Consider the following 57,671-nt stretch of genomic DNA (forward strand, 5'->3'; position numbering starts at 1 on the left):
GCAAGCGGTACTATGGCGGATGAGCGGCTGCGAAACTAGGATGGCGGGAGCCTCCATGTATGAGCTGCGCAAACGGTTCATCGGGCATATTACCGCCTCGGACACCACTGAAGAAAACCGCGCAGCTTCCACACTGATCGAGGGCTTTGCCGCTCAAATCCAGCTTCCTCTGGATCAGGACAAAGGCCGTTATATGTCTACAGCTGAAGCTTCAGCCGATTTGCAGGCGGATGCCATTTTAGATGGTCAGCTTCGGCTGATGCTAGTACAGCGGCGTATGCGCCCGGCTGAGGAAGCGGCGTTGATTCGCAGAGTGGAAATTCATCCTATTTTGAAATGAGGTGGTCCGAGTGACCTTGGAAAACCATGAGAATGCCCCGGTATATGCCGGGCAGGAAGCAAGTGGCCCTCGCTATACGCTGGAGGAGCTAAAGGAACACGCAGAACAATTGTTTTCCGTGAAAGAAGAAGTGCTGGCAGGCGCCTTTTTTGGCACACAGGACAAGCTGTTTACGGTAGCAGAAGCACACACTAAAATCGAACAATTTATGAAAGCGAAGGTGGACTAATTATGGCAGGCGGAACATGGGAAAACACGAATAAACCGGTATTGCCGGGTTTGTATATGAATTTTCAGGCAGCAGCAGCTTCAGCAATTCAAGGTGGGTCGCGTGGTACGGTCGTTGTACCCGTTAAGGCGAATTGGGGCCCTGTACGTGAGTTTGTAGAGATCGGCAGTGAAACGGCAATCAGCCAAATCTTTTCCGGTGACAGTCTGGACGGTGCGACCGCGTATTCGACGCTGTATCTGGCTTTGCTGGGCGGTCCGAAAAAGCTGCTAGCCTACCGTTTGGCAGATGATACAGCTGCTGAAGCATCTGTGACGCTGAAAAGCGGCGGTGCGACCCCGGCGGATGTGCTGCGTCTGAAGGCTTTGTACACAGGTAGCCGCGGTAATGGTTTCGCTGTGACTGTACAGCCAACTTTGGGTGATGACCAAGCTCGTGAGGTGCGCCTCTATGAAGGAACCAAGCTACTCGGCACGTACAAAGGCAGTGACGGTACAGCAGCTTCTATTGCCAAGGCCATGAACGAGAACAGTGAAAACGTATGGGTGAAGGCCGAGGTTGTTGGCGACGGCGGCATTCCGGTGGATGTCAGCGGCGTACACCTTACTGGCGGCAACAGCGGCAATAGCAAGCTGGTTAATGCCGATTACATCGCGATGCAGGAGGCACTTGAAGGACAGGAATTTAATGTCTTGGCCCTGGATTATGCAGCTGATCTGGCATTGCTGCAAAGCTTTGCTGCCTGGATCAAGCGTGTCCGCAACGAAGGTAAAGGCGTAATCGCTGTATTCGGCGGTTCTGCGGCAGATGATGTGTCCAAAACAGCCGTCAGCTTGGCCTCTGCACGTTCCCTGGCGCTGAACCATGAAGGTATCGTGAACGTCGGTACAGGCGTACGTCTGGCAGGTACGGACTACAGTTCCGCCCAAACGGCTGCTTATGTAGCCGGGCTGATTGCAGGCCAACGTCTGAATCAATCGGCGACGTATGCGGTTACGCCTTTTGAGGATGTAACCCGCCGCTGGACACGTTCCGAGCAGGAGCAGGCAGTCCGTAACGGTGTCTTCCTATTGTTCTTCGATGGCCGTCAGGTCAAAGCGCTGCGTGGCATCAACAGCTTGGTGAACCCGTCTGCCGGACAAAACAATGCATGGAAGAAAATTCGTTCCATCCGTGTCATGGATGCTATTAATGCTGACTTGCAGCGTGCAGCCGAAGAGACTTACATTGGCAAAATCAACAACACGGTGGAAGGTCGTCTGGCGCTTATCGGTGCAATCAAAGAATACCTGGCACAGCTGTCGCTGAGCAACGTCATCGAAGCAGATGGCTACGATGTCATTCTCGACCCGGCTTACTATGGCGATGCGCCAGTAATCAAACCGGAGCCGGATCAAGTGTTCCTGCAATGGAACGTGAAGCTCACCGACGTGATGGAGCAACTGTTCGGCACATTTTACGTGCAATAAATAAGCATTTTACGTGTATAAGGAATTCGCAGACAATCAGCAGAAATGAAGTAGCTTGTTAACAACGAGGATTTTGTGAAATCCCGAACTATATTATGGATCATTTTGAGGAGGAAAAAGAAATGTTGGATGCTTCAAGAGTCATTTTAGGTACGTATGGTCAGGCGCATGTGGATGGGGTGTGGCAGACGAATATCAATAAGCTGGAAGCCAGCGTGGAAATGGAAAAACGCGAGCTGAATCTCGTGGGCAACGAGTGGAAGGTACACAAGCGCGGTATCAAAAAGGGAACGGGAACAATGAGTGGCTACAAGGTCACATCCGATATGATTCGTCGCGGTTTTAACCGTTTTGAGATTATTACTAAATTGGATGATCCAGAAGCTTTCGGACATGAAAGTATTCGTCTCATTCGTTGCACTGCTGACAAAATCCAACTGGCCAACTGGACAGCAGGTGAAGAAGTACAGGAAGAAACGACCTTCACCTTTGAAGGCTATGAGCTGCTAGATCCGATTGTAGCAAACTAAATTGGAAAACGGGGGATGGGATGCTGTGAGGCGTTCCGTTCCCCAAATACAAATAAACAATAAGGGAGAATGACTTATGAGCTTGAATGAGAATATGACAGAAGAACAAATTTTGGACAGCCTGTTTGAAGCTGCTGAAAAACTGCCGGAGGAAACGGTACGTATCAAGCGTCTCGATATGAAAATTGTGCTGCACGGCCTGACCTCCAGTAAGGTGGACAGCATTCGTGAACGCTGCACGATTCGCCGAACCGTGAAGGGTGCTGTAGATGAAAAAGTAGATACTGAAACGTTCAACGCCTTGTTGATTTCGGAAGCTACCGGCAAGCTGGAAGTGAAGGGCTTGTCCCTTAACGGTTGGGGCGATCCGCGGATTACAAGCCGTTTGAAGCTGTCCGGTGGCGAACAGTCCGTCCGCCGTATGCTGCTGGCGGGTGAGCTGGATGCAGTAGGGGATAAGGTGCTGGAACTGTCCGGTTTTGGCGTTGAGATTGCTGACCTAAAAAACTAATCGGCTCCGGGGGAATGACGACGATGCTGTACCACTTGTGGGTCCGGCACCACCTCCGCCCCGGAGACTTTTGGCGGCTTCCCCGCGGTGAGCGCATGCTGCTGCTGGCGTTTGCCGAGCAGGAAATGGATAGCATAGCAGCTTCAAAAGCATAAACAAGGAGGTGAACATGATAGATGGCAGAAGCATTAAATTACCGCATGAACCTTGTGATTGATCCTAAAAACGTCATTAAGGCGAACAGAGAGTTGCGTGCAATGGAACGCTATTTTGAGCGGATTCAGGGCCGTGTTTTGAAAATTGGACGTACCCGCATGGCTCCTGAGATTGTGCTGAACGATATGGCTTCCAAAGGATTGGATAATCTGTTGAACAAGATTAATCGGGTCAAATCCCAGATTATTAACGCCTCGGGGAATGTAAATGTGAAGGTAAACTCCCAATCTGGCTCAGGCTCCCCGAAGACCGATAACAATCTGAGTACGGTTTTGAAAGCAAATACTACTGCTGTAGAGGCCAATACGGCCGCTATTGCGGATTTAAGTACTAAGTTAGGCTCTCTGAAGATCGGTGGTGGGACGAAAGAAGAAGAGCCAAAGGGTTTTTTTGAAAATCTCAAAGACACCCTCGGGGGTGTCAAAAAGTTTGGCGAAGGAATGAAGGGATTTTCTGAATTAAAGGAAAAAAGAGGAGTATTTAGAGCTGAGTGGGATAAAGTTAAATCAGCAGGAGGAACTACAAGAAGGCAAAAATTAGCTAATGGTGCAAGGAAAATGTGGGAAAATAGGGCTGCATTGGGGAAGGCTGGTGGTGAAGTTCTTGAAAGTTTCGGTGGCACTGGAGACATGTTAGAAGGGGTGATGGATGTTTTTAAAGGCGGCGGTGGAATAGTTGGGAATATCAAAAGCGGCGGCAGTGCTGCTATAGATGCAGTTTCTAGCGCCGCTTCTAGTATTATAAACCCAAGTACTGCTGGTGCAGCTGAGGAAGCCGGATCAGGCTTATTCAAAAACCTTCTAAAAGGTGGAGCGAAAAAACTGTTGGGACCTTTAAGCTATGGAATGGATATTGTGAACATCGCGAAGGCTACCTCTGGTAAAGAACGTGCAGAAGCTATCGGTTCCACAGTTGGTGGGACTGCTGGTTCTGCATTAGGCGGAGCTATAGGTTCATTTTTGCTTCCGGGTATTGGTACTGTGGTTGGTTCTACACTTGGGGGTATGGCGGGAGACTTTGTCGGTGGGAAAATTGGTGGATTAGTCTCAGATTATGGTCCAGCCATGATGGACAAAGCGAAGTCCGCTGGTAAATTCCTTGGAGAAAAAGCTTCCCAGGTTACAGGCTGGCTTTCTGATAAGGCTGGAGATTTTGGTAAAGGCTTTTCTGATTTCTTTTCTTTTGGTAAAAAAGATGAACCTAAGAAAGAGCCAGCTAAGCCACCTGAAGCTCCTAAACCAGCAACCTCTAAACCAGCAATCCCACCTCATTCGAATTTAGGTAAGTCATTTGAGCCCTTAACGCCTATGGCTATAAATTATAGTGCTAGTGCAGTTGCAAACGTACCTCCGCAACCAGGCGTAAAAGGTGTTCCTAATCCTTACGGACCGATGGCTATAGCTAACCAGGGAGTCAATCCAAACCCACTACTGAATACTGCGGCTCATGCGAACAATGGTACCAAAGCTAAAGGCAAGGCCAATGGCAATCCAACTCCTCAAGTAGTACAGATCAGTCCTGAACAAATGGGAACACTGTCTGGCTTTTTGAAGGATTTTAAAACGGAAACCACCAACCAATTCAATCTTCCTGCGGGGGCTGTACAGGTCACTGTACATGAGAACAAGCTGGATGTGGATGGGCTTATTACGCAAATTGGCTACCGTCTCAAAGCTGAAATTTTGCGTGCAACGCAGAATACCAAGCCAGCAGGCGCTGGAGCTATGTAATGGAGTAGATGGTAGCCATGGGGAAGGAGGAAAGAGATGGAATTTAGTTTGACGGATGGTAAAGGAAAAAAGTTTCAATTTCCAGTAAATCCTGAGGAAGTGACGATCTCACGGCAAAAGGGATTTGATACAACGACGATTTTATCCTATGGGGAGTTTGACTTCCCACAAGGGGAGAAGGTGAAGGAAATCTCCTTCTCTTCATTTTTTCCGAAAGAATACAATCCAGCGTATTGCACATACGAAGATATCCCTGATCCACAGGAGGCCATGAACACGTTGAATGGCTTTTTGTTATCCAAGAACCCGCTACGTTTTATTATTACGGAGACAGCCGTGAATGTGCCAGTAATTGTGGCATCTCATAATTCTACCTTTCGCGGCGGCGAGTATGGGGATGTGAATTTTGATCTGTCACTGCGGACCTGGAGTGATATGAAAGTTGCCAAAAAAGCTGGTGTCACAGGAAGCAAGGCTGCTGCGGTCAACAAAAAGCCCCGCACAGATATGAAAGAAAAGAAAAAAACATATACGGTTAAGTCCGGGGATTCCTTGTCCAAAATTGCCAAGCTGGAGCTGGGGGACAGTTCGCAATGGAGTCGTATTTATCAGCTTAATAAAAAGGTCATTGGGCAAAATCCGAATGCAATTAAACCGGGGCAAAAGCTGGTGTTGTCATGAGCTATAAAGTCATTTTACAGGATAAATATGATTTGTCGCCGCTTGTGGAAAACATTAATTTGAGGGATTCGCTGGAGCAAATCGCCTATCAGGGCACGGTCAATCTGGTCGTTACGCCGGATATGCCCGCCATTTCCCCTGGGATGTCCATTCGGGTTAGCGGAATTCCTTATGGCAAAAAAGATTATGTTCCCTTGTTGTCTCCAGCGGTGATCTGGGAAGTAGAAACATCTAACAACGGGCTCAAGCGTATGACGCTGACGCTATATGACCGTACGGTGTATTTAGACAAGTCAGAGGATGAATATTTACTCCCTGCTAAGCAGACGGCTACTCAGCGTTTTCAGAAGTATGCTAGGGACTGGAAGCTGAAAATCGCTTCATTGCCAGATACGAAAAAAACGCTGGGACGCGCCGTATACCGCACACAGTCCATCTATTCTATGATGCTGGGAGATCTGCGCGAAACGGCAAAGGCGGGGGGGAAGCTGTATCATCCACGGATGATTTCTTCCGGGCTGGAGCTGTACGAGCTGGGAACGAACAAAGATGTGTATATTTTGGAGAGAGTGACTGATACGACACAGTCCCGTACGCTGGAAGGCGCGGCCACGAGAGTGAAGGTACTGGCTACGGCTGCCAGTGAATCAGGCAATGAGGTACCGTCCAAGGTGATGGCGCTTGAAGAAAAGGACATTGCCAAATATGGAACCCTTCAGGTGATCGTGCAGGATGACGAGGTTAAGTCTGGTGCAGCAGCACGTGAGTTGGCCAAAAGTAAGCTGAGAGGCATACAGCAAACGATATCGGTAAATGCACCGGATATGAACACGATCCGAGCAGGAGACGCGGTAATGTTAGGTTCCATTAAGCTGTTGGTCATTTCAGTGAGCAGGGAATTAGGTAACCCCGGCAGTATGTCGCTGGAGCTCGGAACGTATGACGATGTAAAAAGGAGGTTTTACCTTGAATAAGGACCCCTATGGGCATTTGGCTACTGCGCTGCAATCTTCATTTCATAAGCATACCAAGCAAGCGCTGAGTGGAGTGGGCGCGGTACTAGGCACGATCACCTCCACGGGACTCAAGCTGGACGATTTTAAACATGAGCTTCAGGATTATCTGGTCGCCGAGCTGCCGGGGCGGCTGTCTGTACCACGTCATATGTATAAAGGCACCTCAACCGCAGTGGAATCGGAAAATTGGGAAGGCAAAGAGCTGAAAACTTCCTTTTATATCGGGGAAGACGAGCTGGAGGATGTGAGTCTCAGTTTGAACGAAGGACTCAAGCCTGGAGATCGTGTACTTGCGGTTCGGGTGAATAGCGGCAACGATGTGGTGGTCGTGTGCAAGGTGGTGAGTGGACGTGGCTAATTTATTTCCCGAAACAGATGATATGATCTGGACAGACACGGATATGACCGACCCGGATGTACTGGAGGATAATCGGGCTGTATTTGGGCGAAGCTGGCGGTTTGATTTTGAAGCTGGTGAGTTTGTTATGAGCCCTAGCCGTAAAATCGTGACTACAGGCGAGAAAGAAGCCTGGGTACAATGGTGTGAAAAAGCGATTCGCACTCCTCGCTACCGGCATGTGATCTATTCACCTGACTATGGGAGTGAGCTGGAGGAGCTGATTGGCAGCAGCTATGGGCACGGTGTGCAGGAAAGTGAAATTAAACGCATGGTCACGGAGGCGTTGCTGGCAGATGCGCGTACAGCTAGTGTGGACCAATTCACGTTTCGCTGGGAAGGTGAGGCGTGCCATTTTAGCTGCCAGATTACGAACGTGCGAGATGAAACGGAAATTGTGGAAAGTGTGGTGATCTAATGGCAGACTTGCCGGAATATTTGGTAGACCAGACGGAAGAGGAAATTTTAAATCGGATGCTGGAAAAAGTGCCTTCGGACATAGATAAGTCTGAGGGCTCTTTTATTTGGGATGCACAGGCGCCAGTAGCGTTTATGCTATCCGAAGCGGCAATCTGGGCGCAGGAGCTACTGCGACGTGGCTTTGCCAGCACAGCAGCCAGCGACAACCCGGATTTTCGCTCGCCGGAGCTGGATTTGCGGACAGCAGAGCATGGGGTGACACGGCGAGAAGCGGTTGCTGCCTCGGGTATGGTCACGTTCACGGGCACAGCGGGAACGACCGTCCCGGCGGGAACGTTGGTGGCGACCCCGGCAGATGATGTATCCGGGGAAGCCTCCATTGAGTATGCGACCACGGCTTCGGTCACGCTGGATGAACAAGGTGCCGGGGAAGCGGCTATTCGGGCGGTCAATCCCGGGCGTAGCGGCAATGTGCCTGCGGGTGTCATCCAAGTGATGGCAACCCCGGTTAGCGGGGTTGCTTCTGTGATCAATAAGGAGGAGACCAAAAGCGGCACAGACGTTGAAAGCGACCAGCTGTTGCTGGAGCGTTTTTATGCCAAGGTGCGGAATCAGGGCACCAGCGGCAACAAGGCGCAGTATACCCAGTGGGCGAATGAGATTGCTGGTGTGGGTGGCGTGGAAGTTGTTCCGCTCTGGAAAGGGCCAGGAACAGTAGGGTTATATGTGCTGGACACGGATAAACGCGCGGCCAGTCCAGATATCGTGGCTGCGGTGCAGAAGTACATTGATCCGACCCAGGATGGGCAAGGAGAAGGGCTGGCACCAGCGGGCCCTGTGGTGACGGTTATGCCAGCGGCAGAAGTTGAGATTAACATTTCGGTCAAGGTACAACGTACCAAAGAGAAGCCGTCCACACTGGATGAAATCAAAAAGCTGATCGAAAGCGGTGTGCGGACGTATTTGAAGCAGCTTGCTTTTTACAAGGAAGACCCGTTGGTACGGTACACCCGGATTTCTGCTGTGCTGCTGGACATTCCGATCATTATTGATTTCTCTGAACTGAAAATCAATGGACAGAGCAATCAGAATATTGAGATTGGATCAGGTCAGGTGGCAGTGCTGGGGACGGTGAGCGTCAGTGAGTAACAATGGAACGAACAGTTTTGAAGAGCTTTTGGATAACTCAGACGAGGGAAAACGTACAAATCGTAGTGGCACTTTTGTTAATCGGGTAACGATAGCGGGAGATACAGTGGGCCAAATGAGCAGCGAGCGGGGACGCGAGCTGCTTTCCTATTTGCCTGCCTATTATGAAACCTCACGTGTGATGCGTTCCGATATGGATGCTAAAGGAAGCGAATTGGACGCCTTGTATCTTGCAATGGATGCAACGGTGGGACAGTTTTTCGTGCGTACCGCCACATGGGGGTTGGAACGCTGGGAAATGGAGCTAGGGATTGAAACCGATCTGGCGAAGCCATTGGACCAACGGCGTGCGGTGGTGGAATCGAAGCTGCGAGGGGCAGGAACTTTTTCCGGCCGGCTTGTCAAAAATGTAGCAGAGGCGTATGACGGAGGTACGGTAGATGTTATTTTTCACCCTGCCGAATGGGGATTTACGGTCAAATTTATAGATACCATTGGGATTCCGCCCAACGTGGAGGATCTTAAAGCAGCCATTGAGGAGATCAAGCCCGCTCACATGGCAGTAGAGTACAAATTACGCTACCTGACCATTGCCGAAGTTGAGTCTATGACCCTCTATGAAAATGAACATACAACACAGGATAGATATTTAGGAGGTGGCGCGTAACATGGCAAGCGAAAAAACACCGAATCTTGGTCTAAATCAAATTGACCGCACATCGCCCAAAACCACGTATTTTGATCTGGAGAAGTATTTGGATCAAAACTGGCGCGCTGTAGATGATTTCGCAGGTGACGTGAATGATGGTGTAAATGAGATCAAGAAGCGTCTGGATACGACGGAGCGTAAGGCGGTGACTCTCGAACCCGGAGTACAGATACTTAACGCTGTTAAGGCGGCTCCATTTTCTTTGTCCGGAATAACCGGACGAATGCTGGTTAACCTACTTGGGCGCGCAGGCTCTGGCGATCAAATCGGTAGCCTTTTAGGTTGGGAAGCTGATCTTGCAGTTGATACATCTAATAAGGCGCAGGGTGCGGGATCTATCAAGGTCACTGCAAAGAACGCTACCGGCGTGTATAACGTGTACAGTAGCGGATTAAAGCTTACTGGCGGAAGGTACTATATCGCCCTGGCTGATGTTAAAAACGTCAATGCTTCAAACAATATTTATGTAAACTTTTCTACGGGTGGTAATAAGGCGCTCAAGCAGTCCATAGATAAGAGTCAATTTGTAACAATCTATACAAAATGTGCACCAGCAAACGATACTGCGATAAACTTGGAAGTTTCATCGATTTCAACAGCAACGGGTCAAGCTTTTTATGCAGACGCGATTCGTCTCTATGAAATTAGCGCCTCAGAATATGTTGCGCTGGATAGCATGACCGCCGAACAGGTAGCTGCCAAATATCCATATGTAGACAGCGTAATGCCTGTACGTAATCCGTATGCGATTATGTACGGGGAAAACCTTTTGCCGAGCTTCTATGAATGGGGGCTACACGCCAATATGAAAGCGGCAGGCCCTTATTCCTTATCACTCGCCGCTACAGCGTCTTTTCAGGCGGCAAATGTGTACGTTCCTGTCGTGATAGGAAAAGCATACACAATTAGCGGAGAGGTAACAGGGATTTTGTACATGGCTTTCGAGGATGCCAATGGAAACGTGGTGGGCGGAGGGAACACGACTTCAACGCCTCTGCCTTTAACATTCACAGCTCCAGCTAATGCAAGTAGATTACGAGTGACAATAGACAATGGGAACACTTCGACCGGGACGTTTACGTTTTCCGAATTAATGCTCAACATCGGCAGCACAGCCAAACCATTCAAACCGCGTGAGGATTCTATGTTGGCATTGCAAACAGACCTGTACGCCGACCCTGTTACGGGGGCGAATGCAGATACAGTTTTTGAACGTGACGGGCAATACTACAAGTCGAAGAAGTGGCAAGGGCTGACGCTTGATGGTAATTTAGCGTGGATTTACTTCGCGTCAGGAACGGGCTACAAAGTCGTGAGGATTCCTGTTACTAATGGAGTGGTTGACAGTGAGAGGATAACAAAGTTTGATGGCAAGTTGATTCAGCATGTTTTCCCGTTAAGCGGGCCGGATCAATCTCACCTTAGCCCTGAATCCGGCATTGTGGGCCTATCAATCTCTGTCGCGGACAGTGGATGGGCAGACGGATACACACCAACACAGGACGAGATTAAAGCGTATTTCCTAGGGTGGAATATGTATTACTGGAACGGTACTTCTGCCGAATTATACAATAATCAAGGTCCTAAAAGTTGGAGAAAAATAAACAATCATGGGGCTACCACCTCCACCTTGCCAACAACGCAAATAGATCCTGGATTGAGTAAAGACGGCAGGTTCGTATATTGGGAGCCGTACAAACTTGTATACCAACTTGCAACGCCTACCGTTGAGCCTATTGTATCCGAGGGTCAACTTACGTTTAACGAAGGAGACAATCAGGTTGAAGTAGGTACAGGGATTGTACTGCGAGAGAGAGCGAATCCTACTAAATTTTCTAACGTTGATATCAACACGGGTCTAACTAGAGGGAACGCCACACGACACGCAGTTAAGTCATACCTGAATCTTTATCAAGATAACCGAGCTGTGCAAAGTGGTTGGGGAACGTTTAATGGTGAAGATAATGGGATGGCGATAGCTATTTATCCGTCAAGGTACTTGCCAGAATCTGCTTATAGCGTCACATACTTTATGCTTGCACCATCGCCAGTCGTACCGTTTACAGGCTCATACGCAGCCAACGAAAAGACGCTGCTGTCAGACTTGGTGGACAGCGTACAACAAGCAAACACGCGTCTGTCTGTAGTAGAGAACAAGAAGGCCGACAAAGATAGTCCTGCATGGTTTTACCCGACGTTGCTTAATGGCTGGTCTGCAAATAGACCCGTGGGGATAATGAAGGATAGTAACGGTTTCGTCCATATCAGGGGGTTAATTACAAACGGTTTGACAACCGGAGGGTCAGCGCTGTTTACTCTGCCGCAAGGTTACAGACCTATCAGCATACAAGGCCCTGTTTCTTACGGTTACGGGCCTAGCGGGCCTGTTTTTGTACCTTTTGATATTTTTCCAGATGGAAGAGTTTGTTTTGGTGGTGGAGGGGCAAAAGATAGCACCTCAGTGAGCCTTCTTTTCCCGCCATTCATAGCAGAAAAATAAGGAGGTCACAACATGAAAGTAGTACCTAAAGTAAATACAAACGGCCTCTATCTGGAGGACGAGCTGGTGGACGATGCCTTTTCAGGTGTCGTCCCTTTTTATACTCCATCTTCGCCCACGCTATCTGATACAAACCAGCAGCTAGACACCTATCAGCTTATTGACAGTAGCTCTGGTACCATAAATGGAACAAGTTCAGAAAGCATCCTTGCTGGTTACACAGTAGGAATTCCAGTACCACCCGGTCTATACCAGCCTCATTTTGATATCCAAGGCTGGCTGACCTATGAAGCGGAATATAATCAAAAGGTGATAGGAGCACAAAACGAATACGAGCAACTTAGCAAGGAGGCTCAGGCAGCATTTCAGAAGCTGCGTGATGAATGGCGAAACAAGCCGGAAAACGAACGCGGGGATGAACCTGTATATTTTGCTCAGACATTCACGGCTCCAGTACGAAGAGACCCAACGACGTTCTGGAGTGAAGGATTAAGTGCCGAAGCGATTAAGGAACTGACACAAAAGGCAGAGCAACAGCCGAGTGAGACAGATCAACTGAAGCAGCGTATTGCAGATCTCGAAGTGACGCTGACCCAGCTCATGCTTGGTAGCACAGGAAAATAACGTGTACAGACTATTATATATAGCAGAAATTTTTATATAAAAGAGGTGAAGTCATAACTATGACCGCTTTAACAGAGGCTCAAATGCGTATTTGTGCTCATGCTTGCATCACCCGCTATGAGCGAGGAGAGGGCGATATAGCAACGATCTTGGGGAGCTACGCTTTAGATGAAGAACAACGTGAACAAGTAATGAAGATTATTTTATCCAAGCATTCTGATCTAGTAGCTGGCAACGTAGATGATTCATCATCAACTGATGCTCTGAATGAACAGGAAGAAACGGTTAAATGGTATAACTCTATTTTCCGTAAGAAAACAGTATAAGAGAACAAAACAAAAATCATTGTTTTTATGCCCTTGGATTAACCAAGGGCATTCACTTTACACCTAGGTTCAAAAGGGGGAACAAACATGCATGAAAAGATCGATCAGATTTGGCTGGGGCTTTCCACGGGGACCTTGATCGGTTATTTTTTTGGGGGGTGGACTACAATGTTGACGTTGCTGTGGTGGATGGTCGTGATCGACTTTTTCACCGGATGGGCAGCGGCCTGGATTAATGGGGAGCTAAAAAGCCGCCAGGGGTATTACGGTATTTTTCGCAAGGTTACCGTGTTTTTGCTCATTACGGTAGCTCATCTAATCGACGGTATTCTCGGGGATGCACATTACTTCCGGGATGCCGTCGTTTTCTTTTATTTAGCGAACGAGCTGTTGTCCATTATTGAAAATGTGGGCAGAATGGGAGTGCCGATGCCGGATATTTTGCGGAATGCAGTAGCCATTTTTGAGTCCAAGTCGAGTGGAGAAAAAATAAAGCCAACCGACCCTTCTGACAAAGAAAATAAAGCTTCATAAAGTGCCACCAGTAGCCACTACCAAAATAGGCAGACTACCTTTTTGCCCTTTTTTCGGTATAAAAGTGGAAAAGCCCAGACCGTATGGATGGTCCAAGCATATGGATAACAGAGACAGAGTGAGCTACAACATTATGAATGATAAGGAGGGAACGCCTTATGCAGAATCGCAGCCCTAACGCTGCCGAAGGCATTGACGTGTCCCGATATCAGGGAACAATTGATTGGAAACGTGTACGAGCCGATGGTAAATCGTTTGCCTTTATTAAAGCGAGTCAAGGACAGCGTTACGTCGATCCGACATTTATCACGAATGCAAAAGGGATCAAGGCAGCCGGGCTCTTGCTGGGAGCTTACCATTTTGTAGATGCCACCAGTGTAAACGCAGCAAAAGCGGAAGCCAGGCATTTCGCCGAGGTGCTGGATCAGGTGGGTGGTGCGAAAGCGCTGGACTTGCCAGCGGTGATGGATTACGAAAATAATCCGGGAGGGCTTAGCTCGGCCGCGATTCATGAGATTGCGTTGGCATTTGTAACGGAATTTGAACGGGTAAGCGGCCGTAAGCCGATGGTATATACAGGGAATGCTTTTGCAGCCCATTTCAAAGCGCCATTAGGTAGTTATAAGCTGTGGATTGCGCATTATAGCACACGGGTGCCCAGCGACACCACGGCATGGAAGAGCTGGGACTTTTGGCAATACAGCGATAGTGGACGGGTTGATGGAATTCAAGGACCGGTTGACCTGAATGTATACGCCGGAACAGAGGCCGAGCTACGCCAAGCATTTGCAGGAGAAGAGGGGGATGAGCCAATGACAGCAGAGGAAAAAGCGGCATTTAAGGCCCTGCAGCAGCAGGTCGCCGTCCTTGAAAACAGCAAAGATGTGCTCAAGCAGACGTTGAATGAACAAAGCGCTTATATTAAAAAGATGGATCAGCGGGTCGCTGAACTGGAGGCGCGTCAGGCTATGCCTGTACCGGCATGGGCGAAGGAAGCGATGGCTGCCGCCGTTGCATTTAATCCAGCTAGCCCGATTGTGGATGCGAAACTGCCAAGTAGTTATGATTTTTATCGCTTACTGGTGGTACTGAACCGTCTGGGTGTGTTTAAAACAACCAAATGATCTTTTGCAAATCTTATGCCCGGAAGGGATTATTTTCATGTGATGCAAACCATATACCTGAAACGTAAATTGACAGGCGGTTCAAAGGCAACCGCCTGCATTTATTGTAAAGTAATGTTCTTCATAATTTCTACATAAGCTGAACTCGAACGCTTTAAAAGTGTGAATCATTGGGTGAAAATGCAGCATGTCTACCAGCCCGATCGAGCTGTAAAGGCCCCTGTATGTTTGTTTATTTCAGAAGATACCTGGGGATTAGGATATAAAGGATGTAGGTTTGATGCTGAATACATTTTTGAGGTAAGATTATGCTCCTGCTTGGAGGTTGAAGACCCTAAGCAGGAGCATTTATTTAATATGATCGTGTAAGTTGGTTTGTAATATTAATTGACATGATGAATAAAAACATATCGGAATGTATGAAAAACCCCCTTGTCTGCTTCCAGATTTTATAGTAAAGTATCCAATAATCAACTTTGTTTGAGCATAATATTCACTGTTTGTGAGTATATATCACACTTTCACCACGACCTAACATACTCCTCTTTCTATTTATTACATCACATCTATTCATTACCCTACAGCATCTCTTACACCACTAGATTATGAACACTTCTGTCCTACTACACCTATTTGATGAACTCGGAACTTGGGACCACAGCTTGAGGACAAGCTTGTCATGTCAATCCAAAGGAATTGGCATTCACCCGGTATCAACGAATTAACAATATATAAGGTGTGAAAGGGGTTTGCTGCATGAGCAAAAAGTATGCAAAACACAAAATCTGGACCGTTCTGCTGGTGCTTGCGCTAGGAGCTGTTTTGGCGCTTTCCGGTTGTGGGGGATCAAGTGAAGGAGCAAAGCCAGAGGCAGGGAAAACACCAAGTGGAGCAGGAGAGGGCGTGCAGGACACGCTCATTTATGGACGCGGCGGAGATTCCGTGGCGCTAGATCCTGCCATTGTGACTGAAAGCGAGTCGCTAAAAATCGGAATGCAAGTGTTCGACACACTGTTGGAATATAAGGAAAATACAACGGAGATCCAACCGGGGCTTGCAGAGAGCTGGGAAGTATCACCGGATGGACTGGTCTATACGTTCAAGCTGCGTCAGGGTGTAAAATTCCATGACGGAAGTGACTTTAACGCAGAAGCGGTTGTGTTTAACTTTGACCGCTGGGCTGATCCGAAAAGTCCATACAAATTTGAAGGTGACTCGTTTGACTATTATGATTCTATGTTCGGTCCTGAAGGAAGTAGGGTGATTAAGGAGGTTAAAGCGGTAGATGCGAACAGCGTCCAGTTTACACTAAACAAGCCGCAGGCGCCGTTTTTACAAAATATCGCCATGCCATCCTTTAGTATTGCTAGTCCCAAGGCTATTCAGGAGAAAAAGGCTGATTTCAAGAGTAATCCGGTCGGCACGGGACCTTTTGTATTTAAGGAATGGAAACGGAACGATACCATTACCTTGGAGAAGAATCCAAACTATTGGAAAGAGGGGCAGCCGAAGCTGGCAAAGATCATTGTTCGTTCCATACCCGACAATACTGCGCGATTTAATGCTCTGCAAAACGGGGAAATTGACCTGATGGAGGATTTGAACCCGGATGATGCGAAGCAGTTAGAAGGTAACAACGAGTTGGTGAAAATTGAACGTCCCTCCTTTAATGTGGCGTACATTGGATTTAATTTGAAGAAAAAGACATTCAATAATCCCAAGGTGCGGCAGGCACTGAATCACGCAGTGAACAAGCAGGCTATTATTGATGCATTGTTTGCAGGGCAGGCCAAGCCTGCGGTCAATCCGATGCCACCTACGTTATGGGGGTACAACGATAGTATCCAGGACTACGCCTATGATCTGGATAAGGCTAAATCTTTGCTGGCGGAAGCGGGCTTTCCTAACGGGCTTCCCGAGCCGTTAACCTTCTATGCAATGCCCGTATCTCGTCCTTATATGCCTGACGGCAAAAAGGTGGCAGAGGCCATTCAAGCCGATTTTGAAAAAATAGGCGTCAAAGTAAACATCCAATCCCCGGAATGGGCTACGTATCTGGATGATGTTAAGGCGGGGAAAAAGGATGATCTGTATATGCTGGGATGGAACGGGGATAATGGTGACCCGGATAATTTCCTTTATACATTGCTGGACAAGGATACGTTTCCAGGCAATAACCGTAGTTTTTATGTGAATGAGGAACTCCACAAAATATTGGTGAAGGCGCAGGTTGAGGTCGATCAGGGCAAGCGTGCGGAACTGTATAAAGAAGCACAAGTGATTATTAAACAGGATGCGCCGTGGATTCCATTGGTTCACAGCACACCGCTGATGGCAGGTAAAGCGAACCTCAAGGGTTTTGTACCTTCTCCAGCAGGTATGGAAGCGTATGGAAATATTTATTTTGAATAGCCCAAACGCAAGCAGGCGGTGAATAGGATATGAACTCATATATTGTAAAAAGACTGGCCATATTGATTCCTGTATTACTGGGCATGACGCTCATCGTTTTTTCCATTATTCATGCTATTCCGGGAGATCCGGCGGAAACCATACTGGGAGATAAGGCTACGGAACAGTCCAAGCAGGCGCTACGTGAGCAATTGGGGCTGAATAAGCCGTGGTTACAGCAATATGGGACCTATTTAGGTGAGCTGGCACAAGGGGACTTGGGCGATTCCATTCGCACCAAGCAGCCGATTGCCCGGGAAATGGTCCCTTATCTGGCGGCTACGCTGGAGTTGACAGTAGCAAGCATGTTTTTTGCCGTTGTAGTCGGAATGAATGCCGGCATCGTGAGTGCCTGGAAGCGAAATTCCTGGTTTGACTATGTCAGCATGGTCATTGCACTGGTCGGAGTATCGATGCCGATTTTTTGGCTGGGCTTGATGGAGCAGTGGATCTTTGCAAATAAACTGCATTGGCTTCCTTCCATCGGACGCATGAATTCCCGTGATCCGGTGGAAGCTGTGACACATTTAGCCGTGATTGATGCATTCATAGGTGGGCGTATGGATCAGGTGTGGACCGTCATCAAGCATTTGATCCTGCCCAGTATCGCACTTGGAACGATTCCAATGGCGGTCATTGCGCGCATTACCCGTTCCAGCATGCTGGAGGTTATGGATGCGGACTATATCCGTACGGCTCGGGCGAAGGGGCTGGCATCTTTTCAAGTCGTGTACAAACATGCGCTTAAAAATGCTGCGATCCCCGTACTTACTGTCATCGGTCTTCAGACTGGCTCACTACTGGGAGGCGCGGTACTGACAGAAACCATTTTTGCCTGGCCTGGCATCGGACGGTACATTTTTGAAGCGATCAGCTCGCGTGACTATCCGGTTATTCAAAGCGGAATTCTGATCATTGCGTTCCTGTTCGTCATCATTAATCTGATTGTCGATTTGCTGTACGCGGTGCTCGACCGGCGTATCCGTTATCAGTAATCAAGTCGTCAATTGTTCAAGGGGGAGCTTGTCCGATGTCACAATTTTCAATGGAACCCAACAACATACCGACGACACGCAGCACATTGGCGCATTTGCCTGTCGTGACTGGCCCTTGGAGAGACGCATGGAGGGCTTTTCGTCACAATAAAATGGCGTTCGTCGGCCTGAGCATTATTATCTTCTTTGTCATCATTGCTTTGATCGCGCCGTGGATTGCACCTTTTGACTATAAAGAGCAAAATTTGGTGAGCCGTTTGCAGCCTCCTTCTGCGGAGCATTGGTTCGGTACAGATGATCTCGGTCGAGATTTACTGACTCGCACGCTGTATGGAGCTAGAATCTCGTTGTGGGTCGGTTTCTTGTCTGTTATTGGTTCAATGATTGTAGGAACAGCCTTAGGTTTAATCGCAGGATTTTACGGAAAATGGGCAGATATGGCCATCTCGCGGCTATTCGACATTTTACTGGCATTTCCGGGGATTTTGCTGGCCATTGCTATTGTGGCCATTCTAGGGCCTTCATTGGAAAATGCGTTGTACGCCATTGCCATTGTCAATGTACCAACGTATGGACGGTTAGTTCGCTCTAAGGTGCTGAGTGTCAAAACGGAGGAGTATATCACTTCTGCTAGAGCGCTTGGAGCCAATAATACACGAATTATCCTCCGCTATATTTTGCCTAACAGCCTGACACCAATCATCGTACAGGGAACGTTGGGGATCGGAACGGCCATCATTGAAGCGGCAGCGCTTGGATTTCTGGGCTTGGGTGCACAACCTCCTGAGCCAGAGTGGGGTAAAATGTTGTCCGATTCGCGGCAATATATCCAGAACGCGCCGTGGACAGTTATCTTTCCGGGGATATCTATCATGCTGACCGTATTGGGCTTTAACCTGATGGGGGACGGCCTGAGGGATGTATTGGACCCGAGGGCGAAGCGTTAGAGCAAAAGTGGTGAGGTATATACAGTTGAGTAAAGAGGTGTTCTCTGGCCTGAAGCAAATGGCTGGGGAACACTTTTTTATATGACATTTTTCGTGTTGGAGTAGAAAGCACCATCCGACTGCGCAGTGGCGCTAAAAGTAACTTTTACAGCTGAAAGTCATGTGAACTTTCCTGAGGCGCGAAAAAAATGTATAATCACTCCAATTGAGTACGTAGGGAGTGGGCTTTATGACATGGCAGGACAAGAGAGAGCATCGGCAATTTGCGGAACAGACACGAAGCGACGCTTCACGGGCCGCATATGAACGGGACTACTCCCGTTTGATCCATTCACCGACTTTCCGTCGGTTGCAGGGTAAATCACAGGTGTTTGGCGCAGGCACGGGCGATTATTACCGCACACGACTGACGCATTCTTTGGAGGTAGCGCAAATTGCGCGTGAAGCATCACGAAGCTTGCTGCGCCGCCATCCCGAAGTAGAGCTGGAACAGGCAGATAACGCAGGACTGATCATTGACCCTGAGGTGGTAGAATGTGCTTCCATTGCACATGACTTTGGGCATCCACCGTTCGGACACAAGGGAGAAGAGGTGCTGGACGGGATTTTGGATCAACTGATTGAAACAAAGGTAGAAAAGATATCCTCTGCCGGAGGCTTCACACCGGAGTCTAAGCGCGGACAGGAGGCCTATGCGCGTGAGCGACGAATTTATGAGCATTTTGAAGGGAACGCGCACAATTTCCGGCTGATTATGTTTTTGGAAAAGCGTGAGAACGTGGATGGTTTGAATTTGTCGGACGCTGTGTTATTGGGGATCAACAAATACCCGTACCCGGGGATTCTGAACAAAAAAGGGTTGTACCTGCATGAGTGGGAATACATACGTTCCATCCGCGAGGATTGGGGTATCCCTGATGGTAAAAAGACGCTGGAAGCCCAGCTTATGGACCTGTGCGACGATATCGCTTATTCTGCGCATGATCTGGAGGATGGGATTAAGGCTGGGAAAATCGAGGTACACGAGCACTTCTTATATGATCCGTATTTAATTCGTCTGATTACGGAGAAAATCACCACGTTGGAGGATAGCTTCTGGCAAGGCTGGCAACTGGCTCAGATTGAGCAGAAGGTAGCGGCTGTGCTGAGCGAATTTTTGAAGGTGTGGAACGGCAAGATGCCGATGTGTGAACACGATTATTCCCGTACCCGCCGTGAAGTGAAGGCATACTGGGTCAGCCTGTTTGTCAGCAGCTTGGGTGTAATTGATGATGGAAATTGGAAAAAGGTGACCTTCGTACGGGAAGGAAACGAAGATTTGGATATGCTGCGCACTGTGAGTGTGTTGAAAAGCTTTGCTTGGGTTACGATGATCCGCGATCTGCGCGTACAGCGACTGCAAAAACGGAGTGAGTGGATGCTCAGACGGCTGTGGTTAGCTTTTCTAGACCCGGAAACGTCCAAATCTATTATTCCAAGCGACTGGCTCCAGCGCTATGAGCGCGACCAAGCCAAGGCGAAACCGATCTGGACATGGGAGCATATGGTCATAGACTATATTGCAGGCATGACCGATGCTTTTGCTGAAAAAATTTATAATGAGTTATACGGTCTGAAGGTGGGTTCCATTTATGATCTGGATTGACCTTTAAATTACCCCTATATAGTAGAAGGAACTGGTTTGTAGCGGATAGCAGGAGGGAGGAATGTGTCTGTGCCATCTCGGTCTTTATCTATAAAAAGGTTGAATCTCGGTGTGCTCGATATGGTGCCGTTGCTGCCCGGTAACCGTCCAGAGCAGGCGGTTCAACGAGCTGGTGAACTAGCGAGACAGGCAGAAGCATGGGGATATACACGCTACTGGACCTCGGAGCACCATGATATGGAGGGGCTGGCTTCCTCCAGCCCGGAAGTACTGCTGTCGCATATCGGGGCGGTGACGAAGACAATCAAACTGGGTGCAGGTGCTATTTTGCTCCCGCATTATAGTCCAGTCAAGGTCGCGGAATGGTTTCATCTGCTGGCCGCTCTATATCCTGGCAGAGTCGAATTGGGTCTGGGGAGAGCACCTGGTGGGGGACCTCATGCTTCGATGGCACTGAGCGGCAATTTTCTTCAACATGTGACGGAGCTGCCACAGACGATGGAAGCTCTACTGGCTTTGCTGGAAGGTACTTACGAATATGAACAGGTGCCTGTGTTTGCTCGGCCGATGCCTGAACAGCCGCCAGCAGTGTGGATGCTGGGTACAAACCGAAAAAGTGCCGAATATGCCGCCCAGTATTCAACAGGCTATGTATTCGGTCAGTTTATGAGTGAACAGCAAACGGAAGAGATGCTAAGCATTTACCGCTCCAGCTTTCAGCCATCCAATCGGATAGACAAGCCACGTACCATGGTTGCTGTAGGCGCAGTATGTGCCTTGACGAATGAGCTGGCGCAGCAATGGGCTGCTCAGATTTCATTGGGCGACCCGGCAACGCGAGCCAGCTGGCTAGTGGGAACGCCGTCGGATATTGCCGAACGGTTACGCGGCTTGCAGATCAAATATGATAATGATGAGTTTCTGTTGGTCACACCGATTCCCGATTATGAGCAGCGGCTGCACTCCTACCGTCTAATAGCGGAGGCTGTAAATTCTAGCCTTGATTCCAAATGAAAAGAGATATGACATGAATAAACAGAAAACGAATATCGATGAAATGAAACCAAGCTACATATATACCTATGCGTGTCATGAAACAGAGCGTGAGTTATGTCTTTTGGAATTGAAATGCTTGTTCGGTCAGCCGCCCGTACAGGATTCCATCCTGTTGTCCCATCGGCGGCTGGAACCGGGGACCAGCCCGTTTATTCATCTTCGGCTGGATGTAATGACAGATGCGGGAACACTGGAAGAGCTGTGCGAAGCAGCCTCTATGTTACAACTTGAGGAAGAAAAGACTTTCAAGGTGTTGTGCCTTAAAGAAGGTGACCATGAGGCCGACTATGATGAGCGGCGCGGGATCGAACGCCGAATTGGTGCACGCATTCATGGCCAGGCGCAAATGAAGACACCAGATATCACCCTTGGTGTTATTCGGATAGGAGAACGGTGGCTACTGGGCATGTGTCAGTATAGCGACAGATCGTGGCAGGAGCGTCGTCAGAAGCCGCAAAATTATTCTACTGGACTACCTGTTCTAGTAGCCAGAGCACTTGTGAATTTGGCAGCAACGGATCTAACAGCAGCAAAGGGAAAGTCAGGCTCATTGAAACTGCTAGACCCGTGTTGTGGTATGGGCAATGTAATGATTGAGGCATTGAGTATGGGAAAGGATATTCGGGGTTGTGACATCAACCCGTTGGCGGTGCGTGGGGCACGAGTGAATTTGCGTCATTTTGGATATGAAGAAGATCTAGTGAAGCTCGGGGATATGAATATGCTCGAAGGCACATACGATGCGGCCATATTGGATATGCCCTATAACCTGTGCTCCGTGCTCCCGGCTGATGAACAAAAGAAGATGCTGCGCAGTCTGAGACGCTTGGCCGCGCGGGCAGTGGTCGTGAGCACGGAGCCGATGGAAACATTGTTATCCGAGTCAGGCTGGACCCTTACGGAGCAATGCCGCATACATAAGACAGGTATGAGTCGGGAAATCTGGATCTGTAAGTAGTGTATTAATACTGAGTTTTGTAGTTAACCAAATTCAGCGGTAACTCCTGATCAGCGGCATAGGCATTCAAATTAGTAAGAAAAATATCCACCGCCCGTTCGGCATATTTGTCCGTATCGCCTGCAATATGCGGTGTGATCAAGACATGGTCCAGACTCCATAGCGGATGTGAAGCAGGTAGCGGTTCTTCCTCGAATACATCCAGTCCGGCAAAGGCAATATGCTTTTGTTCCAAAGAGCGTACAAGCGCATCCGTATGAACGGTGCCACCGCGACCTACATTAATGAAGAAGGCTCCCTTACGCATAGCTGCAAATGCTTTTTCGTCAAAGAAGTGATGGGTTTCCTCGGTGAATGGCAATATATTTACCACGATATCCGCTGCTCCCAATGCTTCGTGTAGTTGTTCGTTAGTATACATGTGCTCTACATGGGGAGCTTCCTTGCCAGAACGGCGGACTCCGATCACCCGCATGCCAAAAGCTTCTGCAATCCGTGCTGTTTCGCGGCCAATTTCGCCAACGCCTGTAATCAATAGCGTTTTACCACGTAATTCCGTCAGTTGGCCTTTCGGTGGCTGCCATGTTTTCTGACGTTGCAAGAGAGCTGCTTGCTGTAAATAACGTGTATGCGATAGCAGCATTCCAAAGATCTGCTCTGTAATTGGAATTGCATGCACACCACTTGTATTCGTTAGTAAAATGTTACGCTTCTCCAATTCGGTAAGCGGTAGCTTATCAATCCCAGCCGACCAGGTTTGTATCCACTTCAGCTTGCTGTCTGGATGTAATGCCTCCTCGGCAATATGCTTGGACCAGCCTAGAATAACCTCGGCCTCCCGGATTTGTTTAGACTCCAATTCCTGAGCTTTGCCAATAATCAACTCGTAGCCCGGAGCCGCTGCACGAACTTGTTTTTTTTGCTCTTCCGTAAGTTGATGTAAGCTTAAAATGTTTCCCATAGTTCATAGCCTCCTCGATTTTTGATCCCTTGGAGTTTCCAATATATTCTGGCGAACCATCCTTTCAAGAATAACAGATTGCCGAAAAAATTGCATAAGAAGGGTAAAAACGAGCTCGCAGTGTCACTATATATAACAACAAATGGCTTTACCCTGATCAGGGACAATCCAAACAGCTACTTTTTGAGATATCCACAAATATCTATTAGAAAAGGAAGTATATGTTGATGAAAAATGAATCGCAAAGACTTTTTACAGCTATTGCTCTCCCAAATGAGCATAAGAAGAAGTTACATTATTGGGTGGAGCATGATTTAAAAGACCTGACTTTTCGCAAATGGAGTGATTTCAGAGATTACCACGTGACACTTCAGTTTTTGGGTGATGTGGAGACCTCGGTTATACCGAAACTTGAGCAGGTTTTAGTTCAAGCTGCAGCTGAGCATGACCCGTTCACACTCGGCATTGGAGAAGCAGGTTTTTTTGGCCGTGAAGAATTTCCGCGTGTACTGTGGAGGGGAGTGACCGGGCAGCGTGATTCACTGGATCAACTGTACCAGTCCATACTCCAGGCTACCGAACCGCTGGGTTTTAAACCCGAGGAGCGACCTTATCGACCTCATATCACCCTAGCACGTTCGTACACAGGAGAACAGCCTATTCCACCGTCTATTTGGCAGCCAAATGACCGATGCAGCGAGCTGTGGGAAGTGGGGGAATTTGTTTTATACGCAACCCGAATGGGTCAAAAACCAATGTACCAAATAATTCAAACATTCCCATTAATGAGGTGAAAGCCTTGATCTATCAGCGAATTTAGTGATATAGTGTTTCAGCGTTATTCAAAAGGCGCATTTTGGGTTACATATCTGAGGAATGTGCTTAAAGTTAACGGGAGGAACATTATGGAAATTGTTAAAGAACATCGTTGGTTTGCACCTCTATTGAGTGTGCTGCTTGTTTGTATATTGGGGATAGGCCTCTACGCTGAGGTTCAGCAAACACAGAAAAATCATAAAAATACACCTATGCAATCTCTGAGCTGGTCAGGGAACTCCTCGTCTCCTACATATGGCGACAGGATGGGGATCCATAACGGGTCAAATAGGACAAGCCCCATCTTTGTCGCTGCTCATGGGCAGTCAAGCTGGAAGGAAATCATGCCGACTCCGTTACCCGCTTCCCAGATGAAGCAGGCGGAACAAGCTCGGAATAACGTTGCTACAGGTAAGAAAAAGCCTGAGGTCCAGCATAGCAAGTCCGCAATCCTAACCCCTCCTACAACCATCTACTTTACGAAGACAAAAATGCTCACGCAGGATGACAAGGCGTTGTCTACCTGGAGCTATCCTGTCTCCGCTAAAGAACTGCTCCTGCTGCAAAAAATAGTGATGGCAGAAGCAGAAGGCGAACCGTACGAAGGCAAAGTGGCAGTTGCCAACGTTGTCTTAAACCGGCTGCGGTCAGCCCCATTTCCCGATACGATTCAGGCAGTGATTTATCAAAAAGCGCAATTTAGTCCGGTCGCGAACGGGCGTCTTCGTCGTGTTCAGCCCAACCAGGACAGCATTCGTGCGGTTACTGCTGCTTTGAACGGCCATAAAGCCGTGCCTGATAACACCTGTTTTTTCCTGTCGCTTACGTTGGCCCAGGACCTTACAGTTCATCATTCCCGTACCAAGGTGAAAACCATCGGTCATCATACCTTTTATAAATAAAGGTAGCCTTCTACAAATAACAGCCCTTTCTAAACAATAGGGTTCAGCTTTGTGAACGGATTTTGTGGTACAGGTGAAGCCAGTATGCAAAAGAGGTATAATAGGTAAAGGAAAGTAACCAAAATAATGAAAGTGACAAAGGAGGCGTAGATGATATGAAAATCACATATTATGGACATTCAGTTGTACTGGTAGAGGCAGAGGGGAAACGGATTATTATTGATCCTTTTTTGACGGGAAATCCTAAAGCAACCGTACAAGCCGAGGATATTCAGGTGGATGCCGTACTGTTGACACACGGTCATGCCGATCATTTTGGAGATGCTGTTGAAATTGCCAAGCGCAATGATTGTCCAGTAATCGCGGTCGCGGAACTGGCCGAATATTGTTTATCCTTGGGGGCCAAAGCTCACGGTATGAATCTGGGTGGGGGGCACCACTTTGACGGTTTCCATGTGAAATTCACACTTGCGTTCCACAGCTCATCTTTGACGGTGGACGGAAAACCCATTTACATGGGAGAGCCTGCGGGGATTTTATTGACCATGGGAGGCCAAACCTTTTTTCATGCAGGGGATACTGGCCTGTTTGGCGACATGCGTCTCATTGGGGAAACTAACTCCATTGATGCTGCGGTATTGCCGATCGGAGATGGTTATACGATGGGACCGGAGGATGCACTGCTGGCAGCAAAATGGCTGCGTGCAAGCCGCGTAATACCGGTGCATTACAATACGTTCCCGGGTATTGAGCAGGACGGAGACGGCTTCTGTGATCGTCTGCACAAAGAAGGCATTGAAGGGAAAGCATTGAAGCCCGGCGAAAGTCTCGAATTTTAATACGGATATCTAATTTGCGAGAATACACTTGATGGTCTATAAACTCATCAAATCTCCTTTGTCAGCCTTTTCTGTTCCTTAGAGGAATAGGAAAGGCTGTTTTTTAAAAGTGAATATTTATACATAAAAATGAGATATTTTTGCATTGATACGTTGAAGCTGTAATGTAAAAGATTTATTATCACAATCATAAAAACTTTGAATTGCTAACATGATAGGTCAATGATAAAATGATAGAACTAATTAGATTCATCAGTGGAATCGACGTATTTTTCAAGTCAAGCCATTGCATAATTATTGAAAAACATACGCATTCAGCGGACCGTACCGCCTTGAATACGTCACATGTTTTGTCCCCCATTCCTCGTAGTTGTTCTTTGAGTTACCTCTTGTTGCCACTGTCTTCTATTCGGCCGCCTGTATTTCAGGCCAGCATGACTTTATAACAGAAAGGTTGCGTTCCATGAGACAGACAGGTTTACCACCCAAACAGGGACTATATGATCCCCAATTCGAAAAAGACGCCTGCGGCATGGGCTTTGTTGCCCACATCAAGGGAAAACCATCGCACGATATTGTAAGTCAGGCTTTGACCATGCTCGTGAATATGGAGCATCGGGGCGGTCAGGGAAGTGAACCAAACTCCGGTGACGGAGCAGGGATTATGATTCAGGTCCCTCATCTGTTTTTTCAAGAGGAAGCGGAGCGATTGGGTTTCAAATTGCCAAAGGCCGGACATTATGGCGTGGGTATGCTTTTTGTATCCAATGATCCCAAAGTTCGTGAGGTGCATGAGCAGAAGCTAAGAGATATCATCGTGGACGAAGGTCAAAATTGTTTGGGTTTTCGCGATGTTCCAACTTATGACGAAATGCTGGGTAAATCGGCAAAAGCAGCTAAACCGGGCGTGCGTCAGGTATTCATCGGTCGCAGTAGCGATCTGAAGGAAGAGCTGGACTTCGAACGGAAGCTGTATGTCATTCGCAAACGTGCAGAGCTTGCTATTCGCTATAACCAAGAGGATGAGAATGGTGAGTCGTTCTATATTCCAAGTTTGTCATGTCGCAAGGTTGTATACAAAGGAATGCTCACAACCGAGCAGGTAGGCAAATTTTATCTGGATTTGCAGGATGATCGGGTGACATCGGCGATCGCGCTGGTCCATTCCCGTTTTAGCACGAATACGTTCCCGAGCTGGGACCGTGCGCATCCTTATCGTTTTATGATTCACAACGGTGAAATTAATACGATGCGCGGCAACGTGAACTGGATGCATGCTCGCCAGGCGCAGTTTGAAAGCGAAGCGTTTGGCGGAGATATCAAGAAGGTAAAACCCGTCATTAACCCAGATGGCTCAGATACAGCCATGTTTGATAATACGCTGGAGTTTCTGTATCTGAGCGGACGTTCCCTTCCTCATGTAGCCATGATGATGGTGCCGGAGCCTTGGAACAAGCATGAAACCATGGATCCGAAGAAACGGGCATTTTATGAATATCACAGCACCATGATGGAGCCGTGGGACGGACCTGCTGCGATGGCGTTTACAGATGGTATCCAAATCGGGGCGATTCTCGACCGTAACGGTCTGCGTCCTGCACGTTACTATGTGACCAAGGATGATCTGATCGCACTGTCTTCAGAGGCGGGTGTATTGGATATTGCTCCTGAAAATGTGCTCTATAAGGATCGTCTCCGTCCGGGTCGTATGCTGTTGGTTGATACCCAAGAAGGCCGTATCGTTTCTGACGAAGAGTTAAAGGAACGTATCGCTTCCGAGGAACCTTATCAGCAATGGCTGGATGAGCACTTGGTTGATCTGGATGAGCTGCCGGAAGCACTAGAACAGCCGGAGCCTAAACATGAAAATGTAAATCAGCTTCAGCTTGCTTTTGGGTATACGTTTGAAGAACTGCGCAAAATTCTGGAGCCGATGGCACTTACAGGTGCAGAACCGATTGGCTCAATGGGGTACGATGCACCATTGGCGGTGCTGTCTGACCGTCCGCAACGTTTGTACAATTACTTTAAACAAATGTTCGCCCAAGTCACGAACCCGCCGATTGACGCCATTCGTGAAGAGATTGTAACGTCAACCGCAACTACGATTGGACCAGAGCGCAATTTGCTGCATCCAGAACCGGAAAGCTGTCGCCAGATTCGTTTGGATTCGCCGGTGCTATCGAATGAGGAGTTTGCCAAAATTCGCCACGTACACCGTCCTGGCTTCAAATCAATGACAATTCCGATCTTCTTTGAAGCGAAGGAAGGTGCTGAGGGCTTACGCAAGGCGCTGGAAGGATTGTTTGAGGCGGCTGACCGTGTCATTGACAAAGGTCATAACATCCTGATTTTGTCCGACCGTGGAGTGGATGCTGAAAATGCGGCCATTCCAGCGTTGCTAGCTGTTTCCAGCCTGCATCACCATCTGATTAAGCAGGGTACACGCACACGTGTGAGCATTTTGCTGGAGTCTGGGGAGCCAAGGGATATTCACCATTATGCGGTGCTGCTTGGCTACGGTGTGAGCGCGGTTAATCCGTATCTGGCTTTTGAAACGCTGGATGTCATGATTCAGCAGGGCTTGCTGCGCGGCATCTCGCACGAAAAGGCAGTTAAAAATTATATTAAAGCGGCAACAAAGGGTGTCGTTAAAATATTGTCCAAAATGGGTATTTCCACGATTCAGTCGTACCGTGGAGCACAAATTTTTGAGGCTGTAGGTCTGAAGCAGGATTTTGTTGACCGTTATTTCACCTGGACACCTTCCCGCATTGGCGGTATCGGTCTGGAGGAAGTGACTACGGAAGCGCTGGTTCATCATAACCGTGCTTTCACCGACAAGGACGGCAACGACAAAGTGCTGGATTCGGGCGGCGACTATCAATGGCGTAACGACGGGGAAGAGCATTTGTTTAACCCGCAAACGGTGCATTTGCTCCAGCAGTCGGTTCGCTCTGGAGACTACAAGTTGTACAAGAAATACGCCAAGCTGGTGCAGGGCGAAACGGAACAGCATTTAACGATCCGCTCCATGCTTCAGTTGAAGCCTACGGGTGAGCCTGTGCCGCTGGAAGAAGTGGAATCGGCTGCATCCATTATGCGTCGCTTCAAGACAGGAGCCATGTCCTTTGGCTCGATCAGTCAGGAAGCGCATGAAGATATGGCGATTGCAATGAATCGGATCGGTGGCAAGAGCAATACGGGTGAAGGTGGGGAGAACCCTGCACGTTTCATACCGGATGCCAATGGCGATTCTCGTCGCAGTTCGATTAAGCAGGTAGCGTCGGGCCGATTCGGTGTAACATCGAATTACTTGGTGAATGCCGACGAAATTCAGATCAAAATGGCGCAAGGCGCTAAGCCGGGCGAAGGTGGACAACTGCCAGGACGTAAGGTATACCCTTGGGTCGCTGAGGTACGTGGTTCTACGCCAGGCGTAGGTTTGATTTCACCACCGCCGCATCACGATATTTATTCTATCGAGGATTTGGCAGAGCTCATCTATGATCTCAAAAACGCCAATCCGCGTGCTGACATTAACGTGAAACTGGTGTCGGAAGTAGGCGTAGGCACGATTGCTACAGGGGTAGCAAAAGGCCGTGCTGACATTATTCTGGTCAGCGGTTACGACGGTGGTACAGGCGCTTCCCCGCAAGGCTCCATCCGCCATGCGGGTATGCCTTGGGAGCTGGGTCTGGCGGAGACGCATCAGACGCTGATGTTAAACAACCTGCGCGACCGCGTAGTATTGGAGACAGACGGCAAGATGCTGTCTGGCCGCGATTTGGTAGTAGCTGCCCTGTTGGGCGCGGAAGAATACGGCTTCTCTACAGCGCCGCTCGTAGCGTTGGGTTGTATTATGATGCGGGTATGCCAAATGGATACGTGTCCGGTTGGTGTGGCTACGCAGAATCCGGAGCTACGCAAAAATTATATGGGCGATCCTGCCCATGTGGTGAATTTTATGCGTTTCATCGCAGAAGATGTCCGTGAAATTATGGCGGAATTGGGCTTCCGTACGATCCAGGAAATGATTGGACGTACGGATTGTCTGGATACCGTGAACGCCGATTCGCACTGGAAGAAGAAGGGCGTAGACCTGAGCTTGCTGTTGCATGTTCCTGAGTTGGAAGAAGGTAGTGTACGTTACCGCGTACAACGCCAAAATCACGGTCTGGAAGAAACACTCGACATGCAGCAGCTCGTACCGATGGCTGCGGAAGCGCTGGAGAACGGAACGCCTGTTGAGGGTACCTTACCTATTACAAACGTGAATCGGGCGGTAGGGACGATTCTGGGCAGCGAGGTCACCCGTAAGTATGGAGCGGCGGGTCTGCCTGAGGATACGATTCGCTTTAACTTTATTGGATCGGCAGGTCAGAGCTTCGGGGCATTTATTCCGAAAGGCATCACGTTGAGCGTGGAAGGCGATAGCAATGACTATGTCGGTAAAGGGCTATCTGGCGGTAAGGTTATTGTGAAAAAGTCTCATAAAGCGACCTTTAAGGCAGAAGAGAACATTATTATCGGAAATACAGCCTTGTATGGAGCGACCAGCGGTGAAGCTTACATTAGCGGAATCGCAGGCGAGCGCTTTGCCGTTCGGAACTCCGGCGCACGTATTGTAGTTGAGGGCGTTGGGGATCATGGTTGCGAATATATGACGGGCGGGCGTGTAGCTGTATTGGGTGGAACCGGACGGAATTTTGGAGCCGGAATGTCCGGAGGTATTGCATATGTCTATGACCCTGAGGGGACGTTCCTGAGCCGTTGTAATCTGGAAATGGTGTTGCTGGAAGGTGTGGAAGATCCTGCAGAAGCAGCGGAGTTGCGCGGCTTGATTCAACGCCATGTCACTTACACGGGTAGTGAAGCGGGACAACGTATTTTGGATGATTGGCAGACTGCGATTCAACAGTTTGTACGAGTGATTCCAAAGGATTACAAGCGTATGGTTGAACAGATCCAAAAAGAAGAGGCAACTGGTTTGAGCGGAGATGAAGCTCTGTTGGCAGCATTTGAAGCCAATATGCGTGAATTAGCGCGTGCTGGGGGCTAAAATGTAGACTACCAGATTCACTAAAAAAGGACTCGCTGAATACCGCTGTTAAATTACAGTGGTACCAGCAAGTCTTTTTTAGGTTACTGAATTGTGATTTATTCCCTTGACAAACGTCATAAATTCTGACATTACCCCCAAAATGTTTTCCTGAAACGGTAAATATGTTATAAAAAGTACCAAATTTTTTGGAATGTAACCGTTTACGTAAGAGTTTATGTCTTGTTATTTATTTTTGGATTGGTTATGATTTTTTAGAGTACACAAACAAACCTAATATGCCCATCGTCCCTTCAAAACACAGAATAGGGTGACAGGATGAAGTTGAGAAAGTCAGCAGAAGACAAAATGATTTTTTTATACCGTTATGTATCACTATCTTTAACGTCACTTGTTTTTCTGTTCGAATCATCTAGATTAGTCGTGTGGCAGAAGCTGTTACTGATTGGTTTTCTATTTTTATCCGTTACAGCATTTACTTGGATTTACCGTAAATACAGACTTCATGATATGGTATTGAAATGCAGCATTGCACTAGAAACAGCAGGGATCATTTTGTTGTTATTCCCGACTGGAGGGATAAATAGCCCGTTCAAATGGTATGTGATTACTCCCATGCTGGTAGCTTGTGCTCATCTATCTATGAGGTACAGCTGGACACTCCTACTTTCTTATATCGGTTTGGTGCTCACATTTTGTTATATCTTTTTTACACCAGGTCAATATTTTTTGTGGGATCTTATATTGCAGAACATTAATTTGTTTCTGGTATTGATCGTAACCACGATGGCAATGCAGGTTATCGGCGTCATGAAGGACGAACTGAAGGTGGCTAAAGAACAAGCCAATGAGACGATGGATCATATCAAGTCGATTTACCACATCATGGAGACGACCAGCCATAATGAGGCCTTAAATCTCGGCCAGGTCATCTCGGATTACACTGTCAAGCTAACCAAGCAGAGCCGTGCATTTTTCTGGCTGGATAGTCAGGAGGAAGATGCACCGGCAAGTAGCCAGACAGGCTGGACGGTAGAGGAAGAGGAGCAGCTATTCGAGGAACTGGAGAATTACCGGGAGGAGTTCAGGGAAGAGCGCGAACCATTTTTCAGACATTTGCCGGAATGGGGCGACTTTCTCATGATCACCGTACCGATGACGACCCGTTTTGTAGCGACCATCGGCCTCAAGCTGGGACCGGATCAAAGTCTGACAGGAAGACGCTGGCTCGTGCAACAACTGATATTCTTAGCTGAGTTGAGTGCTGTGTTCCTGGAGCGCTATGAGCTGGAGCGTATTGAGAATCAGCTGATTGTGACGAATGAGCAGAACCGGATTGCAAATGAAATGCATGACAATGTTTCTCAAAGTCTTTTTGGTATTGTGTACGCAACGCATTCTCTCCGGCAAACCTGGTGTCATCAGCCAAAGGAGCAGGTGGAGGAGCAAATTGATCTAATTCAGCAATCAGCCAACCAAGCGGTTAGAGAGCTGAAAGGGGCGATTCATAGTTTAAGCTCGAAAAAAAGCGGAGGCTCAACTTGGTTAGGGACGGTGAAAAGTCATCTGCATACACTCTCCAAGCTGAATCATGTACAAATTGATTTTGACATTCATGGTGATCATTATTCACTTCCGTATTTGTACCAAAAGGCTTTGTTCCGCATCATTTCCGAAGCGGCGGGGAACGCAATCCGTCATGGATTGGCCAAGCGAATTGATGTGAAGTTAAAATTGACGCCCCAAGTGATTAGACTGTCTATTCATGACGACGGAGTAGGGTTTGAGACGGCGAGAATGGTAGCAGGAGGTGAGGCGGTCAGTGCAGGCGGGGGCCTGGGCATGATGAATATGGAATATTTAGCTCAATCGATGGGAGGCGAATTTGATATTTCAAGTCGAATCGGAGAGGGAACACAGATCCGATTGTCCATTCCGGTAAATGCTTATGAATGAGGATTTTGCAAAATCCTCGAATAAAATGTGTGAACATTCTGCAATACAAAATCTGCGGTAACAATCGGATACATAGGGATTATGCAAATCCTGAACTGTAGACAGGAGGCCGAATCATGAAAATTGTCATTGTCGATGATCATCCTTTAGTACGGAAAGGACTCGCTGCGGTTATATCCATGCAGCCCAATGTTCAGTTTGCGGGAGAGGCCCAGAATCAACAGGAAGCACTTGTGGTGATTGAGGAAACGGACCCGGATCTGGTGCTGCTGGATTTGAAACTAGCTGATGAATCGGGGCTGGATATTATCAAGATAGCACGCGGACGTGGTTTCAGAAGTAAATTTATTTTGCTGACCTCTTCCGCAACACGTGAAGATTTTCTGAAAGCAGAGGAAGCTTCCGTGGACGGTTATGTGCTTAAGGAAGCATTGCCTGAGGAACTAATTTACGCGATTCATCTTGTCAACAAAGGACGCAAATATTATGATCCGGCTATTCTCGAAAACAAGCTGCGTGAAGATGCGGGCAATCTGACCGACGACCTGACGCCAAAGGAAAAGGAAGTGCTGGTCGAGCTGGGACAAGGAGCTTGCAATCGTGAAATTGCATCCCGGTTATTTATCAGTGAGTTCACAGTCAAAAAGCATGTCAGTCAGATCTTGGCCAAGCTGCGGCTGGCGGATCGTACGCAGGCAGCATTGTATGCCAATGCCATTGGTCTGGCGAAGTACCAGCCAACAAATATCGTATGATGAGCTGACTCTATAAGCTACGCTGCACTTTTATGTGTGAGTGGTAGGAAAAGCCTCAAAATCACCAACCTTGGTGGTTTTGAGGCTTTTTTCGATTTCTTTTTCCATAATCGACAATGTATGGTACAAAAGTATACCATGCCGTATCCGAAAGTATACATTCCCCTCCCCCTGTAGTGAGGGAGAAAGTGCCATTCGGTTCCATGTCGTTCATAGAGCCAATTGTTACAATAAAGTCATACTTAAATATGAAGAGAAATTGTATAGGAGGGAGGATTTTTGTGGAGAAAACCATTTTGGATTATCTAGTCCTGATTAAAAGAAGATTGTGGCTGATTGCGATTTTTGTCATTCTCTCATGTGTAACAACATACATTGTGAGCGACAATGTCGTGAAGCCAGTCTACTCCGCTTCAAGCCAACTGCTGGTTAATCATATTTCCGCCAAGCAGGGGAGCAACAATCTGAACGACGTCAACACAAGTCTTAATTTGGTGGAAAGCTACAAGCAAATTCTCACTTCGCCTAAAATTATGGACGCTGTTGTAGCGACTCATCCCGAGTTCGGTTTGACGCAGCAGAAGTTGGCAGAGAAGCTGCAGATTAAATCCTCGGATAAAAGTCAGGTTATCGGCTTGACGTTTGAGGCAGGGAGCTATCCACAGGCCGCAGCGGTTGTAAACGCGGTAACCCAGAAATTCGTACAGACAGTTCCGGGATTGATGGAATTGAATAATGTGAAAATTTTAAATGAAGCGGACCCTCAGGCCAATCCTGACCCGATTAATGGGAACCCGCTCATGAATATTGCGATTAGTTTTCTCGTATCGCTGATGATTGCATTGGGCACGATTGTGTTCCTGGAAAGCATTAACGGTACGCTGCGCTCGGAGAAAGAAGCGGACGCGGACATCGGTATTCCGGTAATTGCATCGATTCCAGTCATTCGCAAGAAGGACGTCGATGGAGCAGCCGGAAATTCCAAAGAACGGGTAGGGGAGCGTAAATATGCTGCGATTGAATGACATGTTGATTACAGAAAGTAATCCATCATCGTATATCTCGGAATCATTTCGATCCCTCCGTACATACATCCGGCAGCAGGTGATTGGGCAAAAGGACCGTGGGACGGTTCTATTGTTAACCTCGCCGGAAAGCGGAGCGGGTAAAACAACACTGCTCGCCAACATCGGAGTTTCCTTTGCACAAGAAGGCAAGAAGGTAGCTCTGGTGGATTGTAATCTGCATAAACCAGCGCTGCATGAGATATTCGGAATGGAGAATACCGGAGGTCTATCGGCTTATTTGCGCGGCGGGGCTTCTTCCAAGTCTATCGTTAGGCATGGTGGACTGGAGCTATCGGTTGTTCCCGGTGGAGACACCCTGTACAACGCAGCAGATCTGCTCGGTAGCGAACGTATGGCTGAGCTACTGGAAGAGCTCAAACGTGAATATGACATCATTTTACTCGATTCGGCTCCGGCGCTGAATTATACGGATGCTCGCCTGATTGCAGGCTTAACGGATGGTGTGATTCTCGTTGCTAGACATGGTCGTACCAAACGGGAAGATCTACGCAAAACAAAGCAACTCATGGAGCAGGCCAGTGCGACGCTGGTTGGAATTGTGATGAATCAGGTGAAGTAAGCAACACCAAAATTCGATGAAGCAAGGAGAATGAGTGCGATGACGAAAAGAGTGAAAAAGGCCATTATTCCAGCAGCAGGGTTAGGTACGCGCTTCCTCCCTGCCACAAAAGCGATGCCTAAGGAAATGCTTCCAATTATCAATAAGCCTACGATTCAATATATCGTGGAAGAAGCGATTGCTTCTGGTATTGAGGACATTATTATCGTTACGGGTAAAGGCAAACGTGCCATTGAGGACCACTTTGACAACGCATTTGAGCTGGAATCCAAACTGCTCGAGGACGGTAAGCTGAAGCTTCTGGAGGAAGTACAGCGTTCTTCGGGAGTGGAAATTCACTACATTCGCCAAAAAGAACCCAAAGGTCTTGGACATGCGGTATGGTGCGCAAGACGCTTTATCGGGGACGAGCCGTTTGGTGTGCTGCTGGGTGATGATATCGTAACAGGTCAGAAGCCTTGCCTGCGCCAGCTGATGGATCAGTATGAGGAAACTCAAAATTCGGTTATCGGTGTGCAGCGGGTACCGCAGGAATTTACGAACCGGTATGGCATCATTGAACCGGATCAGCAGGACGGACGCTTGTACCGAGTGAATAATTTTATAGAAAAACCGGCTCCAGGCACAGCGCCATCCGATTTGGCTATTATGGGTCGCTACGTGTTCTCGCCGAAAATTTTCAAATATCTTGATCTTCAGGAAAAAGGAGCTGGCGGCGAAATTCAGTTGACGGATGCAATCCAAAAGCTGAATCAGAGTGAGCGTGTGTACGCCTATGATTTTGAAGGCACACGTTATGACGTAGGTGAGCGTCTTGGATATATTTTAACCACACTTGAATTTGCACTTGCCAGCGATGATTTGAAGTATCCGGTTATGGAGGCCATGAATGAATGGTTGAAAAAGACCGAGAAAGCAACCACGGCAGGTTGAGAGGGGGTACGTCAGCATGAGCATGGAAAATTTACCGGAGGACGGCGAGGCTGTCATGTCAGGTAAAGCGTTTTACATGCCATACGGAAATACACAAATTCAGGATAAAACGTCCTACCTGGTCACAAAACGCCTCCTTGATATGCTGCTGTCGTTCGTGGGCTTGATCGTCTTGCTTCCGCTGTTTGTAGTGGTAGGCGTTTTGATTAAGCTCGAAGACCCAAAGGGAAGCGTGTTTTTCAAGCAAACTCGGGTGGGCAAGAATGAGAAGTTATTCGATATGTATAAATTCCGTTCAATGGTGTCCAATGCTGAGGAACTGAAAAAGGACTTGATGGAGCTGAATGAAGTGAGCGGCGCCATGTTCAAAATTAAAAACGATCCTCGGATCACGAAAATTGGCAGTTTTCTGCGCAAGACGAGTATTGATGAGATTCCACAGCTGTGGAACGTGTTGGTCGGCGACATGACTTTAGTCGGTCCGCGTCCGCCGTTGCCCAGCGAGGTCGAGCAATATTCCGATTATGATAAGCAACGCCTGATTGTAACACCGGGATGTACGGGTTACTGGCAGGTGAGCGCACGTAACAGTGTAGGCTTCGAAGAAATGGTGCAAATGGATTTGAAGTATATTCATGTTCGCAATACGTGGCTCGATTTGAAAATCATCATGAAAACAGGCGTTAAAATGCTGTTCTCCAAGGATGCTTACTGATGGATGCATTCAAGCGATGTCCCGCAGTGTCCGTCGTTATTTGCACCTATAACCGGGCGGACCTGCTGGAGAAAACGTTAATGTCCCTGCTGGAGCTGGAAGACCTTGCACTGGCTGAGATCATTGTGGTCGATAACCGATCCACCGATCATACAGCAGCGACGATCAAAAGGTTCACCGTCGCCCATGGTCAGAATATCCATCTCCGATATCATTATGAGCGCGAACAAGGACTGTCTGCTGCTCGTAATGCAGGCATTACGTTATCAAGAGCGGAAGTCATTGCTTTTCTCGATGATGATGCAATTCCGTGTGTTACATGGTTGCAAACGATTATGTCAGCATTCGGGAACAATCCTGAGCTGACGGCTATGGGTGGGAAAATCGACCCTATGTTTGAGACGGAACGACCGGGTTGGCTGACAGGCCCGCTTGAACTGCCTTACACGATTATTGATCTGGGCAAAGCCGTTCGTGAATATCCGTCGGGACTGAATCCATTTGGAGCGAATATGGCGATGCGCAAAACGGCTTTTGCTGCCGTTATGTTCCCGCTTCATCTAGGCAGAAAGGGAGATATCCTTCTATCTGGTGAAGAATCGTGGGTATTCGAGCAAATCCGTAAAAATGGTGGAACGATTATGTATCATCCACACATGTCTGTGGAACATTTTGTGCCGGCTTCACGGTTAACGAAAGAATGGATCATGAACCGCTACTATTGTCAGGGCATGTCTAACGCTGCTCAGGCCGTAGGTCTGCGCGGCAACGCGATGCTGATGGCGAAGACGGCAGCCAAAGTGTTATACATCACTGTGGATTCCCTGCTGGCGCGTAGTGAGGGCAGGAAGCTGTTGAACCGGTGCAGGCTTGAAAGTATCCGTGGGACGCTGGATACACTGCGCAACCGGAAAAGCGAGTCAGCTGCGGGGTGAAAGATGGAACATGAGTAACTATCCTTGGACTACTAGAATAAACACCATACAGCATGTTTTTATTTTTCTACTGGGCGCTCTTGCTGTAGGAATTGCGGCTACCTATCAGCCGGTGGTCAGTATTGCGGCGGTATGTTTACTGCTCTTGCTGGCTGTTTCTATCCATCATCCAGAGCGCATCAGCTACGCTGTTTTGCTAAGTACAGCAGTCTCAGTCGATTCTCTGTATCAGGGTGGCGTGTTCGGTATTGAGATTTTGTCATTGTACAAATTGGGCATTTTGGCTCTGCTGGTGCCGTGCATGCTTGTGTATGGCATACGTCTCAAGTTCAGCTATCCGGTCTGGGCATTGGTGATCATGCTGGGGATCACATTTGGATTTTCAGCATGGCTGCCTTTGTTAACGACCTCGATTGCCGTCAAGGCGTTCGTCGGTTTATCACTCCCTTTCTTTTTTTTACTGATCCAGTGGAAAAAGGATGTAGCAGAAAAGCATATCCGACTGATCAGTCTGTTGCCCATTATTAGTGTGGTCATTGGACTGGGTTTGCAGGTTCTAGGGCTGCATTCGTTTACGGATGTAGAATTTACGGGCGCAGTCAGAGTACAAGGAGCGAATATACCGCCGCATCTGGCAATGCTCTCCTTTCTCGGAATTGCCGTCTCTCTAATTGAGGTCAAGCGCAGACCCAAGCAAGCCGCTTTTTATTACACGGTGTTGGCACTGAACTTTCTGATTCTGATCGCCACCGGTACACGTGGACCGATTCTGGCATTGTTATTAATGTTTGCTGTGTATCTGTTTGATATTGCCCGTCAGTACCTCAAGGGGAAAGTCAATTATTTGCTACCGCTGGCCGGATCGTTTTTGGTTGCTCTGGGGGCGGTGGCCCTGCAATGGAACAATTTAAAAAAACGCTCCTTCGAACGGGAGACCGATACAGGCATTGACCTGTCGGGACGCTCGGAGGCATGGGAATATTTTTTGAACAGAGTACATGATTACCCTTGGTCAGGGAGAGGTCTTGGCGCGGTAACGGTCGCGAACGACGGGACATTATTCAATGGCTTTGTTGTACCGCATAACGAGTATATACGCTTTTATTTTGACACGGGATATATCGGTTGCGGGCTATTAATGCTTTCATTGCTGATCGTGTTCGCTCTCATTTACCGGTCGCTTGCCAAGTCTATCAAACCTTATTTTGCAAGCTTAATTGCAGGCTTTCTGATCTACTCGTTTTCAGATAATACGTTGTCGACGGTTCAGATGATTATTCCATTTTGCTGGTATTTAAACGCGTTATACCAGACATCTACTCAAACCGATTTTCGCAAAGAGAAGTGATACGATGAGCAGAGTGAACATGTTCGATGTCAACTTTGATAATTACGATTTTAATGATCTACTCGAATTTATAGATACTTCTATTGAACATCAGCGTCATTCCTACATTTTGACCTGTAATGTCGATCATGTGATCAAGCTTCGCAAGGATGATGAATTCCGCAAGGTGTATTCGGATGCCGGAGCTGTAGTGGCCGATGGAATGCCTATCATATGGGCGTCCAAGTTACTGAAAAAACCCCTCAAACAAAAGGTGTCCGGGTCAGATTTGTTCACTCGGCTGGGAGAGGCTTTTGAGGATCGAGGCTATCGTTTATTTTTTCTGGGTGCAGCTGACGGTATTCCTGAGAAGGCTATGCTCAATCTCCAGGAATCTTATCCGAACATGAATGTGGTGGGCTGTTACTCTCCTTCTTATGGTTTTGAGAAAAACGAGGAGGAGAATAGGCACATTATCCAACTGCTTCAAGAGGCTCGCCCGGACATCGTTTTTGTAGGTGTAGGCGCACCTAAACAGGAAAAATGGATTTACAGATATTATGAGACTTACCGCGCTCCGATTTCAATTGGGGTGGGAGCGACCTTTGATTTCCTGTCGGGAAATGTGAAAAGAGCACCGGAGCTGATGCAGAAGACGGGATTTGAATGGTTCTGGAGGTTGTCTCAGGAGCCTAAACGATTGTGGAAAAGATATTTGATTGAGGATTCCCAATTTCTCGTTCTGCTGTTTAAGGAGATGTTCAAGCGGAAGCGGATGAAGGGAGGTCAGGGGTGAGAAACATGAGTCGGTTGGCAGATCAGCAGATTTCCGTTTGGCTAGGAAATCGGCGTGGAATCGGCATGATCGGCATGGGGTTGCTGGCTTGTATGTTGCCACTCGCCATCGGATTTGTCAGCGCCAAGATGAATCCCACCATGAGCCAGCAGGGAGCCATATTGCTGGCGCTCGTTTTTCCGGCCTTCCTGCTGGCGATCCTGCAATCGCGGCTACTGATTCCTTACACACTGGCAGTGTGGGCAGTAGGCCCGGAAATCCGCCGCATTGCGGATTGGATGGAGGGAACATATCACTCGGTTTCCTTGTTGAGCGTGGCACCGCTGCTGGTAAGCAGTATGTTGATTATTCCTGTGTTGCGAGGCATTCATCAGGCGGAAAAACCCTTGACCCGAATTGCTGTATTTTTCGGCATAGAATTGGCCTACGGAAGTGTGGTCGGGTTATTCAAAAATGGTATTGTTTTTGCTTATGATTTAGCCAATTATGTGGTTCCTTTGATCCTGTTGCCTTATCTTGCGATTAAGCCCATGAAGGCGAAGGAGCTGGACCGACTGTTGTATTCATATGCCAACATTGCTGTTCTTGTGGCAATTTACGGCATTATCCAGTACTTGACGGTGCCTCCGTGGGATGCATTTTGGATGAATCATGTAGAAATGAATTCCATTGGTGTTCCAGAACCACTTCAAATCAGAGTATTTTCTTCCATGAACTCGCCCGGTCCCTGCGCTATTTTCCTGGCGATGGCACTTGTACCCATGCTAATGGAAAAACGTTGGCGTGGCACTTTGGGATGGATCGGAATCCTGCTGACGGTCGTTTGTCTCTTAATCACGCTGGTACGTTCAGCCTGGCTAATTGCATTCGTCATGTTGCTGGCTTACATTCTCAGTTCATCTTCCAAGGGAAAGTGGAAAACCTTGTTTCAACTAGCTATAGTTGGCCTTCTTCTCTACATCATTGTTCCAAAACTTCCAGGGGCAGAAGGTTTGGTGGCTCGCATGCAGACGCTGACGGATATTCAGCAGGATCATTCGTACAATGAACGTTTGGATTTACTGCATACGATGCTTCCGGCGATTGCTGGCAATCCGGTCGGGCAGGGGATCGGGAGTGTAGGAATCGGAACCAAGCTTGATAACGGCGGCGATCTCGGCGAACTTGGGATTATGGATAATGGATATATTGCCATTTTCCTCACCTTCGGTATTTTCGGAGCATTCTTTTTCTTCGGTGGTCTGTTCGTTATCATCAAGCGCCTTCTTGTCCGTATTGCCGAACGAGATTCCAGTCAACCTTATATCAGACTAGCGTTGGCTACGTGGGCCGGAGCTGTAGCCAGTCTCATATCGGATAATGGTTTCCCTGGTATGCGCGGCTATCTGATCTGGATGATGATCGGAATAGGACTATGGGCAAAAGATGTCATCGCGGAAAGAAGGTAAAGGCTGTGCAAAACTTACAAGCATTATCCGCACCTGTCCGGACACTATGGTCCACAGTGATTCGGTTTGCCAAAAGCAAGGATAACAGCTCTGCAGCAGTAAAAACGATGATATTCAGTATGCTGATTCTCGTCGTGAATATGCTGACTGGTGTGCTAACGGCACGATTCCTGGGTCCTACTGGACGCGGGGAACAGACAGCGATGGTGAACTGGTCCCAATTTCTCGCCTTCTGCATGAGCTTCGGTGTCCCGTCTGCATTGATTTACAATGCGAAAAGGAAACCGGAGGAAACGGGCAAGCTGTATGGTCTGGCCTTGCTGCTGGCTACCATGTTCGGGGGCTTGGCGACACTCGTCGGAGTTTTTCTAATTCCTTATTGGCTGCGCTCTTTTTCTTCATCGGTCATACTTTTCGCGCAGTGCTCCATGATGATGTGTCCGCTCATAGCGATTTCACAGATCAATAATGCATTGCTTCAAGTTCGCTCGGAATATAAGCAGTACAATTTATTCCGGTATCTGGTTCCGCTAAGTACACTGCTGGGTCTGGCGATTCTGATCTTAACCGGAAATATGAATCCGTACACCTCGGCATTGGCCTATTTACTGCCAGGCTTGCCGATTTATATCGGTGTCACGATACGAATGATTCGACTGTACAAACCAAAGGTAAAGAACAGCTGGACGCAATTTAAAAATCTCTTTACCTATGGTATGGGTTCATACGGAAATGATCTCATGGGGCAGGTTTCCACTTATATTGATCAGATTTTGATTGCGGGTCTGCTCAGACCCGCTGATCTCGGTTTATATGCAGTAGCGGTCAGCTTGGCCAGGATGGTGAATGTATTTTCCACCTCGATCATTGTCGTGCTGTTTCCCAAAGCCTCCGGTCTGAATAAGGAAGAGGCGGTGGCCATAACATTTCGGGCATTTCGAGTGACATCAACGGCAACCTTTCTGGCTGCGGTGATGCTGATGCTGATTGCTCCATTCGTATTTACATTGTTATATGGTCAAGAGTTTAAACAAGCACTTACGGTATTCCGGTTCCTGGTGCTTGAGGTTGCTATCAGTGGAGGGACCATGGTGCTGGCACAACAATTTATGGCGTTGGGTAAGCCCAAGCTGGTTACCATTCTACAGGGTGTCGGATTGGCGCTCGTCATTCCATTGCTGTCCATACTCGTGCCGAGATATGGATTGACGGGTGCAGGGATAGCAATGCTGTCTTCGGGGATTCTACGGTTCATTTTCATTTTATGTAATGTTAAATTCGTTCTGAAAATGAAGATTCCAAGACTGCTTATTTCCAAACAAGATTTTCAATGGCTCCGATCAACGATGTCACACTACATCCGGAAAAAGCCAGTTAACGGTTAGATAAAGAAGGAGGCACCCGCTAATGAACCACATGTCTAGCGTTCCCGCGGACAACCGGATATCCGTAGTTATTATCGCTCAGGATGATGGCACTCGAATCACAGCCGCCATTAAATCCTGCAAGCCCTTTGCGGACGATATCGTCGTCATTGACGGAGGGAGCAAGGACAATACGATTCAGGTAGCTGAATCCTTGGGCTGTCGGGTGTTTTCTAACCCGTGGCCCGGTTATGCCAAGCAGCGCATGTTTGGTGTTGAAAAAGCGGAATTTGATTGGATATTCCTGATTGATACGGACGAAGTAGTGGATGCAGAGTTGCTTGGAGACTTGTTGAAAGTTAAGGAAACACTCCACGATCCGGCCAAAGCATATTCCGTATTTCGGATTGGAGATTTTCTTGGCAAATGGATGAACAAAGGCGAGTACCTGGTTCGTTTGTACAATCGGCGTATTTATGGCATTACGAATAGTCTTGTTCATGAAATGCCGGATGTAGCCTCTTCCCAGATTGTCAATCTGGAGGGCGTGTTATGGCACTACGGCTTCCGCAGCATCAGTGATCATATGACCCGTTTTAACAAATATACAGATCTGGAAGCAGAGACGGCATTTAACAAAGGAAGATCCTTTCGGATGACCAGACTGTTGTGGCGGCCTCCTGCCCGCTTTGTGCAGAAGTATTTTGTCCAAGGCTTATACCGCAAGGGATTGGCGGGTTTTGCCGTAGCAGTATTCTGGGTGATGTATGAGTTTCTCGTCTGCTTCAAGCATTATGAGCTAACCAAGCGGCGAAAAAAGTTAGAAATCGTGGATGATGGACATACCGAGCAGAAAGGAGAAACCAGCTATGTCGTACAATAACGGATTTCGTATTGCGGCAACGGGGCTTAGCTGGCCGTCTTTGCAGCCAGGAGGTCTCAACACATATTTCAAATCCATTTGTGAGCAGCTTACGTTAGAGCGCAATACGCTGGATGCTCTAATCTGTAGTGACGAGCAGCCGCAGGTACCCGATCGTATTCGGATTCATTCGATTGGCAGCAAGCAGCAATCCATCTGGAAGCGCCGAGAACTAATGCAAAAATATGCAGCAGGGCTGTTCGACAAGCAACCGATAGATGTACTGTATTCCCATTTTGCTCCCTATGGTGTTGGACCGGCGCTGGAGGCGAAAAAAAGAGGGATCCCGGTAGTTACCACCTTTCACGGACCGTGGACGGAGGAAATGAAGATTGAAGGACAGGGTATTAAGCATTTTCTAAAAACGACGTTGGCTAAATCCATTGAAATGAAGGCCTACGGTCTGTCGGATAAATTTATAGTGCTAAGCGAGACTTTTCGGGATATTTTGCATGAGCACTATAAGGTTCCACTCAGCAAAATTCATATTATTCCTGGTGCGGCGAATGTAGAAAGGTTCCACCCGGCAGAGGATCAAGAAGCCGTGCGGAAGCGCCTGAATTTGCCGCAAAATGCGACGATTGTGCTAACCGTTCGTCGTCTTGTTAATCGAATGGGACTTCTACAGCTACTGGAAGCATGGCGACGAGTAACCGAGCGTCATCCTGATCATGTGTTGCTGATTGGAGGGAAGGGCCCCTTGATGGAGGAATTGGCTTCCAAGGTGGCGGAATACAATCTTCATAACCATGTAAGGCTGCTCGGTTATGTGTCGGATGAGGAGCTTCCATTGTACCATCAAGCATCGAATTTGTTCGTTGTACCCACACAGGCACTGGAAGGTTTCGGTCTGATCACAGTGGAGGCGATGGCCTCGGGACTGCCGGTGCTGGCGACTCCTGTGGGTGGCAACAAGGAGATTTTAAGAGGATTCCGTCCCGAGCTTTTGTTCAAGGGAACGGATAGTGAAGCCATTGCTGAAGGGTTGCTGCGTGTGCTGGATCATCGTGAACTTCTACCGAATGCAAGGGAATGCCGGGACCATGTCCTGAGCAGATATACATGGGGACATGTAGCGGAGCAGGTGGAAGAGGTGTTCCGACAGGTCCTTGATAGAAAGGCGGCGGCGAAATGATGAGAGTAGCTTATATTGACCATACGGCAAGATGGAGCGGCGGTGAAGTCGCTTTGTACAACATACTGACGAATATCGGGGAACATATCGACCCGCTCGTTATTTTGGCAGAGGAGGGCGATTTGGCAGATCGGCTTCGGCAGCGTGATATTGATGTGCGCATCGTTCCATTGGACGATTCGATTCGTAATCGGGGACGGAATGCCGTGAATCTAGGTGCGCCTGCAGCAGCTTTTCGTTTGCTGGCTTACGGTAGAAAACTTGCGCCCTTGCTGCGTGAGGAAAAGGTCGTGTGCGTTCATACGAACTCGCTCAAGTCTGCACTGTATGGTACAGTAGCCGCCAAATCGGCGAAGCTGCCCTTGATCTGGCATATCCGTGACCACATCGGTCCGCCATATCTGAAGCCGATTGTAGCCAAAGGGATTCGGCTGATGTCTCGCTTTTTGCCCAACGGAGTGATTGCTAATTCCAAGTCCACGCTGAGTGCGTTGGAGTTACCCCCGGACAAAAAGACGCTTGTCGTATATTCCGCTTTTGCCAAAGCAATTACAGCACGTGACACGGCTGCGCATTTACGTGGTGATGACTCGTTTAACGTCGTATTGGTCGGTAGATTGGCGGAATGGAAGGGACAGCATATTTTACTGGAAGCAGCACGCTCCTTTTTACCGGATCAGCGCGTGAAATTCTGGCTGGCTGGAGATGCGTTGTTCGGAGAAGAGGAATACAAGCAACGATTAGAGTCCACGATGCGCGAATACGGGTTGGCTAACGTCAATCTGCTGGGACACGTCGATGACATTCAAGGCCTGATGCAGCGTTGTGATTTGCTGATTCATACCTCTATTACACCAGAACCATTCGGTCAGGTCATTATTGAAGGCATGGCTGCGGGTCTCCCAGTGATTGCTTCCAATGAGGGTGGGCCCAAGGAAACGGTGGTACCCCATGAAACCGGGCTGCTTATTGAACCGGGTGATCCGGCTAAGCTGGAAGAAGCCATCCGCTGGATGTTGGAGCATCCACAAGAACGTCAGCAGATGGGTGAGAGAGGGATGGAACGGGTCAAGAAGCATTTTGTCATCGAGAACACAGTTAAGGATATAGTTCATTACTATAAGGGTTTGTTGGCAGGAGTCTGACCGACATTCGCGTTAAAGGATGATTCAGATGAAAATAGCGATAGCACACGATTACTTAATCCAAATGGGCGGAGCGGAAAGGGTAGTAGAGGTATTCCACGATATGTATCCGGAGGCTCCTATCTTCACAACGGTGTTCAGCGACGACCGCCTGTCGCGTAACTTGAAGGATGCGGATATTAGAGCCACTTGGCTACAAAAAGTCCCAGGAGTGAAGGACAACTTCAAAGGAGTGCTGCCGCTGTATCCCATCGCTATCCGTGATTTTGATTTTAGGGATTTCGACATTGTTTTAAGCTCCAGCAGTGCATTTATGAAAAGCATCCAGGTACCCAAACATACGTTTCACATTTGTTATTGTCACACACCGATGCGGTTTGCCTGGGATTACGATACATATATGGCCCGGCAGTCCAAATCCAACCTGCTCAAAAACATGCTCAAGCTGTACATGAACCGGTTGAAAACATGGGATGCCAAAACTTCTCGCAACGTAGACCAGTTTGTCGCCAACTCTTCAGTTGTTAAACGAAGAATTTTGCACTATTACCAAAGGGATTCGGATGTGATTTTCCCACCTATTAACACATCCCGTTTTAAACGCGCTACAAACATCGGTGACTATTACCTGATCGTATCCCGATTGGTGTCCTACAAGCGCATCGATCTCGCGATCGAAGCATTCAAACGTAACGGTCTCAAGCTGCGCATTGTGGGTGAAGGACCGGATCGTAAACGACTCGAAAGTATGGCCGCCCCGAACATTGAGTTCCTCGGCAGGCTTGAGGACGAAGAGGTTAACAAGCTGATGGCAGAATGCCGAGCGCTCGTTTTTCCGGGTGAAGAGGACTTCGGTATTACGCCTTTGGAGGCGAATGCGGCCGGACGGCCTGTCATCGCTTTTCAGGGCGGGGGAGCGCTGGATACGATTGTTCCTCATGTGAACGGCGTATTTTTCCGCAAGCATCAAGTAGAGGATGTGCTGGAGGCTGTCGAAAAGGTTGAGCAACATGCATGGAATGTGGACGATATCATTACCCATGCGCGCAAATTTGATGAAGAAAACTTCAAGGATCAATTAAAAAAGTATGTAGAACAAGCCTATGTGAACTTTCTAAAAGGAGGATGAACGGAATGAAGCTGGCTGTAATCGGTACTGGATACGTTGGGCTCGTCTCGGGTGTATGTTTTGCGCAAAAAGGTAATGAGGTGATTTGTGTCGATCTGGAGCAGTACAAAATCGACATGTTGAATCGGGCGGAATCTCCAATTTATGAACCGGGTATTGAGGAATTAATCGCGTTGAATCTGGAAGCCGGCCGTTTGGAATTCACCTCGGATTTGGCCGATGCGGTTCGCCGCTCGGATATCGTAATTTTGGCGGTAGGTACGCCTTCTCTGGCTAACGGCGAGGCGAATTTGTCGTACATTGAACAGGCGGCCGCTGATGTAGGGAAAGCCATGAACGGGTATAAGATTATTATGACCAAGAGTACTGTACCTGTCGGAACGAACGAAAAGATTAAGGACGTGTTGGCTCGTCACACGAGTTTGTCTTTCGATATCGTCTCCGCGCCGGAGTTCCTGAGAGAAGGCTCAGCCATCAATGATACGCTTCATCCGGATCGCATCATTATTGGTTTGGACAATACAGGATTGCGTGAAACCATGGTCACTCTGCATCAGGTGTTCACGGATAAAATCTATGTGACGGATATCCGTAGTGCTGAAATGATCAAATACGCGTCCAATGCGTTTCTGGCAACTAAAATTTCGTTCATTAACGAAATCGCTAATATTTGCGAAAAGGTTGGCGCCGATGTAACCTGTGTGGCTGACGGTATGGGTATGGACAAACGGATTGGCTCCTCTTTCCTACAAGCAGGGATCGGGTATGGTGGCTCTTGCTTTCCAAAAGACACAAATGCGCTTATTCAAATTGCGGGTAATGTAGACTATGAATTTAAGTTGTTGAAATCAGTGGTCGAGGTGAATACTGATCAGCGCTTTATGATTGTATCCAAGCTGCGCGAATCGCTGGGTCAACTGAATGGTGTGTCGATTGGCATTTGGGGCCTCGCCTTCAAGCCAAATACAGATGACATCCGCGAAGCTCCAGCACTGGAAATCGTAGAAACGCTCATTCAGGCAGGCGCTATTGTCAAACTGTATGATCCTATTGCGATGGATAAATTCAAGGAGCGAGTAGATCACCCGAATATTGTGTGGTGCTCATCCCCACAGCAAGCCGCCGAAGGTAGCGACGCTGTGTGCCTGTTGACCGATTGGGAAGAGTTCAAAAAGGTCGATCTCGTACAACTGGCCTCCATTTTGCGCAAGCCGGTTCTCATTGACGGTCGTAACGTATTCGCTGAGGAACAGATTCAAGGCTCCGGGCTGGAATACTACTCCGTGGGACGTCCGCGGATGAGTGGGTGGAACAGAGATAAAGTGGAAGTTTAAAAAATGACTGTGGCGGGTGTGGAGACGCTACACGTGCAGATTGTTCTTCCGATTGCTGTTACCCCCGGATTTTTGGATTGTGTAAAACATTCAAAGGTTAAAATCCGGGGGTAAAGGCAAACGCTGCGCTTCTTCAGAACAATTCTGCCCGCTCCGCTGCTTTCCGCCGTGGAGTCACGATTTTTAATCTCCCACCTTATGGGGTGGGAGTAGGAAGGGCGTATCGGAAGGAGCGGCGCGGTTGAAGCCGCTCCTTCCGATCAAGTACGCCATTGCGGTTGCCGAAGGCGTGAGATTTTTACAGGCTGACCGGACTTAATAATGTCCGGTCGTGCCTTTTGCACCACAAGGTATGATCGATATGATGCATTTTTGAGTAGCGCAGGGGTGGATTTGAATCTGGAGAAGCGGAGCGTTCGCCTTTGGATCGGGATTCAAACCTATATACGATTTTATATAATCAAGTGAATCCCGGTCCAACAGCGATCGTAAGATCAAATCCAGCCCGTAGCGGGCTACTCAACTTTGCCCCATCCGATCATCCAACCAATATAGAGAGGAAGTGGAGAGTTATGAAGCTCGTACTTTTGTCTGGTGGTTCCGGTAAAAGATTATGGCCTTTGTCCAACGATTCCCGTTCCAAACAATTTTTGAAGGTACTGGAGAGCCCGGAGGGGATTTCGGAATCCATGGTACAGCGGGTATGGAGACAATTGGGAGACAACGGATTATCAGAATCCTCGTTTATTGCGACAGGGAGAGCACAGGTCGAAATGATCCAGAGTCAGGTCGGGCCGAATACGCGCATCATTGTTGAGCCGGAACGCAGAGACACCTTTCCTGCGATTGCGCTGACAGCGACTTATCTATATTCCATTGCTGGTGTTTCCCCTGATGAAATTATAGCTATATTGCCTGTAGATCCTTATGTTGAGGATGCTTTCTTCGCTTCCGTAGCCCAGCTGGAACATACGCTTCAGGAGAGTGAAGGCAAGCTTGCTTTAATCGGGGTTGTCCCTTCCTATCCTTCAGAGAAATATGGTTACATTATTCCGAAAAACGATGCCACCCAAGGTAGCACAGGCTACCGCGAAGTGAGCCATTTTCAAGAGAAACCCGACCGGGAGCAGGCGGAGCGTCTGATTGAACGCAATGCTCTATGGAACTGCGGGGTTTTTGCATTCAAATTAAGTTATTTGCTGGATATCTTGGCATCCAAGGGTTTGCCGCTGAATTATGAAGAAATGCAAAAGCAATACGCATCTCTGGAAAAAATCAGCTTTGACTATGAAGTAGTCGAGAAGGAGAAGGACATTGTCGTTCTTCCGTACGATGGTTTTTGGAAGGATTTGGGCACCTGGAATACGCTCACAGAAGAAATGTCTAATCAACAAGTGGGCAGAGGTGTAGTAACGGAGGATTGCGTCAATACGAGTCTTATTAACGAGTTAGACATTCCTGTGGCGATCATTGGAACGAATGATCTGATTGTAGCCGCTAGCCCGGATGGTATTCTTGTGACCAATAAGGCTGAAAGTCCTCGCATTAAGGAAGTGCTTAAGGCTCATGATCAGCGTCCAATGTATGAAGAACGTCGTTGGGGGCAGTATCGGGTTGTGGATTATGTCAAGTATGACGAGGGTAACGAGGTATTGACCAAACGAATCCGCGTACGGAAAGGCAAAAATATCAGCTATCAGCTTCATTTTAAACGGAGTGAAATTTGGACCATTATTAGTGGTGAGGCGGAAATTATTTTGAATGAGAAGCTGCACAAAGTAAAAGCTGGTGATGTAGTTCGCATTCCTGAAGGAACGAAGCATAGCATTTTGGCTGTGACCGATGTGGACTTTATTGAGGTGCAGACTGGCTCTGAATTGGTTGAAGAGGATATTGTCCGCTTTTGTATGGATTGGAATGAAATTTCCCGTCACCAATTTATCTCATAATTATTTTCGTAAAAACGAAAAAAAGACGAATTCATGAAAATTCATAGCCTAAACTGTCGAAATTGGACGAAAACCTGTAAATTCATGAACATGACCTATTAAATTTTGGTAAAAAAAAGTCGATACTTAGGGTAAGAAGGAATCCAAACTCCTTCCAACGATAAACGCAGCCCTGTCGAAAGGCAGGTACGCAAAGCTAAAGGGCCTTCCACAAGGATGGCAGCCTGGCTACCGAAAGGAAGAGCGAAAGTGAGATTCAATTTTATTCCTCTGTATCGACTGATACGTCATGTACTCCCCGTTATTATGCTTTTTTCATTGTTGCCCGTCGGTTTTGGTGATTCTCTGTCTGTGGCGAATGCCGCTTCATTACAACCTGTTAATTCGGACGCTTCTACTCAGGCCCGTGAACTATACAGCTATTTACTCAACATCTCAGGGAAAAAAATAGTCACCGGTCAGCATGATTATTTGGAAAGTCCGGATGAATTAAGTAACAAGGTCCAAAAAATCAGTCAGGCATATGTGGGTGTACACGGCTATGAGATGGGAGCTATCTCTGGTCAATCTGACGCTACGGAAGCAGCACAACGTAAAAATGTCGTCGATAGTGCTATCCGTTGGAGCAGATCCGGTGGTATTGTGACGATGACTTTTCATGAAGCGCTACCGGGTAGGCCACTGACTTGGGCCAATGTACAGGCGAAAGTAAGTCAGGCAGAGTTCAACAAATACGTGACCCCAGGTACTACGCAGTATAACCTCCTCATTGCCGATCTGGATAAGGTCGCTGCTTCGTTAAAGCAGCTTCGTGATGCAGGGGTTCCGGTTTTGTGGAGACCTTACCACGAAATGAATGGTGACTGGTTCTGGTGGGGAAACAAAACTAATTTCAATCAGCTATGGAATATCATGTACGACCGTTTTACAAACACACATCAATTGAACAATCTGCTATGGGTATGGAGTCCGAATGCGCCCAATTCGTATACTGTCCCGTATACCCCGAAATACCCCGGGGATGACAAAGTGGACATCTTGGCAGTAGACATTTACAACAATGATTTTAAGCAAAGTCATTACGAAGGTCTACTTGGGCTGGCACGGAATAAGCCGATTGCCATTGGGGAGCACGGTGAGATGCCGAGTTCTGAGGTGTTGCAGGCTCAACCTAAATGGGTATATTCCATGACTTGGGGCAAAATGCTGACTGAGAATAACACAACAAATCAAATTCAGGATTATATGAATGATTCGAGGAGTTTGACGCGGGATGATGTGAAGAATGGATTGGAAACGATTCAACCACCTGGGACAGATATACCGACCTTACCGGACGAGGGACAAAGTGAGCCTATCCCGGCTCCGCCAGTAGTGATCGTTCCCCCAGCTCCGACTCCTCCTTCTGTTCCTGATGTGGTATATGTGAACGGGTTGCGTGGCGAATATTTTAACAATATGAATTTGAATGGAAGTCCTGTTTTGATCCGTACAGATAGCAAGCTGGACTACAACTGGCGTGCCAATGCAGCTGACCCTAAGGTGAATGCCGATCAGTTCTCGGTTCGCTGGACGGGTAAAATCAAACCGCAATATAGCGAGACCTATACGTTCACCACGATATCCGATGATGGTATCCGTGTATGGGTAGACGGCAAATTGGTGATTGACAGCTGGTTCAAACAAAGCTGGACAGAGCGTAAAGGCAGTATGACTTTGGAAGCAGGCAAAATGGTAGATTTAAAAGTAGAATACTATGATGAAAAAGGCGACGCGATGGCACGTCTAATGTGGGAAAGTCAGCATGAAGCGAAAGCGGTGATTCCCGGAAACGCTTTGTTTCTTCCTTGATTAATACTCTTTCCCGGTCCAAAAATTTGAGGAGAGAGGGTCGATCATATGATAAAAAAATGGTTATCCCATAGGTATACAGTAGTTTTATCTGGACTACTAGCGATCGTAGCTATAGCGATGATCGCTTGGTTTATATACACGCCTTCAAGAAGCGCAGAATTGCAGACGGATAAAGTAGCAGCTGCCAGTCCAGTATGGAAGCTGGGTCAGAGGGATGACTCTTCAGCGGAATTCAAAGGTGTGGTCGGTAGGGATAATATCGACATTTCTACAGCAGCTGCCTCTACCGAATCATCTGCTAAAGGAGCAATGTCAGCGTTGTCGGTAGCAGAGAGTACAACAGTTCCGGTATTGCTCAGCAGTGGAGATATTCCTCCCGGTTTGAATGCGTCCACGAACCCTGAATTGACACTCCAGTATAAGCTGAATCAGATTCCTCCCAATGGTATGATATTCCGTGTTCGGATTTTGGATGCGGGCAAAGCAGTCCCGCAAATGGCTGTATTTTCAAATCATCAGCTGTCCGGTATTATTCAGATTGCCGGGGTATCCGGTACTGGGAGTGCTTATAATTTCAAAAACAACTACGAGTTGTATATACCCAAAGAGCAATTGCAAAGCGGTGTTAACGTACTCAAGCTAAAGACAGCGCGCTGCCTATACTGCTCCTCTGCAGAAGATAAAAATGTGTGGTGGACTTGGGATGACTTGAGCTTGGAGACGTTAGCTTCACCTGCGACCGAACCGGTACACGGTAAATATATACTGACCGGAACAAATGTGAACAATAAAGAATTTTATTATGATCAGGGTGCAGTTAAGCATTTACCATACGTTCTCAAATGGCTGGGAATTGCTTATAGTGGCAACGTCATGAGGGTCACCTGTGCCAGTAATGTGGGCAAGGCATGTACAGACGTGGATGATTACTATCAAACGTTAAAGCAGTATAATATGCAATCGTCTGCTTTGTATTTATATACAGGTGATATTAAGCTGCAAAAAGATGGTTCTCTGCCAGAGACGGCCAAGCAAAAGTTGCGCGATTATGTAAAAAAATACGGTTCTTATCTTCAATATTATGAAGTAGATAACGAACCTGGATTATTTAATCGCTCCAAGGCGGTAAATCTGGCTGTGGCCAAGTGGTTGAATACGGAAGGCAAGCAATTGGCACCGCATCTCAAAACCGTAGCACCCGGCTGGGCCTACTGGCCAACGTACTCTACCAAAGCGTGCAAAAATCAAACCAGTGGTACGCAAAAATGCGGTGACCCAGATGGATGGGAACGGGACCCGGCGCAACGTAAACAGCTGGAGGAAGTCACCGACCTGACCAATGGACACGCCTATGGTGAATCGTATAATGAAGAGGGCGGGGGGAGCTTCGTCCAAAATTTGAAAACCTTCGGCGGTTCGAGTAATGGACTGGCGAAGAAGATGCTGAACACAGAGTTCGGCACCAATGATACACATCGAGATAATCCTGATTATGGGGCTAGTCAGCCACAAGCAGCCGCATTCGACCGGATTATGCGTTCGCAAATTGGGTTTGCCGATATGTTTATCCAGCATGCTGCTTTTTATAAAGATTATACGCTGTTTAAAACAGGCTTCGATCTGCAAAGTCATAACCCGGCCAACACAGAAATTTATCCGTTCGGGCAAGGACAGGACACCCGCGTTAAGATCATGAGACGCTTGAGCCTAGCCTATGCCACCCATGGAAAACCTCTGACTTATACAGTGCTGAATCCAGAGGATACCAAGGATAAGATGGTCTATGTTCGTGCGGTGGATACGTCCAAGCTTAAACCGCTGGCAGGTAGCGGCGCTACTTCAGACAAATTGCTTGTGAATCTAGTGAATTTCGAAGCTACCCCGCAGACAGTTCGTGTACGGGTAACGATGCCGAAAGCCGGTTTGTACACGGGTGAACGTTTTGGAGCGGGTTCTACTTACAGTCAGGCACAGCGTTCCATATCAGGGCTCAAGGCTTCTCCTGCCCTTGATTTTGAAGAAAAGCTGGGTCCTGGTGAAGCGGTCCAATATATTTTGGAATTAAAAAGTACAGATCAGACCGCAGCCTCAGCCCCAACAGGGGTGAAGGCTGCCTCTGTTCAGGATGGGACGGTAAAGATTAATTGGCTTCAGGCAGAAGGCGTATCTTCCTATGATGTGCTGCGTGCTGACGGGACCGACGGGGCTTATCAGGTGATTGCCTCGCAAGTAGCCGGAAGCACATATACAGACCGCACAGTAAAAGCCGGAGGCCACTATGTCTACAAAGTCCGAGCGACCGGAGGCACTGAGGTTTCCCAGGCAGCCGAGGTCGCTTAATAACAGATCGGAATGTATATAGGACCTTAGTTAATGAATACCTAACATCATTTCGAAATAAAACAAAAAAGAACCTATCAGGAGAAAATAGGACCTGACAGGTTCTTTTTTGTTGGAAAATCGTTCTGATTTGCCAATACTTTACGTATAATGAAGAAAAAAATAAGAAAATCCTTTTATATTCTCGTCATAAGACGACAACATTGCAGGTATGTATTCATATATAATAGTTTTGTTCATGACTATACATACATGGTTTTGTGGGAAATCTCTTTCCGGTGACCAAGAATAATAAAGCGAGGTTAGTGCTGAATGAACAAGGAGACAGAATTAGGGGTGAACAACCCTCTTTTTCAAAACAACGTACGGAAAGTAGACAAAGCCGCTATCGACTTGGACATCCGGGACATTTTGCTTCAATGTGGGTTCACGATGCCAGAATGGCTAGAAAACGACGCTGATGGAACCACATACCGGAAGGACAAGCGCGTGTAAATTCCACCGGCTGGTCCTACTTGAGCAAGACTTGAAGCAGTCGGCCGCTTTCTTTATTCCATCATTCGTTCCATTCGGACAAATGCAATAAAACGTTTGGCTTCTTCCTCAGACAAGGTGCGTCCGTCAATGGTCAGGTTGAAACGTTGCAGAATATCCTCGTCGGACAGTTCAAGCTGGTCCACAAATTCCCTCACATCTGAATCCAATATCGCTGCCGGATGGCTCGTACGTCCCACCAAGTAGTCAATCGTTACCCCGAAAATATCAGCGAGCTTGGTCAGGATCTCAAAATCTGGCTTGCGCCTATTTTTTTCATAGTGAGAAAGAGCTGCCCGCGTAATTCCGAGGGATTGCGCTAGTTCCTCTTGTTTTAATCCCTTATGTTCTCGTAATTCAGCGATGCGGGTGCCATAGTTCATCTGTTTTTCCTCCTGAAGGCAAGGTTAAGAAAGGTAAAAAAGCAATTTTACGCTTGACAAGATACGTTTTGTATCATAAATTAGTTATGTAAGTTACATAGCGTATCTTTATTTCATAGTTTTCACTTATGTCTTCGTTTATATACCCTAAGAGGCCACCGATTATTGAGCATTTTGTGCTTATTCGCTGGCTAGACCTTCTATGCGTTATTATACAACATTTTACTATAGATTAGAGGGTCATGCATCGTTCTTTTCCCCGTTATGCAGAGGATCAGTACAAGCGTTATTGCATCGAAAACAAGTCAATCAGGGAGGACTGGTCTTGTGCAGTTGAAAGAGTACATCCGTTTGATCCGTAAAAGAATGTGGTTGATTGGTAGCATCGTACTGCTGGTATGTACTGTAGTGGGCATAAAAAATGTATATTTTACCCCGCAGATTTATGAAGCTACCGCAAAGCTCATTATCAACCAGACGCCACGACCGGATCGTGCAGGTGTCGTTGATTACAGTGTAGTTCAAACGAATATAGCCTTAACGAACTCCTATAAGCAAATTATGATCTCCTCGGCGATTATGGATCAGGTGGTCGCCAGCTTCCCCGACCTTAAGGTCACTCCGTCAGCTTTGGCGCAAAAATTAAGAGTGAACACCGCAGGTGATTCACAGGTTATGGATGTAACAATCCGCGATTTATCGTATACGAAGGCTGTGAAAACCGTCAATGCGGTAGCCAAAGTATTCAAACGGCAAATTCCCTCTATCATGAAAATGGACAATGTCACCATCCTAAGCGAAGCCAGTCTGAAAGATCCAGCAGTTCCCGTCAACAGTAATCCCGCTATACAGATATTTATTGCTTTTGCTACCTCTTTATTGTTGGGAATAGGCTTGGCGTTTTTGCTGGAGGTACTGGATGATACATTTAAGAATGAAGAGGATATTGAAAAAGAACTCGGTCTGCCTACCCTATCCCTGATTACGAAAATGAAAAAAGAAGATAAACGCTCTGACAGCTCCACTACAACTCCTAAACAGGTAGGTGAAGGGCAATATGCCGCGATTAATCAATAATCAGCTCGTTACATCCCTACATGCTCAGTCTTCCGTTTCAGAGGAGTACCGCATGCTTCGCACTAACATCCAGTTTTCTTCTATAGACGAGCCGATTGAGGTTATGATGGTGGCGTCCGCTCAGGCGGGTGAAGGCAGAACGGTCACGATTAGCAATTTGGCTGTAACCTATGCGCAAGAGGGGAAAAAGGTGCTGATTATGGATATGGATCTGCGTCGTTCCTCTTTGCACCATATGTTTGGTTTGCGTAATCATACAGGACTGACACGGGTGCTTGCCAATCAACAGGCATGGCAGGATGTGGTTCAGGAAACCGGGATTGACCATCTGCATGCAATTACAGCCGGACCGAACCCGCCCAATCCGTCCGAGATGCTCAGTTCCCGCAGAATGAATGCTCTGCTGGTTGAGCTAAAAGAACATTATGACGTGATCTTAATGGATACGCCGCCGTTGCTGTCCTTTCCGGATGGCTTAATTATAAGCGCTATGTGTGACGGAGTCATTCTGGTGGTGCAGGCAGGGAAGGTCAAAAAGGATGTTGTCAAGAAAGCAAAAGCGAATTTGGAAAGAGTAAAGGCGCGCATACTGGGTGTAGTACTTAATAATGTGAAGCGTTCGAATACCCGCGCCGAGCGGGGGATGGAGGAACGCAATCTGACATGAATAAAAGGAGGAAAATGAGAGTATATAAAATTCTCTTAACAATGTATAAATAATACTTATCAATAAGGAGCGAGGTGATGAGACGTGTCTTCTTCCCGCTCGAACGAGGCCGAAGTGCTGGGCGCGTCAGTGGATGTTTATTCGGTCGCTCATGGGCTTGAACGGCGGCAAGGATGGAACGTATACCCG

General features: G+C 47.7%; 52 protein-coding genes and 1 riboswitch (2 of these 53 only partly in view). Of the genes, 50 read left to right on the plus strand and 2 right to left on the minus strand.

Annotated elements, in window-relative coordinates:
• The 23 genes from T3H97_RS05680 to T3H97_RS05790 form a co-directional block, all read left to right on the plus strand.
• On the plus strand, positions 1-340 hold the 3' end of the coding sequence (locus tag T3H97_RS05680; protein ID WP_328801945.1) for a hypothetical protein. It extends 521 nt beyond the left edge of the window; 340 of the gene's 861 nt are visible here — the last part of the coding sequence; the start codon falls outside the window, past its left edge; its stop codon occupies positions 338-340.
• Between the two features lie 10 nt (positions 341-350).
• Entirely contained in the window at positions 351-569 is a 219-nt protein-coding gene (locus T3H97_RS05685; protein ID WP_220027208.1) for a YqzN/YkzM domain-containing protein, read from the plus strand.
• A 2-nt stretch (positions 570-571) separates the two neighbouring features.
• On the plus strand, positions 572-2,038 hold the full coding sequence (locus tag T3H97_RS05690; protein WP_328801946.1) for a phage tail sheath family protein: 1,467 nt from the start codon (positions 572-574) through the stop codon (positions 2,036-2,038).
• Between the two features lie 122 nt (positions 2,039-2,160).
• Positions 2,161-2,568 (plus strand): phage tail tube protein, encoded by a 408-nt coding sequence (locus T3H97_RS05695; protein ID WP_013309122.1) that lies wholly within the window; start codon positions 2,161-2,163, stop codon positions 2,566-2,568.
• A 76-nt stretch (positions 2,569-2,644) separates the two neighbouring features.
• Positions 2,645-3,079 carry a phage tail assembly chaperone gene (locus T3H97_RS05700; protein WP_007429164.1) on the plus strand — a complete coding sequence of 145 codons (435 nt, stop codon included), beginning with the start codon at positions 2,645-2,647 and terminating at the stop codon, positions 3,077-3,079.
• Positions 3,080-3,255: 176 nt separating this feature from the next.
• Positions 3,256-5,025, plus strand: coding sequence for a glycine zipper domain-containing protein (locus T3H97_RS05705; RefSeq protein ID WP_328801947.1), 1,770 nt, complete (start codon positions 3,256-3,258; stop codon positions 5,023-5,025).
• A 36-nt stretch (positions 5,026-5,061) separates the two neighbouring features.
• On the plus strand, positions 5,062-5,706 hold the full coding sequence (locus T3H97_RS05710) for a LysM peptidoglycan-binding domain-containing protein (RefSeq protein ID WP_028543147.1): 645 nt from the start codon (positions 5,062-5,064) through the stop codon (positions 5,704-5,706).
• Positions 5,703-6,680, plus strand: coding sequence for an XkdQ/YqbQ family protein (locus T3H97_RS05715; RefSeq protein ID WP_328801948.1), 978 nt, complete (start codon positions 5,703-5,705; stop codon positions 6,678-6,680). Before T3H97_RS05710 ends, T3H97_RS05715 begins: the two co-directional genes overlap by 4 nt.
• On the plus strand, positions 6,673-7,080 hold the full coding sequence (locus tag T3H97_RS05720) for a hypothetical protein (RefSeq protein ID WP_328801949.1): 408 nt from the start codon (positions 6,673-6,675) through the stop codon (positions 7,078-7,080). The genes T3H97_RS05715 and T3H97_RS05720 overlap by 8 nt, the downstream gene beginning before the upstream one ends.
• On the plus strand, positions 7,073-7,537 hold the full coding sequence (locus T3H97_RS05725; RefSeq protein WP_028543145.1) for a DUF2634 domain-containing protein: 465 nt from the start codon (positions 7,073-7,075) through the stop codon (positions 7,535-7,537). The genes T3H97_RS05720 and T3H97_RS05725 overlap by 8 nt, the downstream gene beginning before the upstream one ends.
• Positions 7,537-8,688, plus strand: coding sequence for a baseplate J/gp47 family protein (locus T3H97_RS05730; RefSeq protein ID WP_328801950.1), 1,152 nt, complete (start codon positions 7,537-7,539; stop codon positions 8,686-8,688). Before T3H97_RS05725 ends, T3H97_RS05730 begins: the two co-directional genes overlap by 1 nt.
• Complete coding sequence (locus T3H97_RS05735; RefSeq protein ID WP_328801951.1) at positions 8,681-9,355, plus strand: YmfQ family protein; 675 nt, start codon at positions 8,681-8,683, stop codon at positions 9,353-9,355. Before T3H97_RS05730 ends, T3H97_RS05735 begins: the two co-directional genes overlap by 8 nt.
• A gap of 1 nt (position 9,356) precedes the next feature.
• Positions 9,357-11,897: a hypothetical protein gene (locus T3H97_RS05740; RefSeq protein ID WP_328801952.1), complete on the plus strand. Its 2,541-nt coding sequence runs from the start codon at positions 9,357-9,359 to the stop codon at positions 11,895-11,897.
• A gap of 12 nt (positions 11,898-11,909) precedes the next feature.
• Positions 11,910-12,521 (plus strand): hypothetical protein, encoded by a 612-nt coding sequence (locus tag T3H97_RS05745; protein ID WP_328801953.1) that lies wholly within the window; start codon positions 11,910-11,912, stop codon positions 12,519-12,521.
• A 59-nt stretch (positions 12,522-12,580) separates the two neighbouring features.
• The gene (locus T3H97_RS05750) at positions 12,581-12,847 is read left to right on the plus strand and encodes a hypothetical protein (RefSeq protein WP_328801954.1); all 267 of its coding nucleotides are present in this window, start codon (positions 12,581-12,583) and stop codon (positions 12,845-12,847) included.
• A gap of 87 nt (positions 12,848-12,934) precedes the next feature.
• Positions 12,935-13,381 carry a phage holin family protein gene (locus T3H97_RS05755; RefSeq protein WP_023987387.1) on the plus strand — a complete coding sequence of 149 codons (447 nt, stop codon included), beginning with the start codon at positions 12,935-12,937 and terminating at the stop codon, positions 13,379-13,381.
• A gap of 158 nt (positions 13,382-13,539) precedes the next feature.
• On the plus strand, positions 13,540-14,505 hold the full coding sequence (locus T3H97_RS05760) for a glycoside hydrolase family 25 protein (protein WP_328801955.1): 966 nt from the start codon (positions 13,540-13,542) through the stop codon (positions 14,503-14,505).
• A gap of 756 nt (positions 14,506-15,261) precedes the next feature.
• On the plus strand, positions 15,262-16,917 hold the full coding sequence (locus tag T3H97_RS05765) for an ABC transporter substrate-binding protein (protein ID WP_328801956.1): 1,656 nt from the start codon (positions 15,262-15,264) through the stop codon (positions 16,915-16,917).
• A gap of 29 nt (positions 16,918-16,946) precedes the next feature.
• On the plus strand, positions 16,947-17,951 hold the full coding sequence (locus T3H97_RS05770; RefSeq protein WP_069291317.1) for an ABC transporter permease: 1,005 nt from the start codon (positions 16,947-16,949) through the stop codon (positions 17,949-17,951).
• Positions 17,952-17,986: 35 nt separating this feature from the next.
• Positions 17,987-18,898: a nickel transporter permease gene (gene nikC, locus T3H97_RS05775; RefSeq protein ID WP_103048940.1), complete on the plus strand. Its 912-nt coding sequence runs from the start codon at positions 17,987-17,989 to the stop codon at positions 18,896-18,898.
• Positions 18,899-19,127: 229 nt separating this feature from the next.
• On the plus strand, positions 19,128-20,543 hold the full coding sequence (locus T3H97_RS05780) for a deoxyguanosinetriphosphate triphosphohydrolase family protein (RefSeq protein WP_103048939.1): 1,416 nt from the start codon (positions 19,128-19,130) through the stop codon (positions 20,541-20,543).
• A 69-nt stretch (positions 20,544-20,612) separates the two neighbouring features.
• Entirely contained in the window at positions 20,613-21,557 is a 945-nt protein-coding gene (locus tag T3H97_RS05785) for an MsnO8 family LLM class oxidoreductase (protein WP_328802785.1), read from the plus strand.
• Between the two features lie 13 nt (positions 21,558-21,570).
• Positions 21,571-22,557, plus strand: a complete 987-nt coding sequence (locus tag T3H97_RS05790; RefSeq protein ID WP_328801957.1) for a TRM11 family SAM-dependent methyltransferase — start codon at positions 21,571-21,573, stop codon at positions 22,555-22,557.
• 4 nt (positions 22,558-22,561) lie between these two features.
• Here T3H97_RS05790 and T3H97_RS05795 read toward each other — a convergent pair whose 3' ends face one another.
• Positions 22,562-23,518, minus strand: coding sequence for a D-2-hydroxyacid dehydrogenase (locus tag T3H97_RS05795; RefSeq protein WP_328801958.1), 957 nt, complete (start codon positions 23,516-23,518; stop codon positions 22,562-22,564).
• Between the two features lie 227 nt (positions 23,519-23,745).
• Between T3H97_RS05795 and thpR the strand changes: the two genes are divergently transcribed.
• The 24 genes from thpR (at position 23,746) to T3H97_RS05915 (ending at position 55,316) form a co-directional block, all read left to right on the plus strand.
• Entirely contained in the window at positions 23,746-24,312 is a 567-nt protein-coding gene (gene thpR, locus T3H97_RS05800) for an RNA 2',3'-cyclic phosphodiesterase (RefSeq protein WP_328801959.1), read from the plus strand.
• A gap of 111 nt (positions 24,313-24,423) precedes the next feature.
• The gene (locus T3H97_RS05805; protein ID WP_328801960.1) at positions 24,424-25,236 is read left to right on the plus strand and encodes a cell wall hydrolase; all 813 of its coding nucleotides are present in this window, start codon (positions 24,424-24,426) and stop codon (positions 25,234-25,236) included.
• 155 nt (positions 25,237-25,391) lie between these two features.
• Complete coding sequence (locus T3H97_RS05810) at positions 25,392-26,075, plus strand: metal-dependent hydrolase (protein WP_328801961.1); 684 nt, start codon at positions 25,392-25,394, stop codon at positions 26,073-26,075.
• A 463-nt stretch (positions 26,076-26,538) separates the two neighbouring features.
• Positions 26,539-31,137 carry a glutamate synthase large subunit gene (gene gltB / locus T3H97_RS05815; protein WP_328801962.1) on the plus strand — a complete coding sequence of 1,533 codons (4,599 nt, stop codon included), beginning with the start codon at positions 26,539-26,541 and terminating at the stop codon, positions 31,135-31,137.
• Positions 31,138-31,455: 318 nt separating this feature from the next.
• On the plus strand, positions 31,456-33,093 hold the full coding sequence (locus tag T3H97_RS05820) for a sensor histidine kinase (protein ID WP_025720514.1): 1,638 nt from the start codon (positions 31,456-31,458) through the stop codon (positions 33,091-33,093).
• A 116-nt stretch (positions 33,094-33,209) separates the two neighbouring features.
• Entirely contained in the window at positions 33,210-33,848 is a 639-nt protein-coding gene (locus tag T3H97_RS05825) for a response regulator (protein WP_025720512.1), read from the plus strand.
• A gap of 281 nt (positions 33,849-34,129) precedes the next feature.
• Positions 34,130-34,873 carry a YveK family protein gene (locus tag T3H97_RS05830; RefSeq protein ID WP_025720510.1) on the plus strand — a complete coding sequence of 248 codons (744 nt, stop codon included), beginning with the start codon at positions 34,130-34,132 and terminating at the stop codon, positions 34,871-34,873.
• The gene (locus T3H97_RS05835; protein ID WP_013309150.1) at positions 34,857-35,495 is read left to right on the plus strand and encodes a CpsD/CapB family tyrosine-protein kinase; all 639 of its coding nucleotides are present in this window, start codon (positions 34,857-34,859) and stop codon (positions 35,493-35,495) included. The genes T3H97_RS05830 and T3H97_RS05835 overlap by 17 nt, the downstream gene beginning before the upstream one ends.
• A gap of 39 nt (positions 35,496-35,534) precedes the next feature.
• Positions 35,535-36,428, plus strand: a complete 894-nt coding sequence (gene galU / locus T3H97_RS05840; RefSeq protein WP_013309151.1) for a UTP--glucose-1-phosphate uridylyltransferase GalU — start codon at positions 35,535-35,537, stop codon at positions 36,426-36,428.
• A 16-nt stretch (positions 36,429-36,444) separates the two neighbouring features.
• Entirely contained in the window at positions 36,445-37,143 is a 699-nt protein-coding gene (locus T3H97_RS05845; protein WP_013309152.1) for a sugar transferase, read from the plus strand.
• A complete protein-coding gene (locus T3H97_RS05850; protein WP_061830280.1) occupies positions 37,143-38,078 on the plus strand; it encodes a glycosyltransferase in 936 nt (311 codons plus the stop codon). Before T3H97_RS05845 ends, T3H97_RS05850 begins: the two co-directional genes overlap by 1 nt.
• A gap of 10 nt (positions 38,079-38,088) precedes the next feature.
• Positions 38,089-39,426, plus strand: coding sequence for an O-antigen ligase family protein (locus T3H97_RS05855; protein WP_053324850.1), 1,338 nt, complete (start codon positions 38,089-38,091; stop codon positions 39,424-39,426).
• A gap of 4 nt (positions 39,427-39,430) precedes the next feature.
• Entirely contained in the window at positions 39,431-40,201 is a 771-nt protein-coding gene (locus T3H97_RS05860; RefSeq protein ID WP_028543109.1) for a WecB/TagA/CpsF family glycosyltransferase, read from the plus strand.
• A gap of 5 nt (positions 40,202-40,206) precedes the next feature.
• Positions 40,207-41,649, plus strand: a complete 1,443-nt coding sequence (locus T3H97_RS05865; protein WP_328801963.1) for an O-antigen ligase family protein — start codon at positions 40,207-40,209, stop codon at positions 41,647-41,649.
• A 5-nt stretch (positions 41,650-41,654) separates the two neighbouring features.
• Positions 41,655-43,034, plus strand: a complete 1,380-nt coding sequence (locus tag T3H97_RS05870) for a lipopolysaccharide biosynthesis protein (protein WP_069291326.1) — start codon at positions 41,655-41,657, stop codon at positions 43,032-43,034.
• Positions 43,035-43,056: 22 nt separating this feature from the next.
• Positions 43,057-43,896 (plus strand): glycosyltransferase family 2 protein, encoded by an 840-nt coding sequence (locus tag T3H97_RS05875; protein ID WP_250243648.1) that lies wholly within the window; start codon positions 43,057-43,059, stop codon positions 43,894-43,896.
• On the plus strand, positions 43,883-45,070 hold the full coding sequence (locus T3H97_RS05880) for a glycosyltransferase family 4 protein (protein WP_328801964.1): 1,188 nt from the start codon (positions 43,883-43,885) through the stop codon (positions 45,068-45,070). Before T3H97_RS05875 ends, T3H97_RS05880 begins: the two co-directional genes overlap by 14 nt.
• Positions 45,067-46,215 (plus strand): glycosyltransferase family 4 protein, encoded by a 1,149-nt coding sequence (locus T3H97_RS05885; protein WP_328801965.1) that lies wholly within the window; start codon positions 45,067-45,069, stop codon positions 46,213-46,215. The genes T3H97_RS05880 and T3H97_RS05885 overlap by 4 nt, the downstream gene beginning before the upstream one ends.
• A 28-nt stretch (positions 46,216-46,243) precedes the next feature.
• Entirely contained in the window at positions 46,244-47,344 is a 1,101-nt protein-coding gene (locus T3H97_RS05890; RefSeq protein ID WP_328801966.1) for a glycosyltransferase, read from the plus strand.
• A gap of 5 nt (positions 47,345-47,349) precedes the next feature.
• Positions 47,350-48,678 carry a UDP-glucose dehydrogenase family protein gene (locus T3H97_RS05895; RefSeq protein ID WP_103048924.1) on the plus strand — a complete coding sequence of 443 codons (1,329 nt, stop codon included), beginning with the start codon at positions 47,350-47,352 and terminating at the stop codon, positions 48,676-48,678.
• Positions 48,679-49,250: 572 nt separating this feature from the next.
• Positions 49,251-50,627, plus strand: a complete 1,377-nt coding sequence (locus tag T3H97_RS05900) for a sugar phosphate nucleotidyltransferase (RefSeq protein ID WP_013309163.1) — start codon at positions 49,251-49,253, stop codon at positions 50,625-50,627.
• A 155-nt stretch (positions 50,628-50,782) separates the two neighbouring features.
• Positions 50,783-50,863: riboswitch (cyclic di-GMP riboswitch) on the plus strand.
• A 13-nt stretch (positions 50,864-50,876) separates the two neighbouring features.
• Positions 50,877-52,478, plus strand: coding sequence for a glycosyl hydrolase (locus T3H97_RS05905; RefSeq protein ID WP_103048923.1), 1,602 nt, complete (start codon positions 50,877-50,879; stop codon positions 52,476-52,478).
• 48 nt (positions 52,479-52,526) lie between these two features.
• Positions 52,527-54,821, plus strand: a complete 2,295-nt coding sequence (locus tag T3H97_RS05910) for a PD-(D/E)XK nuclease family protein (protein WP_328801967.1) — start codon at positions 52,527-52,529, stop codon at positions 54,819-54,821.
• A 312-nt stretch (positions 54,822-55,133) separates the two neighbouring features.
• Positions 55,134-55,316 (plus strand): hypothetical protein, encoded by a 183-nt coding sequence (locus T3H97_RS05915; RefSeq protein ID WP_061830271.1) that lies wholly within the window; start codon positions 55,134-55,136, stop codon positions 55,314-55,316.
• Between the two features lie 53 nt (positions 55,317-55,369).
• Here the strand turns inward: T3H97_RS05915 and T3H97_RS05920 are convergent, their stop codons facing one another.
• Positions 55,370-55,738: a helix-turn-helix domain-containing protein gene (locus tag T3H97_RS05920; RefSeq protein WP_025720479.1), complete on the minus strand. Its 369-nt coding sequence runs from the start codon at positions 55,736-55,738 to the stop codon at positions 55,370-55,372.
• Between the two features lie 327 nt (positions 55,739-56,065).
• Between T3H97_RS05920 and T3H97_RS05925 the strand changes: the two genes are divergently transcribed.
• The 3 genes from T3H97_RS05925 to T3H97_RS05935 all read left to right on the plus strand — a co-directional run.
• Positions 56,066-56,815, plus strand: a complete 750-nt coding sequence (locus tag T3H97_RS05925; protein ID WP_274484385.1) for a YveK family protein — start codon at positions 56,066-56,068, stop codon at positions 56,813-56,815.
• The gene (locus tag T3H97_RS05930; protein WP_061830270.1) at positions 56,796-57,482 is read left to right on the plus strand and encodes a CpsD/CapB family tyrosine-protein kinase; all 687 of its coding nucleotides are present in this window, start codon (positions 56,796-56,798) and stop codon (positions 57,480-57,482) included. The genes T3H97_RS05925 and T3H97_RS05930 overlap by 20 nt, the downstream gene beginning before the upstream one ends.
• Before the next feature lie 84 nt (positions 57,483-57,566).
• Positions 57,567-57,671: the beginning of a sugar transferase gene (locus tag T3H97_RS05935; protein ID WP_328801968.1), read on the plus strand. 594 nt of this gene lie beyond the right edge of the window; 105 of the gene's 699 nt are visible here — the first part of the coding sequence; it begins with the start codon at positions 57,567-57,569; the stop codon falls past the right edge of the window.

The sequence above is a fragment of the Paenibacillus sp. LX16 genome (assembly GCF_036252815.1).
Taxonomy (GTDB): Bacteria; Bacillota; Bacilli; order Paenibacillales; family Paenibacillaceae; genus Paenibacillus; species Paenibacillus polymyxa_B.

Bases quoted from the DNA above. Each gene is read 5' to 3' on its own strand.
- T3H97_RS05690 (WP_328801946.1), top strand. From the start codon at position 572: ATGGCAGGCGGAACATGGGAAAACACGAATAAACCGGTATTGCCGGGT.
- T3H97_RS05695 (WP_013309122.1), top strand. From the start codon at position 2,161: ATGTTGGATGCTTCAAGAGTCATTTTAGGTACGTATGGTCAGGCGCAT.
- T3H97_RS05700 (WP_007429164.1), top strand. From the start codon at position 2,645: ATGAGCTTGAATGAGAATATGACAGAAGAACAAATTTTGGACAGCCTG.
- T3H97_RS05705 (WP_328801947.1), top strand. From the start codon at position 3,256: ATGGCAGAAGCATTAAATTACCGCATGAACCTTGTGATTGATCCTAAA.
- T3H97_RS05710 (WP_028543147.1), top strand. From the start codon at position 5,062: ATGGAATTTAGTTTGACGGATGGTAAAGGAAAAAAGTTTCAATTTCCA.
- T3H97_RS05715 (WP_328801948.1), top strand. From the start codon at position 5,703: ATGAGCTATAAAGTCATTTTACAGGATAAATATGATTTGTCGCCGCTT.
- T3H97_RS05730 (WP_328801950.1), top strand. From the start codon at position 7,537: ATGGCAGACTTGCCGGAATATTTGGTAGACCAGACGGAAGAGGAAATT.
- T3H97_RS05740 (WP_328801952.1), top strand. From the start codon at position 9,357: ATGGCAAGCGAAAAAACACCGAATCTTGGTCTAAATCAAATTGACCGC.
- T3H97_RS05745 (WP_328801953.1), top strand. From the start codon at position 11,910: ATGAAAGTAGTACCTAAAGTAAATACAAACGGCCTCTATCTGGAGGAC.
- T3H97_RS05750 (WP_328801954.1), top strand. From the start codon at position 12,581: ATGACCGCTTTAACAGAGGCTCAAATGCGTATTTGTGCTCATGCTTGC.
- T3H97_RS05755 (WP_023987387.1), top strand. From the start codon at position 12,935: ATGCATGAAAAGATCGATCAGATTTGGCTGGGGCTTTCCACGGGGACC.
- T3H97_RS05760 (WP_328801955.1), top strand. From the start codon at position 13,540: ATGCAGAATCGCAGCCCTAACGCTGCCGAAGGCATTGACGTGTCCCGA.
- T3H97_RS05765 (WP_328801956.1), top strand. From the start codon at position 15,262: ATGAGCAAAAAGTATGCAAAACACAAAATCTGGACCGTTCTGCTGGTG.
- T3H97_RS05770 (WP_069291317.1), top strand. From the start codon at position 16,947: ATGAACTCATATATTGTAAAAAGACTGGCCATATTGATTCCTGTATTA.
- nikC (WP_103048940.1), top strand. From the start codon at position 17,987: ATGTCACAATTTTCAATGGAACCCAACAACATACCGACGACACGCAGC.
- T3H97_RS05780 (WP_103048939.1), top strand. From the start codon at position 19,128: ATGACATGGCAGGACAAGAGAGAGCATCGGCAATTTGCGGAACAGACA.
- T3H97_RS05790 (WP_328801957.1), top strand. From the start codon at position 21,571: ATGAATAAACAGAAAACGAATATCGATGAAATGAAACCAAGCTACATA.
- T3H97_RS05795 (WP_328801958.1), bottom strand. From the start codon at position 23,518: ATGGGAAACATTTTAAGCTTACATCAACTTACGGAAGAGCAAAAAAAA.
- thpR (WP_328801959.1), top strand. From the start codon at position 23,746: ATGAAAAATGAATCGCAAAGACTTTTTACAGCTATTGCTCTCCCAAAT.
- T3H97_RS05805 (WP_328801960.1), top strand. From the start codon at position 24,424: ATGGAAATTGTTAAAGAACATCGTTGGTTTGCACCTCTATTGAGTGTG.
- T3H97_RS05810 (WP_328801961.1), top strand. From the start codon at position 25,392: ATGAAAATCACATATTATGGACATTCAGTTGTACTGGTAGAGGCAGAG.
- gltB (WP_328801962.1), top strand. From the start codon at position 26,539: ATGAGACAGACAGGTTTACCACCCAAACAGGGACTATATGATCCCCAA.
- T3H97_RS05820 (WP_025720514.1), top strand. From the start codon at position 31,456: ATGAAGTTGAGAAAGTCAGCAGAAGACAAAATGATTTTTTTATACCGT.
- T3H97_RS05825 (WP_025720512.1), top strand. From the start codon at position 33,210: ATGAAAATTGTCATTGTCGATGATCATCCTTTAGTACGGAAAGGACTC.
- T3H97_RS05835 (WP_013309150.1), top strand. From the start codon at position 34,857: ATGCTGCGATTGAATGACATGTTGATTACAGAAAGTAATCCATCATCG.
- galU (WP_013309151.1), top strand. From the start codon at position 35,535: ATGACGAAAAGAGTGAAAAAGGCCATTATTCCAGCAGCAGGGTTAGGT.
- T3H97_RS05845 (WP_013309152.1), top strand. From the start codon at position 36,445: ATGAGCATGGAAAATTTACCGGAGGACGGCGAGGCTGTCATGTCAGGT.
- T3H97_RS05850 (WP_061830280.1), top strand. From the start codon at position 37,143: ATGGATGCATTCAAGCGATGTCCCGCAGTGTCCGTCGTTATTTGCACC.
- T3H97_RS05855 (WP_053324850.1), top strand. From the start codon at position 38,089: ATGAGTAACTATCCTTGGACTACTAGAATAAACACCATACAGCATGTT.
- T3H97_RS05860 (WP_028543109.1), top strand. From the start codon at position 39,431: ATGAGCAGAGTGAACATGTTCGATGTCAACTTTGATAATTACGATTTT.
- T3H97_RS05865 (WP_328801963.1), top strand. From the start codon at position 40,207: ATGAGTCGGTTGGCAGATCAGCAGATTTCCGTTTGGCTAGGAAATCGG.
- T3H97_RS05875 (WP_250243648.1), top strand. From the start codon at position 43,057: ATGAACCACATGTCTAGCGTTCCCGCGGACAACCGGATATCCGTAGTT.
- T3H97_RS05880 (WP_328801964.1), top strand. From the start codon at position 43,883: ATGTCGTACAATAACGGATTTCGTATTGCGGCAACGGGGCTTAGCTGG.
- T3H97_RS05885 (WP_328801965.1), top strand. From the start codon at position 45,067: ATGATGAGAGTAGCTTATATTGACCATACGGCAAGATGGAGCGGCGGT.
- T3H97_RS05890 (WP_328801966.1), top strand. From the start codon at position 46,244: ATGAAAATAGCGATAGCACACGATTACTTAATCCAAATGGGCGGAGCG.
- T3H97_RS05895 (WP_103048924.1), top strand. From the start codon at position 47,350: ATGAAGCTGGCTGTAATCGGTACTGGATACGTTGGGCTCGTCTCGGGT.
- T3H97_RS05900 (WP_013309163.1), top strand. From the start codon at position 49,251: ATGAAGCTCGTACTTTTGTCTGGTGGTTCCGGTAAAAGATTATGGCCT.
- T3H97_RS05910 (WP_328801967.1), top strand. From the start codon at position 52,527: ATGATAAAAAAATGGTTATCCCATAGGTATACAGTAGTTTTATCTGGA.
- T3H97_RS05915 (WP_061830271.1), top strand. From the start codon at position 55,134: ATGAACAAGGAGACAGAATTAGGGGTGAACAACCCTCTTTTTCAAAAC.
- T3H97_RS05920 (WP_025720479.1), bottom strand. From the start codon at position 55,738: ATGAACTATGGCACCCGCATCGCTGAATTACGAGAACATAAGGGATTA.
- T3H97_RS05930 (WP_061830270.1), top strand. From the start codon at position 56,796: ATGCCGCGATTAATCAATAATCAGCTCGTTACATCCCTACATGCTCAG.